This window comes from Dyadobacter sp. CY351 (assembly GCF_021502625.1).
GTDB classification, from domain to species: Bacteria; Bacteroidota; Bacteroidia; order Cytophagales; family Spirosomataceae; genus Dyadobacter; species Dyadobacter chenhuakuii.
In genome coordinates, this window is the sequence record NZ_JAKFFU010000012.1 from 230,685 (window position 1) to 288,355 (window position 57,671).

Below are 57,671 nucleotides of genomic sequence, written 5' to 3' on the forward strand. Positions count from 1 at the left end.
ATCAATGCATCCGTAGGCTACGAACGCACGATCACAAACAAATTTTCTCTTGTAGCAGAGCCCTACATCCGAATCCCGGTAAAAGGGGTAGGTTACGGAAAAGTAAATCTCACGACAGTGGGAATGTGGATATCACTGCGCTATACACCCGCTTTCAAATAACCCGCATACCCAAATTGTATCTACTAATTTAATTCTTCACTATGGAAAATGTTAAAGCAGACAAAATGAAAAGAGGTGAATTCCTGAGAAGTCTCGGACTAAGCACTTCTACACTCATGGCATTTTATTGCATAGGAACAACCATGACGGCCTGCGGATCCAGCGATGATGAGCCGGAACCAAATCCAGGCGGCGGCGGCTCGGTAAATGGCGTAACCGGAACCACAACCGGCAATGCGATCAACTTTACAGTGGATCTTACCCATAGTAATGCAAAAGACCTGAAAACGGCAGGAACAGGAAAGGTTTTTGGTGATGTCTTGGTTGCCTTTACCACTGCGAATCAGTATGTAGCCTTGTCCAGGATCTGCACGCATGAGGGAAGCACAGTAGGCTACCGAAAAGAGCAGAACGACATCAGATGTCCTACGCACCTATCAGAATTCTCGCTTACAGGTGCAGTGGAACAAGGCCCGGCCACAACTCCGTTGCAAGCTTACAAAACTTCTCTTTCCTCTGACGGAAACACATTAACAGTTACAGCCTAACTGCCCCAAAACAATGAAATTACTCCGCCTAATGATGATGTTGACTTGTTCAACAACGGTTCTCTATGCCCAGGATGACCTGCTCAGTGAACTATCCAAGCAGGATAGCATGGTTACCGTGCCCGTTTCTGCCACATTCAAATCCACGCGCGTCGTCAATGGACATTCCATTGAAACGATGAAAAAGAAGCATCTGGACTTTCGTATTTCGCACCGTTTCGGGCGGCTCAATTCGGGTGCTTACCAGTTTTTCGGACTGGACCAGGCGACGATGCGGATGGGTTTTGAATACGGCGTGACGGACGATTTCATGATCGGGGTAGGGAGGAGCACTTCGCAGAAAGTGTATGATTTTTTTGGTAAACTAAAAGTGCTGAAACAAAGCGATGGTGCCCGCAATATTCCGGTTTCTGTAACGCTTTTCGGTGGAACCGGAGTTGCTACGGTTAACAAGGAACTTGAATTTCAGGACAAACTATATTATTCAGCCCAGGTGCTTATAGCGCGTAAATTTGGAGACAGGCTTTCCCTGCAGCTTTCGCCCACATTCCTGCACCGTAACAAGCCAGAGGTTTTTGGTGATGAAAAAGTGCTGCTGGCGCTTGGCATCGGAGGAAGGTTCAAGCTGTCCAAACGCGTTTCATTGAACGGCGAGTATTTTTACACAGCACGGGAGAAAAACACTGTTACTGCTCCCTATTATGATTCCATGTCGTTCGGGGTTGACATTGAGACCGGCGGGCACGTTTTTCAATTGCATTTTACCAATTCGCTGGGTATGATCGAGAAGCAGTTTATCGGAGAAACGACCGGCACCTGGGGCAAGGGCGACATTCATTACGGGTTCAACATTTCCCGCACATTCAGTTTTGACAAGAAGAACAAGAAGGTAGCCAACTGACCGAAAACAACCTATGAAAATGCATCTATCAGCCATGGTTTTCGTAACCGTGCTCGCCTCTGCTTTGCCTTCCCGGGCGCTTCTGGCGCAAGGGAAGTTTGGAACCTCGACCGGAAATACAAAATTCTCTTCGGTAACCCCGCTCGAAAATGTGAATGCAGAGAACAAGAAAAGCCAGGTTATCTTCAACACGGCCAACAATGAAATTGCGATACGCATGAACATGCGGGAATTTGTTTTTCCCAATAAACTCATGCAGGAACATTTCAACGAGAATTACATCGAATCGGAAAAATATCCGACGGCAACATTCAGCGGAAAGGTGGATAATGCGCCTGATTACACCAAAGACGGCCAGTACGATGTTTCGGCGACAGGCAAATTCACCGTACATGGCGTCACCAAAGAGCGCACCATTAAAGGGAGGATGAAGATCGAAAGCGGGAAGATTACGATCAGTTCTGATTTTGAAGTGCCGCTAACTGAACACAACATTGAAGTCCCACAGGTCGTTTTTGTGAAAATAGCCCAGGTAATCAGTGTAAAGGCGCAATATGTGCTGACTGCGAAATGAGGATTTACCTACGGCGCCTTCGCGAAGATTTACGCTTATAAGCAGGCTTTTTCCTGACCGGAGCTTTTCGTACAACGGGCTTGGCAACAGGCTCAGTGGCTTCCTCCTCTGCAACTTCTTCTTCCACATCGGAATCACTTACCGTGTTAGTGGCGAGATTTGAACCGGATTCCTGACCTGTATAAGGTAATGTGTAAGAAGCGATCTGCTCAATGTTGGACGTGTTGTCAATGGGCTTTAACCGAAAAGCATAACTGTAACTTTTCACAGGAAGTAGATAGGGTGAATGCATTTGTGAAGCGCTGTCCCCTCCGCCAAGGCCCATTTGTGCAAGGTCAATGTTTACGACTGTTTCCAAACCGCGTGTAAGTGTTGCGCTTCGCTTTTTCGATGCCAGTAACTGCTGATCCGTATAGTCATGTACGTTAAAATTAAAAACAGAATCACTTACCGCCAGTAAGCCGATTCCCTCCGCATTGGTAACCGCGGCCCAGCGAACATTGGTTTTGTTTCCATTCTCCTGAGGCCTTAAATGCGCGAAATGCTGATCAGCAACGCTCCCGCCATAAATCCCGATCCTGCCGCTCGTTTTCTGGTCTGCATATGTTGCGTGCGGGCCATTGCCATACCATTGCGTTTTGTTAAATGTGGCTGGCATCCGCAACTGCGTTCCTACTTTCGCCAGGGACGGCCACTGGCCGGTTGGGCTGAATGTATTTTTGACATAAATATCACCCGTTGCATAAACGATAAACTCGTTGGTCACATCCACGTCGCCCGTTTTGCTTTTGAATGTTCTTGTAATGGTTACCCTGTAAACTGTTGAAGTCAGGCGCTGTGTTTTGATTTCAGAGTCGGAAACTTCCAGCGTATCGAGCCCGGCTTCGCGCCATTGTGCAGCGTAACTTTTTGCGCCACCCGCTTCGTCCTGATGCGTGGGGACACGCCAGAAACTGGCATTTGGGCCAGCTTGCAGCATTTCTTCCCGCTTATTTTTGAAAGAAATAATTCCTTCTTTTTTATCAAAAGTCACAGCAAAATCTTGTCCCGTAATCGCAACGCGCGCCGAGCTGATCTGTGCTATGCGCAAAGGACTTTCATTGTAAAGACTTAGAACAGGTGCAGCCTCCTGGGATTTGATGAGCGCGATCTGATGCCACGCAACTTCGTGTCCTTTTGGTGCCCAGGAAGTGCCATCTTTGAGGCGTATGCTAATGTTAAGAAAATACTCGGCGCCGGGTTTTTGCACTGCCGGCAACTCGTAAGGGATTGAAACCTGCTGGCGCTGTTTTGAAGCTGCATTAAGATTGCTGATCACGCCGGGCTTTCCGATGATCTTACCATTTTCCTGAACAGACCAGGCCAGTTCCAAGACATTTAATGGCAGAAAATCGTAGTTATTAAGAAGACTGACCGTTTTTTCGCCCGCGCGCATGCTGTCGGGCGACTCAAATTTTACGTATTGATAAACCTTTTTGATCTCATTCAACTTAGGTTGCGGCACACGGTCCGGGTTGATGAGGCCGTCGCCTGCTTGGGTGCTGTCGCTCCCAATGGCAAATTCCCAGTAGGACGTTCCGTCAGGTTTTTTGAGCGCTAAGGCTTTGCTGACCCAATTGGAAGCGAAGTGGATTTGCTTCACAGGATGCTTGTCGATGGGCCGCGTAGGGTCGGCGAGATGAATGTAGTCGGCCATATCCTTGAAATTCTTGCCCTTTTCAGATTCATTTCCCAGCGACCATACGATTACCGAAGGATGGTTTTTATCCCGCTCGATCATTGCTTTCCCCCGCGCCAGAAATGCCGAACGCCATTGCGGCATATCGGCCAGGATCATGTTTGCACCCGAAATGCCTTGGCCATCCAGGTTGGCTTCGTCAATGACATAAAGCCCGTATTGGTCGCAGAGTTCGTACCACTGGGAAGCATTGGGATAATGTGAAGTCCTTACTGCATTGATGTTGTGTTGTTTCATTAAGGTAATGTCCTTGATCATCGTTTCGCGCGTGATTGCCTGGCCGCTTTCTGCATCAAATTCCTGCCTGTTGACGCCCTTCACCGTAATCACTTTCCCATTTACAACCAACTGCCCATTCTTAATTTTCACTTCCCTGAAACCCACAGGCTGGCTTGTGGCTTCAATCACTTTTCCGTCAGAATTCATCAGCTGAACCGACAATGTGTACAAATAAGGCGTTTCGGCGGTCCATTTTACAGGATTTGGAATAGGAATATCAACCCGCACCGCGCCTTCTTTTGCGGGATCGAGCGTGCCCACCATTTGGCTGACCGGCGTTACGACTACTGATTTGTTTGCATCGTATAAAGTAAATAAAACCTGGTGTGCGTGAACGGCCTGTTCCGTGTAATTTTTTACAAAAGCGCTGAGTTTCAATGTTGCATGTTCCTGATTCGCGTCCAACAGCGTTCTGACTGAAAAATCGCTCAGGATCACTTTCGGGCGCACAAGCAAATTCACATCCCTGAAAATGCCCGCTAACCGCCATTGGTCCTGTTTTTCGAGATAACTCCCGTCCGACCAATTGATTACCTGGACCGCCAAATGATTGAGTCCTGATTTGACATCTTCGGTAATATCGAATTCAAAAGGTGTCATGCCGTCCTCGTGGTAACCAACGGCAACACCATTCAGCCATACGTAGCATGCCGACTGCACGCCGGCGAATTGTAAAAATATTTCCTTGCTTTTAATGTCGTCCGAAACCGTAAATGTGGTCCTGTACATGCCCACAGCGTTCGTATCTGCATTGATCCGCGGCGGCGTGGCTTTAAAAGCTAGTTTGTTATTCGAGACCGGGGCATCGTATTTGCGGCCTTCACGCGCTCCAGTCACCTGCCAATTGGAGGGGACGGGAATGTTGTCCCAGCCCGCATCCTGCATATTGGGATCAAAAAAATTGGGAATGGCTTTGGAAGGATGCGATGCCCATTTGAATTTCCAGGTGCCGTTCAGCGAGCGTGCCGATGACGCTTTTTTATCCATTAGCAGCGCACTCTTTTCGTCAGGGTAAGGAATGAAATCAGCACGTGGTTTTTCTGTATTGACGCCGAAAACCTGCGGGTCCTGCCATTCCGGGACGGCTTGTGCGTGGGATTGGAATGTATCGAAAATCAGAAAAGCAGTCAGTAAGCCAAGCCAGTAACGATAGAAGCGGTGCATATAACTTTGGTAGGGTGTGGTATATATTTTTTGCTAAAATTATAGATTAATGCCTTTAATTTGTCTGCAATTGTAAATTCTTTGCTATGCTTCTAGCCGTTGACGTTGGTAACACCGACACTGTTTTTGGGCTTTACCAATCGGATGACTGGGAATATATCTGGCGAATGCGTTCGCTGGTGAATGAAAATGAATCCCATTATGAATCCAGGTTAAGGCTGCATTTCCTCGAAGCGGGGCTATGGTTCGGTGATGTGGATACGGTGGTGCTTAGCAGCGTTGTGCCTGCTATGACGCCCATTATCCAGAAAGTGCTGCGCTCCATGTTCGGTGATGACGTCATTGTCGTTGGCCCGGACATTTATCCCGACCTGTCCATTGCCATCAACCATCCGCACGAAATTGGCGCTGACCTCATCGCCAATTCAGTGGCCGTAATGACGCGTTACCAGGAAAATTGCGTGGTTGTCGATTTTGGGACAGCATTAACATTCACCACGGTGTCGAAAGACCGGAAAATACTGGGTGTAGCAATCCTGCCAGGGCTTATGACAGCGGTGAAAGCGCTTTTTGCCAACACCGCACAATTACCGGAAGTACCACTGGTTTTACCCAAAACGGCCATTGGAAAAAATACAACAGAAGCCATTCAGGCGGGCATATTACTGGGTTATGAAGGACTTGTAAAGTCGCTTCTGCAAAGGATCAGGCAGGAAATGGGTGGTGAATGCATTGCCGTCGCCACCGGAGGACTTTCGTCCATCATTGAGACTTTGCAAGAAGAGTTCGTAGAAATTGACAGTAACTTAACATTGGACGGGCTCCGTATCATTGGCGAGCGCCTCAAACCTAATGCTTGAAGCGGCCTTCTTCAATTAAAGGCAGTCCAGCCACGGATTGGTTGTAAAGATATACCCAGCAATCAATGCTTGCTTCATTTTCTGTGGTGATTGAAATAGTTTTTCGCAGATACAGGCTGTTTTTTTCATCTTCAAAAACATCCTCATAATCGTCCAGTTCCACAAACAGTACTTCCGGCGCAGTTAGCCTGTATATTTCTCCGTGCACTTTTGAGGAAGCATTTTTATCAAAAACAGCTCCCGGATACCAGGAAGAGAGATAGAGTAATCCTGAAAAATATCCCCTGCCTTCATACACCGCATTTTCGCGAAGCCGTCCGGCAAACGGATTGTCAAAACCCTGCATCAGGGTGCCATATGTGAACAAATAAGTTGCGTGCGGATCCATAGCGATGCATTAACATTAGCCAGCGGCAAGTACAATAAATTATAGAACTTTTCCTTTTTAGTAAGTCAAGTCAGTTAGCCATAATCGACTGTTAACTGTATTTTTCTTATATTTACACATATTGCTTTTCAACTTACTAATATACGTTTATGTACGAAAAGAACCTTGGTACAAAACAAAAAGCGTTAAGGATCAACCTGGATCGCAGGATTTATGGGTCTTTTGCAGAAATAGGGGCAGGTCAGGAAACAGCTGCTTACTTTTTTAAGGCAGGCGGGGCATCGGGAACAGTGGCAAAGACCATGTCTGCTTACGATATGACTTTCAGTGATGCAATATATGGAACAGAGGAAGGCGGCCGGTATGTGGTGGAATCCCGCCTGATGAAGATGCTGAATCGTGAATACAATCTTGTTGAGAAACGTCTTTCAGAAAAACGCGGTGAGGAAAGCCAGTTTTTTGCATTCGCCAACACCGTTGTTGCCCTTAATTTTCAGAAAACCAATGAGTCGCACGGCTGGATCGGGTTGCAGTTTCAACTCTCGCCTATGGGCCCGACAAATTATGTGGTGATCCACGTGCGGATGCGCGATGACGAGAACGTCCTGCAACAGCAGGCTTTGGGAATTATCGGTGTTAACCTCATGTATGGCTGTTTTTTCTATTACAAATCTCCGGAAACGCTGTTACTATCCTTAATGGACGATCTGACAACGGATCGCATTGAGATCGATATGGTGCGTTTCAGCGGGCCGGATTTTTCGAAAGTGGACAACCGGTTAATGAGTCTCAGGCTTGTTAAAAACGGTTTTACAGATGCAGCATTGTTTGGCAGCGACGGCGGTGTTTTGCAGCCTTCGGAAGCATTGTATAAAAAGCATATTCTGATGATGCGCGGCCGGTTAAGGCCCATTACCAATGTGCACGTCGACCTGATCAGCAATGGTCAGAAGCAGTTTCTGGATGAGGAGGATGTGGATGAATCGAAAGTTGTCCTCATTTCTGAGCTTACATTGCATAACCTCAAAAGCGGCGACCGCGACATTGACGAAAAGGATTTTCTGGATCGTGTGGACATTCTTTGTTCGCTGGGGCACATGGTAATGATCTCCAATCACCACGAATATTATCGGTTGGTCGCCTATCTTTCCCGCCTTACCAAGCTCAAAGCCGGCCTTTTGCTGGGAAGCCCGAGTTTGCAGGATATTTTTGAAGAAAAACATTATCAATCGCTTCCTGGCGGCATTCTCGAATCCTTCGCGACGCTGTTCAGCAGGAAGGTGAAGCTTTTCATTTATCCCACATTACAGCCCGACGGCTCGGTTTACAGCTGTGCCAATTTCGTTGTTCCGGATCATTTGAGGCCATTATTTCAATATCTGGTCATTAATGACAAGATCGAGGACATTGTGAACTACAACAAGGAGCATATGCACATTACGACCGATAGTGTGCTTGAAAAGATCAAAAGAGGCGAGCCAGGCTGGGAAAAGCTTGTGCCTGAGAATGTTGCCAAGATCATTAAGGAGAAATCCTTATTCGGATTGCCTAATGAGGATAATTATGAGGACACTGTCAAACAGATCCACCAGGCCGTCGGTAATCTTTGATTTGTCGTATTAATCATTCAATAAACAAAATAAAAGTAGTCCTGCTCATCGTGTTGCTTTTCAGAAGAAAGCTTCAAGATGAGCAGGATTCTTTCTCCTCCTTCCACATTTACGGGAAGACTCAAATATCTGGGCCCCGGTTTCATCCTTTCCGCTGCAATTGTAGGCTCGGGCGAGCTCATTGCCACCACTGCGCTGGGCGCTAAGGCAGGTTTTATCACTTTCTGGGTCATTATTGTAAGCTGTTTGGTGAAAGTTGCGTTGCAGCTGGAATTTGGTAAAAATGCCATTTATACAGGCACGTTCATGATGCATAATTTCAATCAGCTGCCTGGCCGGAAGTGGGGGAGAGCACATTGGAGCATTTGGTTATGGCTTTCTTTGCAGGGATTGAAATTATTGCAGGTCGGCGGGATCGTGGGCGGGGTTGCTATTGTCTTGAACATGGCGTGGCCGGCTATTCCTGTCAATGTTTGGGCTATATTTTCTGTATTAATCACTTCTTTTCTCGTTTATCGCGGCCAGTACGGACTTGTTGAAAAGGGCTCATTGGTGATGATCATTCTTTTTACAGCCGTCATTCTGATGTCGCTGATCTTGTTGCAGGGCACTAAATATGCCATTCACTGGGAACAGGTCAAATCCGGACTTCAATTTTCCTTACCAACCAGTTTGGTAGCGATCGCATTCGGCGCATTCGGCATCACGGGCGTAGGTGGCGATGAGATCATGTATTACAATTATTGGTGTATTGAAAAAGGTTACGCCGCTTACACCGGCCCTAATGACGGAACCCCGGCGTGGACCGAGCGTGCAAAAGGCTGGTTTAATGTCATGTATCTGGATGCGGTGCTGTCGATGGTCGTTTACACAGTGGTGACGGCAGCATTCTACTTGTTGGGCGCAGCGGTTTTGCACAGCGGTGGGGCTGTTCCGGAAGGTTATGAAATGATTGAAGTGCTATCACGCATTTTTACTGAAACGCTCGGCCCATGGGCTAAAAACCTCTTTTTGGTCGGTGCATTTTTTGTGCTCTACTCTACGCTTTTCACCGCAACCGCAAGTTGGGCCAGGGTTTGGGGCGATGCGTTCGGCGCATTAGGCTGGATGAAATTTGATTCTGCTGAGAACCAGCGAAAAAGCATTGCAATCTTGTCCTGGATTTTACCTGCGGCGTGGTGCATACTTTTTCTATTTATTCAATCGCCGGTTCTCATGGTCATCCTGGGCGGAATCGCCACTTCGATCCTGTTGCTTTTAATCGTTTATGTTTCGCTCATTTTTCGCTTCAAAGAGCTGCCTGCCTCCCTGAAACCCACATTAACCTATGACATTTTCTTCTGGATAAGCGTCATTTCCATATTAACGGTGAGCGCATATGGCGTTATCAAGATTTTATGAATAGTACAAAATGACAAAATTATGGTATTATTTATCAAAGGTTGCTAAGGGAGCGTTTGCGAATAATCGTCTCATTTATATAATCTTACCATTCAGTTTCGTCCCATTACTATCCTGATCTTCCTAATATGAGTAAAGAAAATGAAGTTTCCCGCAGGGATTTTATCAAAAATTCCACCGGAGCCGCCGTTGCGCTTTCGATTCCGTCCATCATTCCGGCCAGTGCTTTCGGCGCCAACGACCGCGTTCGGGTGGCAGTCCTGGGCGTGAACGGGCGTGGGCAAAGCCATATCAGCGGTTTTAATAACCTCAGCAATGTAGAAGTAGCCACATTATGTGACCCGGATAACAACATTCTTCAAAAAAGAGCAAAGGAATTTGAGGAAAAGACAGGGAAGAAGGTGAAGATGGAAAATGATCTCCGTAAAGTTTTTGAGGACAAAACCATTGACGCCGTCAGCATAGCAACACCCAATCACTGGCATGCACTGGCAGCGATATGGGCTTGTCAGGCAGGCAAGGATGTGTATGTGGAAAAGCCCGGTTCTCATAATCTTGCCGAAGGACGGAAGCTGGTTGAAGCTGCGCATAAATACAAACGGGTTGTGCAACACGGCGTTCAGTTACGTAGTTCCGAAGCATTGCAGGAAGCTGTGAAACATTTGCGTGATGGATTAATAGGCAATGTTTACATGGCAAGAGGTTTGGTATACAAATGGCGCCCGGATATCGGTGACAAAGGAACCGAACCCGTTCCCGCAGGACTCAATTACGACCTGTGGACCGGGCCAGCAGAAATGAAGCCATTCTCCAAAAATTACGTGCATTACGATTGGCACTGGCATTGGAACTATGGCAACGGAGACATAGGAAATCAAGGCATTCACGAAACAGATATGTGCATGTGGGGCCTGGGCGTGGACAGTTTTCCTGAGAAAATCACCTCATCCGGCGGCAAATTCCTGTGGAACGATGCCAAGGAAACGCCCGAAGTGCTGACGTCATCATTTGTATATCCCAAAGAGAAAAAGATCATTGAATTTGAAGTCCGTCCCTGGATGACGAACGACGAAGGCGGCACAGGGATTGGCAACATTTTCTATGGTTCCGAAGGTTATATGGTCGTAAAAGGTTACGATTTCTATGAAACATTCCTGGGCAAAGAAAAGAAACCCGGCCCAACGCGGAAAGCCGGCGGCGACCATTACAAAAACTTCATCGACGCCGTGGTAGCCAAAGACCCAAAGCTCCTGAACGGCCCAGTAGAAACCGCCCACCTCTCCTCCGGCCTGGCCCACCTGGGCAACATCGCCTACCGAACCGGAAGAGCATTAACCTTCGACCCCAAGACGGAAAAGTTTATAAATGACGATGATGCGAATAAGTATTTGACCAGGAAGTATCGGGCACCGTATTCGTTGCCTGCGGGGGTTTAGACTAAGCCTGACGAATGGCCAGGACTTTGTCCGGGCTATTTTATTACCTTTGAGTTATTTAACATTACACACATGAATGCATATCCAGAAATTGACAGGTATCTAAACAATGCAAAAGAGATCCTTAGCACGAAGGCACAAAAGGATGGGAGTGAGTATAAAGACATTAAATATGTTCAAATGGCATCTGGGACGGCTTATAACGCTGCACTGATGATTGCGGATGAGTATTTGAAGAAACGAGAGGGTGCAAAATTTGTGAAACCCAAAAGCATTGAAGATTACCGCAACAGGCTTAGAAAGTATAACAAGACATTGCTTTCCTATTTGAATGAGGCTTACGACACGCTTCATCTCGCAGGTTACTATCACGGAACGCCTTCGGTAAGGACGATTAAGGAAGGGCTGGACGCTACCAGGAAGATGCTTGCTATTTTACATTAAACAATCCTGCATTAAGATTATTCTGAAAACAAAAATGGCTGCCAGTGCGAACTAGCAGCCATCTTCTGTTTTATATGTTCTCTCTACAAAGTCGAAAAATCAAACGTTTCCAAATATTTCGTTGTGAAGTTTCCGGATTTGAAGCCGGGATCGTCCATTAACTTAATATGGAAAGGGATTGTTGTCTTAATTCCTTCGATGACGAATTCCTGTAATGCACGCTTCATACGTGTGATTACTTCCTCGCGGGACTGGCCGCTGACGATCAGCTTGGCGATCATGGAATCGTAATTTGGGGGAATGGTGTAGCCGCTGTAAACGTGGCTGTCGATCCGAACACCGTGACCGCCCGGGAAATGCAGATTGGTGATCTTGCCTGGTGCAGGGCGGAAATTGTTCGCGGGATCTTCTGCATTAATGCGGCATTCCATAGCGAAAAGCTTTGGCGTGTAGTTGACGCCTGAAATTGGCTCGCCTGCTGCTACTTTGATTTGCTCCTTAATCAGGTCGAAATCAGTAACTTCCTCAGTAATAGGGTGCTCAACCTGGATTCGGGTGTTCATTTCCATGAAGAAGAACTCGCCGTGCTTGTCTACCAGGAATTCAATGGTTCCTGCTCCTTCGTAACCAATGGCCTGCGCACCTTTGATGGCGGCTGCACCCATTCTTTCCCGAAGTTCATCCGTAATGATCGGAGAAGGCGTTTCTTCAACCAGTTTCTGGTGACGACGCTGGATAGAGCAATCGCGTTCCGACAAGTGGCAAACCTTCCCAAACTGATCTCCAATGATCTGGATTTCGATGTGGCGGGGCTCTTCTACGAATTTTTCGAGATATAAACCGTCGTTACCAAATGCTGCCGCTGACTCTGTGCGGGCATCATTCCATGCCTTTTCAAATTCATCGGGCTTGTTAATGATCCGCATGCCGCGGCCACCGCCACCGGCAGTTGCCTTTACGATTACCGGATAACCAATGCCTTCTGCCAGCATTTTACCCTGTTCCACCGATTCCAAAAGTCCTTCCGAGCCCGGAACAACCGGAACACCGGCAGCGATCATAGTTGCTTTCGCAGTGGCTTTATCACCCATCCCGTTGATCTGGGCGGCAGTTGCACCAATGAATTTAATGCCGTAATCGGCACATATTTGAGAGAATTCAGCATTTTCAGACAAAAATCCATAACCAGGATGGATGGCGTCTGCGCCCGTAACTTCGGCGGCTGAAATGATATTTTGAATGCTCAGATAGGACTGACGGCTTGGCGGCGGACCGATACAAACGGCTTCATCTGCAAAGCGAACGTGAAGACTATCACGATCGGCTGTGGAATACACAGCAACCGTTTTGATGCCCATTTCACGACAGGTCCTGATAACACGCAAGGCGATCTCGCCCCGGTTGGCAATGAGTATCTTTTTAAACATGAAAATCAATTAAGTTTTATAGATCGTCCATTGCCTTATATAGGCTCAACTAGGAATAAAGGCTGGTCAAATTCAACCGGAGTGGCGTTTTCAACCAATACTTTTACAATTTTTCCTGAGATCTCAGATTCTATTTCGTTGAAAAGCTTCATTGCTTCGATCACACAAACCACTTTACCCGGCTTAATTTCGTCGCCAATGTTAGCGAACGCAGGTGTTTCAGGGCTTGAAGCACGATAGAATGTGCCAATCATTGGCGATTTTATAGTAATCAGATTGGAAGATGCTGATTCTGAGGAAACCGCTGGCTCAGCAGGTGCGGAATGCGTAACGGCCGTAGTAGGCGTAACCGGTGCATATGAGGGCGCTGGTGCCGCTTGTGACGAAGATAATGATGCCGTTGGTGCAGAACCGTAGCGCTTCACCTTTATTTTCAAATCGGTCGTTTCAATGTTCACTTCATCAAGTCCCGACTGGGCAATGAAGTCAATCAATTTTTGGATTTCTTTGGTTTCCATTTAGTCAAAATTAAAACTGTGGGTGATGATCGTTGAGCTATGCTTTTACTCTTTCTACGTAATCGTACGTGCGCGTGTCAACTTTAATTTTCTGGCCTTCTTCAATGAATAAAGGAACCATGATCCTTGCACCGGTTTCCACCTCAATCGCTTTCTTGGGAGAGTTCGCCGTATCACCTTTTAAGCCTGGCTCAGAATAAGTTACCAAAAGCTCGACAAACGGAGGCAATTCGCAAAGCAGCGCAGCGTCAGTTTCTGTGTTGATCAGGATCTCAACTTCCTGACCTTCTTTCATTAAATCAGCATTGGTGATCAGTTTTTCATCGATCGAAACCTGATCGAATGTTTCTGCATTCATGAAATTGAACCCCATTTCATCCTTGTACAGAAACTGAAATTTATGTCTCTCCACACGAACCGGAATTATGCCTGCGCCGGAGGAGAATGTGTTGTCCAAAACTTTGCCCGAAGTAAGGCTTTTCAGCTTGGTACGAACAAATGCATTGCCCTTTCCAGGTTTTACATGCTGAAATTCAATTACTTGAAAAAGATCGTGATTGAAGTTGATCACTAATCCGTTACGCAAATCTGCGGTAGTTGCCATTTTAATTCAAAAATTAGTATTAATATTTTATTCGCCGTAGGCCCACTTCAGATAAATGGAACCCCACGTAAATCCGCCTCCAAAGGCAGCCAGGACGAGATTATCACCCTTTTTCAATTGCGATTCATAATCCCAAAGACATAGTGGAATGGTTGCGGAGGTGGTATTTCCATATTTCTGGATGTTCACCATTACTTTATCCATTCCCACACCCATGCGGTGCGCCGTTGCTTCAATAATGCGCCTGTTTGCCTGATGCGGAACCAGCCAGGCTACATCATCCCCGCTAAGGCCATTTTTCTCCATGATCTCGGCCGAAATATCAGCCATATTGGTCACAGCAAACTTAAATACCTGAGCACCATCCTGATATACGTGATGCAAACGCGCATCTACGGTTTCGTGCGTGGGCGGATAGCGGCTTCCTCCTGCTTTTTGGTTCAGGTAAGGATAACCTGCGCCGTCGGATTTGATAATAGAATCAATGATGCCGTTTCCTTCTGTATCCGGTTCAAGCAAAACAGCGCCTGCGCCATCGCCAAAAAGAATACATGTTTTCCGGTCGGTGTAATCTACGATCGCAGACATTTTATCTGCGCCTACGATAATGATCTTTTTATATTTTCCTGTCTCAATAAACTGTGAGCCAAGGGTAAGTGCATAAACAAAGCCTGAACAAGCCGCCTGAATGTCAAAGCTTCCGACGTTTTTAATCCCTACCATATCACAAATAAGATTGGCTGTGCAGGGAAAAATGAAGTCGGGGGTTGTTGTGGCGCAGATCAGGAGGTCAATTTCGCTGGGAAGGGTGTTGGTTTTGGCAAGCAATCCTTTTACAGCTTCGGCACCCATATGAGAACTTCCTAAACCTTCGCCTTTGAGGATATGCCTTTCTTTGATGCCGGTGCGGCTGACGATCCACTCGTCATTTGTCGCCACCATGGTTTCAAGTTCGGCATTTGTCAAAATATAATCAGGCACATACCCTTGTATTCCTGTTATAGAGGCTTTTATATGGGTCATGATAAATTTAACTATTCAAAATCCGAATAGGTTTTTGTAAAAAAGAACAGAATCAATTTATTCATTTCGTGGTTGTCAGCAATGGAAATTAATTCAATGCCTGCGCAATATGCAAATATGCTTTTGACTTGACCTGTTTATATGCCCAGCCGAGCATATTTTTTATTGCTATCGGCGATGATATGCCATGAGCGATCATGACATTGCCATTCACACCAATGATCGAGCTTCCGCCAATGGATTCGTAATTTGTTTGATCTACGAATTCATCGCTGAAACCCCGTTGCTTGGAAATTTCGTAGAATGATTCGCCCAATTTAAATAAGACATTGCCTGTAAAGCCATCCGTTACGATTACATCGGCTTTATTGGTAAAGAGATCTTTACCCTCAATATTTCCTATAAAATTGATTCGCTTGTTTTGTTTGAGCAGGGGATAAGTGGCCTGAGTTGTAAGAGAACCTTTTTGTTCTTCCTCCCCAATGTTCATCAGGGCTACTCTTGGCTTGTCTATCTGAAAAGTATATTGGGCAAAAATAGAGCCAATCTCTCCAAATTGCGCAAGCACTTCTGGCTTGCAGTCGGCATTAGCGCCAATATCCAGCATAATCGAATAGCTGCCGTCAACCTGTGGCACAAATCCTGCAATAGCTGGTCTTATAATTCCTTCGATCGCCTTAATGCTAAAAAGCGCTCCTACGTGCATAGCCCCCGTGTTACCGGCACTACAGAATATGTCGACTTCTTTTTCTTTCAGAAGTTTGAAACCGATCCCGATGCTGGAATTCGGTTTTTGAGAAAGGGCTTTTGTTGGATGTTCCCCCATCTCAATAACATCTTCTGCGTGAACGACGTCAACATTATCAGGAGTGAAATTGTGCTGGTTGAATATGTCCCAAATTACACTTTCACGGCCAATTAAAACGATTCGCGCCTCGGATGGTAGTTCAGAAGCGGCCTGAATAACCCCTTCAACAATTGCCTGTGGAGCTAAATCTCCCCCCATGGCATCTACCGCAATTTTCATTTACACGCTGTTATTTTAGACTAATAAGTTAGAAATCGAAGGTGTAAATTTAGCAGATGTGCCGTAGTAAAAAAGAATTTCGCAACAACTTTTATACGGCTGCTGCGAAATTCATATACTCATCGACTGAAACTAGACTGTTTTAGAATAGTTCTCAACTACAACTTTACCTCTATAAACCAAGTTGCCTTCGTGAACGTGTGCACGGTGGAATTGGTGAATTTCTCCTGTCGAAGAATCAGTGCCTAATTGTTTTCCTGTAAGGAAATCATGTGCTCTGCGCGAATCGCGACGGCTTGTGGAATGTCTCCGCTTAGGATGTGCCATGATGCTTTATTTTCTGTATGTTTTGTTTTTGTTTTTATCCGTCGGTTGAAACCGTCGGTCATTTTAATTTTCCGTTGGCTTAAGCCAACGGGTATTGGGTATTCGGATATCGTTATTCGCCCTTCAGCTTTTTTAATGCTTCCCAGCGGGGGTCTATTTTTTCTTCTTCTTCTGTTTCTTCACTTTCTGCATCTCCCGATGAATAGACCAGAATACCTTCGGCTTCATCTAACGGATCAATTTCCTCTTCCTCGCCGCGCAGGTCCGGATGGATCTTTTTGACAGGGAGCGCTAATGCGATGAAGTCAAAAATGTAGCGTGCTACATTGATCCTGGTCGTATTGCGGTTGATGATCTCGATCTCATCCGTCAGTTCCTCGTTATGATCGCCAAACTTTAAAATAATGCGGTCATCCTGGTCAATGGGCTCTTCAAATGGGTCCAAGCTTCTGTCACAAGTCAGCGTTACGCTTCCTACTGTGTGAAAATTAAGCTGGATCATAGTGGCCGATTTGTTGAGCACAACATGCGTTTTGAAATGGCCAAACTCGATCAGATCCTGTTCAAGTTCCTGGAAAAATGCATCTCCCGACTCCATTTCATAGGCATACTGTTTGTCTTCCAAACCGTAAATGTCTATGTTGTATTTACTTAGCTCTTTCACTTTTTCTGTCAAAAGGACTGCAAAGGTAATGTATTCGATTTAATAAAAAAACTATGGCCGCATTTTATTGGCCTCAGATCTTGCGTGCCGGATTGCCGAAATAAGTGGCTTTTGCCGGCACATTTTCAACCACAACCGAGCCTGCACCGATCCGCGCATTCTTGCCTATCTCTATCCCAGCCACGATAATTGCTCCCGAACCGATAAAAACGCCATCCCCGATTTTCACGCGGTCATTAATGATAGCGCCTGCACCGATCGTTACGTAATCACCAACCTGAACCCAGGTGTCCACCACCGCAGCCGTCTGCACCAGGCAATGTTGCCCGATTTTTGACTTTGCACCCACGGTAACGCGGGCACCGATGAGGTTACCATGGCCGATTGTGGCCATCTCGGAGATCAATGCGCTGTCGTGGATTGCATTGATCGGCATTGTTTTGTATTCTTCTGTTAGCGTTTCCACGAGCCGTTCGCGCACGGAGCGCTCACCAATGGCTACAAATGCTTCGCATTTACTGCCGAGAATGCTCAGAAACCCGGTGTCGTCCGTATTCCCCAGCACACTCACATCGCCAAATTCCTTGCCGTGCAGCTCCTTATGATCGTCCAGCAATCCGTAAACGAGCACATTATTTCTTTTAAATATATCCAATGCCTGAACGCCCAAGTCGCCGGCACCAAAAATCAAAACGGGATTTTCCATAGTATAGGTTATTAAAATGCAGCGTGCCTGATAGCAAACTGTCATATTAGTGGTAAAAAATCAAACCACTGCGGTGACACAGTGGTTCATTATTATATAGTATTAAAATGATCCTTACAGGAAAGTTACTCTGAAAACGAACGGGCTTCCGTAAGGTGAAAGGTTTTGGCCGCTATATTTATCTATCTGATTATTGTAGTTTAAATTAAATAGGGCTGTGAAATGTACCGCTTTAATGAATCTGCCGCCAGTTGGTTGTGAGTAAGCTGCCCCAACAAGCGGTGAGGTCAGCCATTGCCGCTTTTGATAAGATCCTTCAACATTCAGCACTTCTGCTTCTGCAATGATATTGACAACAGGAACGACAGAATACATTAAGAAAGCTCTTCCGCCATAATAAAGTGTGTTTATATCATAATATTTGTATCTGAAATACATCCCCGTAACCCCGACGCCGCCAACCAGCTTTTCTGTAAGTTCATAACCGGCCATGGGAGAGAGGTTAATGTTGGTTACCGTTCCCAGGCTCAGGCCGAAACTTCCGCCTAATCTTAGCCTGTCTACAAACGGACGGTCTTTGAAATCAGCCAACGGCTTTTTCTCAACCAGTTCCCTTCGTTCAACGGGAGGTTTTTCTGCTTCTTCAACATTGTCTTTCCGCAGCGAGTCTGGTCGGTAATATTCATCATCTTGAGCCATTAATGCCGGACTGATTAAAATACCAATCAGGACCGCGCATAGGAGGAGGATTTTACTTTTCATCTTAAAATCGTTTATTTTATAACATTGTAACTGGTAACGTAGAAATCCTGGATTTTGGTTTACGCCTAAACTAGTGCTACCCACTCCTCAAATTACCTTTCTGTATCTATGCATTATAATATTTACGTATCTGACCCGCAGTCTCATTTAATCAACATTATTTACACAATTCCTGAAATAGATGCCGATATCATCGAAATTCAGTTGCCTGCGTGGAGACCCGGACGGTACGAAATACAGAATTTCGCCAAAAATATTCAATTTATTGAAGCGATCTCAGCCACCGATCAGAAACTCCCTATCCATAAAGTAACGAAAGACCGCTGGCAGGTTGCAACGGCTGGTGAAAAAGAGGTCAGGATTCGCTACACATTCTATGCAGCCATTCAAAATGCGGGCAGCAGTTATGTGGACGAGGAATTGTGGTATCTCAACTTCATTAATTTCTGCATGTATACCGAAGGCCGCATTGGTGAAGCTTACACAGTTCATCTGGATTTGCCGGAAGGTTACCAGATCGCGTGCGGATTACCGGCCGAGGGAAATGTTTTAAAGGCAAAGGATTTTTATCAATTGGTTGACAGCCCGTTGCTGGCTTCCGAAAGTTTGCAAAAACGGCACTATCAGGCCCGTGGGGTTGAATTCAATATATGGATGCATGGGAACTTGCAGCCAAACTGGCGGAGAATTGTCCGCGACTTTCGTCGCTTTTCCCGCGAGCAAATTATTACAATGGGTGAGTTTCCCGAAAACGACTATCATTTCCTGAACCTGATCCTGCCTACGGCATTTTACCACGGCGTGGAGCATCATAACTCAACCATGATCGTGCTCGGGCCGGATGATGAGGGTGAAGGGCTTTATTCGGATCTGTTGGGCGTGAGTTCGCATGAGTTGTTTCACGCCTGGAACATTATACGCATCCGCCCGGCGGAATTGCTGCCTTATGATTTTACCAAAGAAAACTATTTCAGGACTTGTTTTGTAGCAGAAGGCTGCACCACTTACTATGGCGATCTTTTTCTGAAACGCGCTGACGTGTTTACGGAAGAAACTTACATTAAGGAGTTGCAGGTTTACATGAAAAGGCATTTCGAAAGCAGCGCGCACGCCACGCAGTCACTGGCAGACTCGTCTTTTGACCTTTGGCTGGACGGCTATGAAAAAGGAATCCCGAACCGGAAAGTATCCGTTTACCACAAAGGAGCCCTGGCGGCGCTTATCCTGGATCTTTTTTTAAGGAAAAAAACCAATCACGAACAATCGCTGGATACTGTTATGCAGCTGCTATGGAAGCGTTTTGGTAAACCTTTTATCGGATATACCCTGCAAGATTATATTGATATAGTGGAAGAGGTAGCGGGCGAATTGCTTGAATGGTATTGGAATGACTGCATTTTCACCAGCACGCCGCTCGAAACGAGGTTAAACGAAGCGCTTGCTTTTGTAGGTTTACAAATGTCCACATTCAGTAATGGCAACATTCAGTTAAATGTTATGGACAACTTCAAAGCCAAATTGCAGCGCGACAAATGGCTTGAAACCGTAGAGCCGTTAACGCAGGATGAGCTCGAAGAGGAGGAAGAGTAATCTCGTCTGCAGAATGTCATTTTAAAATCTCCCTGAGCGCCTTACCGAGGTCATCGTATTGATATTGGAAGTCTGTTTCCTTTGCAATTCTTTCATTGACAAGGTAACTGCTTCCCAGCACAACGCTCGCCATTTCGCCGAAAGCGAGCTTTAAGCCAAATGCGGGCACATTGGGCAGCCACTGAGGCTTGCCTAAGGCAATGCAGATCTGTTTGGTGAGCTCTTCATTGGTAACAGGATGGCTGGCAATCGCATTATAAGCGCCTTCCCAGGATTCTTTTTCCATGGCGTCGATATACATTTGGCAAATGTCATCGATGTGGATCCACGAAACCCATTGTTTTCCGGAGCCTAATGGCGCACCGAAGCCTAATTTGGCCGGAGCGGCCATTCGTGGGATCGCGCCACCTTCGTTGCTTAGCACAATTCCGGTCCGGAGTTTTACAGTCCTGATACCTAACGCCGCAATGTCGTCGGCTGCTTTTTCCCAAACAATGGTCACATGCGAGAGGAAATCATTGTTAGGAGGCGTGTTTTCGGTGTTTCGGACGTCGCCCGTATCTTCGCCATAATAGCTGCTTCCCGACGCCGAAATGAATGCAGTAGGACGAATGTTCTTTTCTTTTAATTTCTTGTGAATCAATCCAATCGTTTCGGTGCGGCTGGTGATGATCACTTTTTTTCGCTCTTCTGTCCAGCGCTCGTCCGCTACGCCTGCACCTGCGAGATGGATGAGGTAACCCGTATTTTCAAGCGCATTTTCTTCTATATAACCTTTGTCGACATCCCATTCATAAACCTGCACCGAAGGAATATTAGTTTTCTTCCGGCTCAAATACGCTACTTCGTAACCCTTAGCGAGCAGAAGCTGGGTCAGCCTTTTGCCAATCAGGCCCGTTCCTCCGGTAATCAGTACTTTTTTGCCTTTCATTAAGCTAATATGAATGTGGAAACTTTACTTACGTGGTGAATTCGTTTTCGGATGTCAGACTGCGGGAATTGCTGCCGGTCCCTCCTTTGGCGCTTCCTGCTCGATGGCTTTCGTGACACGCTCAATCATGCTTTCAAGCGATTCGTCGGGCAAAAAGTGCATCGGTGCTTTGAAATGTACGGTCAGCTTGGTGTTTCTTTTCTTAAACCGTAAACCTTTTTTATCAAAAGCCCTTCTGAAACCATTGATAACCACAGGGATTACAATGGGTTGATGGTCTTTGATCAAATGTGCCGTTCCTTTGCGCACGGGTGCATAAGGCTTCGTGGTTCCCTGCGGAAAACTCACGACCCAGCCGTGCTTCAGCCCCATTCCAATCTTATCCTGGGCATCATTATCCAGCTGCCGTTTTACATTCTCACCATTGGCACGCCAGGAACGTTCAATGGTGATTGCGCCGCCTATGCTGAATAATTTGGGTAAAATCCCTTCTTTCATGGTCTCCGAAGCGGCTACGTAATAGCATCTTGCACGGGGAGAAAACAAGTAGAACGGAGGTGAAATGGTGTCTTTGTAGCCCCACTTGGTTGCACAAAAAATATGGTAAAAAGCAATTACGTCTGCAAAGTAAGTTTGGTGGTTGGATAGGAAAAGCACCCCGTTATCCGGAAGTTCGATAAGCTGGTCGCTGCCGGTTATTTCTATTTTATTGACAGCCGTATATCTGTAATAGGTGAACCATCCGATGATGAAGATAATGATGCGTTTGAAAATCAGATAGTTGCCAAAAGGATCCTGCTCGAAAATACCCATAAAGTCAAATCGCACTAACCACGCAGGCAACAGGCTGAAAGTACTTTTTTTCGGATGCATAGTGTAAATGTAATTTCAGTTGTCCTTGCTGAACCGGCGTCTGCCTCAATGAAAATTTTGTACCAATTTGGCGTAATTTAGATAATTAGCACAGTTAATATAAAATATATTTAGTTTGCACTGCATCCGGTTTTTTTGCCGTAAAACATTGGCATGATTCTTTCGAATATTCCACAGACGTTAATTTTTGAATAACTCTCTCGTAAAGCTTCTTTTTTAATTTGTATGAAAATGAAATTTCAATTTCACATTCTTGTGTGCCTCATAGGTGCAGGTTTCCTGTCGGGCTGTTCCAAAAATCCGGTTACCGGCAAAAAGGAAATCATCTTTATGTCGAAGGAAAAGGAAATAGCGCTTGGCGCCGAATCCCACCCGTCGATCGTGGCTACAATGGGCATTTATGACGATAAGAACCTGCAATCCTTTATCAATGAGAAGGGAAAAGCAATGGCTAATATCTCTCACCGCCCCGATTTGCCGTACCAATTCTTTATCGTGGACTCGCCGGTTGTGAATGCATTTGCTGTGCCTGGCGGTTACGTATACTTTACTAGGGGTATTATGGCACATTTCAATAATGAGGCCGAGTTTGCAGGTGTTTTGGGTCACGAAATCGGGCACATTACCGCACGACATTCCGCTCGCCAGCAAACGTCGCAGATCTTTGGTCAGGTAGGATTAATGGCCGGAATGGTGCTTTCAGAAACCGTTCGCGGGCTTGCAGATCAGACGCAGCAGGCTTTGGGTTTATTGCTGCTGAGTTACAGCCGGGAGCACGAGTCGGAATCGGACAAAATTGGCGTTGAATATTCCAGCAAGATTGGTTACGATGCACACCAGATGGCCGATTTCTTTGGCACATTGAAAAAAATCAGCGAGAAGAGCGGACAAACGATCCCAACCTTCCAATCGACCCACCCGGATCCGGGCGGCAGACAATCGAAAGTGGAAAAGCTGGCGACAGAATACCAGAAAGAACATCCGGCGAAGTATAATGTGAACCGCGATGCGTATCTGCGCAAAATCGAGGGCATCATTTACGGAACGGACCCAAAGCAGGGATTTGTAGAAAACAATATGTTTTACCATCCTGAATTGAAGTTCCAGTTACCGGTTCCAAGTGGCTGGCAATACGAAAATTCACCTGCACAGTTCCAGATGGCTGCCAAAGATGGCAAATCAATGATGCTGTTTATGCTCGCTCCCGGAAAATCGCTGGAAGAAGCCAGTGCAGCGGTGATCAAAAATTACGGATTGCAGGTTACTGAAAATGAAAAAACGACCATTAATGGTAATCCTGCGCTTGTCATGATTGCAACACAAGCAGCTCAAACGCAAAGTGGCCAGCAGGCAGCACCAACGGCAAATTCCATCCAGGTGGCAACGTGGCTGATCCAGTATGGCGGTAACATTTATGCTATTCACGGCGTATCGCAAGCTGCGAACTTTGCAGGAAGCATGGGACAGTTCAAGTCGGTTGCGGGTGGCTTTAAATCTGTTACGGACGGAAGTATTCTGAACCGTCAGCCAGACCGCATCAGGATCAAAACAGTGCAACGTGATGGTTCTTTAAAGGATGCACTAAGAGATTTCAATCAGCAAGACAAGCAAATGGACGACCTCGCGATCATCAACGGCATGTCGCTTTCAGATAAAGTAACAAAGGGGACGCTGATCAAAACGCTGAGTAAGTAATCATTTATTCGTTGTCAAATCGATTTGAATGTTGGTGGAATAATGCGTTATGTTTTTATCTCTTTTTTCAAGGAGACTGATCGTGTAGGGCTTTTTTAAACCTCCAACATTCAAAAAGAAAGAATATAGCTGCGCTGTATTGCCGACGTCAAACAATTTCCCTTTCAGCCAAAAGGATCGCAGGCCTTTATTCGCATTTCTCAGTAAAGGAAATAACAACTGAAAGCGGGAATTTTTTAAAACGACAAAATCAAAGTCGCCGGGATGCAGGGAGTTAGCGCAGCTCATACAATGTACATAATCGAGATCCGAAATCTTTATAGCTCTACCGGCCCGTTGATCAACAGTTGCTTTTTTTAGGGCTTGACTTATCTTCATAAGTGACAGTTTGGTTTCAGTATCAGGCTGAAAAATCGTCCTATGCGGTGCGCGCGCAGTTTGGGAGAGTTGTTGTGTATTAAAATAGTAGGCCAGCGTCTGGTCACTGAAAAGATACATGCTGGACAGATTTTTCTGAAATATCAGCAGCCAGGCAAGGATGCTTGCAGCCAACATGATTGTGGAAAAGCGCTGAAATACTTTGGGGAACAGGAGTTGAAGTAAGCAGACATTAGCCAAAATCAACATTGTTGGATACAGTTGGTAACGACTGGAAATCATCGCGGAATAGTCGCCAGCATCCATTCGGTTACAGGCTAGCGCTAAGCCTGAGAGCATAATAAAAATGTTCACCTCAACCAACACAATCATTAGAGTATCTTTTGCAGTTAATAACTCGTTATAGCAAAAAACTGGCAGCAAATGGCGGAGGGCGAGTAGTGATAATAAGGCGGATGCCACAATAGCGGCGAAGCCAAACACCATTACGATGCTTACATCTGAAAGTGACTGGTGAATAACAAGTCCTTGTCCAATGAAAGTCGTCAGGCCGAGTAATATTTCAAGTAATCTATCCGTGCTGGCATTCATGGCATGAGATTCAGCGACAGCCTGATACTGATAGAAATATGTCAAAATGGTGACGAAAAATAGCAGAATCCAGATTGAAAGGTCCTGCCATCTCCTTTGCAGAAACAACGAAATTCCTCCAATCCCAAGGGCGATAAATCCATTTCCCGAAGTATAGCATATCAGCCCGCCTACCGCAAGGGCAACCCACCAAATCTTCCTGGACTTGCTGACAAGCATCGAAAATAGCAGCAGGTACAAAAAGTGGATGGTTATATTCTGAAGTGCCGCCATTGCCCATAGCGAATTTTCATGATACTGAAATTGAAACAGCATCCAGCTTGCAAAGACGCTGGTCCATATAGACATAGAAGCCTGGCGCTGCCAAGCCGCGACAATGAACCAAATCCCGATCAGAGGCAAATTTCCCAGAAAAATCAAAAGGGTGTAAGACAGCTTATTTTGAATCAGATAGTTGAGCAGGAAGATAATCCTGGTATAAAACAGCCTGTGTTCATTAAGCTGGCTAAAAAGAATGTCGAGAAATGCTGGTAAAGAAGTTCTATCCAGCAATTGCTCGATTTCAAACTGGATAATGTAGTCGTCATGAACCGGCAGGTTCCAATGTAGAAAGCTTATTACGATGGTATAGCATGTGACAGGAAGTAGTATCAGGAATAACCAGACCATTCGTGTTACCCTTCCGTGATTGGTTTTTAATAAAATCATGATACGATCCCCGTTTAATTATGCCGCAATCGGGGAAAGGAATTTCATTCAAAAGGCTAGCAATAGAGAATCTAGTGAGCATCTGGCGCGTATCAATTATTTGCAGGTAAGTCGGGCTTACTTTAATGCATAAACTATTCGCACATCAGAAAACTTTTCTGTTATTCATTTGGTTGATATGTCAACGTAATATACATTTGCACGATGAACACAACACAGCCTAAATTCTTTGCGAACATAAAAGAGGACATGAAAAACTCCCTGCAATTCAAGCTGGGGGTCGTGACGAAAATTGTTTTTAAGAAAATGAATGCACAACTGGTGCAGGAAGGCATCCCGGTCCTGGCCGAACAGTTGCCTATATTAATGGTTGTATATTTCCAGGAGCACGCTATGACGCAGCAGGAAATTGCGAATCTGCTGCAAAAGGATAAAGCAGGAATTCAGCGTTCTGTGCAAACATTGCATAAGGATGGCTTTTTAAAGATAGAAAGCGATATTGAGGACAAAAGAAAGAATCTGATCACACTGACGCCCAGCGGAAAGTTTGTTTGCGAGCGCATTCAGGCCATGGTTATTGCTTTTGATAATCGCGTGATGGAGCATTTCACGGACGAGGAACGCAAAACATTCATAGGTTACCTGGATAGGGTAGCGGCCGTGGCAGGAGAATAAAATTTTTTAAATAAATAGTTGATATATCACCAGTAGACATATCAACGAGATACAGGATTAGCCTCAAATAATTAATAACCAGAAAAGATGAAAAGTAAATGGATCATAGCAATGCTGGCATTCGTTGCCATGGCCGGGCCCAGCTGGGCGCAAACCCGCCTAAGCCTGAAAGACTGCATTGCTTACGGGATCAAGAACAACGGCAATGTGAAAATTGCGCAGTATAAAGAAAGCATTGCCGTGCAACAAGGGCGCGAGGCATTGGCAGGTTACCTGCCGCAAGTGGCGGGAAATGGCGCGCTGGACGACAACATTAAGCTGCAATCGACGGTTTTACCGGGAGCGCTTTTTGGCGGAGAAGACCGTCGCGTTGCGCTGGGAACGAAATACTCGACCAACGTTTCCGCACAGGCAGATCAGGTAATTTTTGACCAGGCATTGCTGGTGGGAATCAAGGCGAACAAGCCTAACCTCGAAAATGCTGCCCTGAATGCGCAGAAGACCAAAGAGACGATCATTTTTAATGTTACCGATGCTTATTATCAGGTTTTTGTAACGCAGGCGCAGATCGACCTTTTGAAAGATAACCTTGAAAAAACGCAGCAGATACTGGGCACATTGCAGTTGCAACTGGATAATGGCGTCATCAAAAAAGTGGATTTCGATCGCACGCAGGTGAGTTTGAATAACATTAAATCGCAGCTGACATTAGCAGAAAGCAATTTGATCCTTTCCCAAAACCAGCTGAAATTTCAAATGGGCATGCCGCTGGCCGAGCAACTGGAATTGACCGACAACCCATTAAGCCAGCCTTTCAAATTGGTAGAGCCCGAGAAATTTGACGTGGCGAGTCTGACGGATTTCAAAATCCAGAATGTGAACATGCAGCTGCAATCATTGGAAAAAGAACGGATTAAGGCAGGTTATCTTCCCAAATTGTCTGTTTACGGCCGTTATGGAATGCAGTCGCTGGGCCAGAATCTGGGCGAATCCTGGGGCAACTGGTTCAGTTTCGGTGCCATAGGCGTAAAATTGTCTATCCCGATTTTTGATAGTTTCAGAAGAGATGCACAATACAAGCAGGCCGATTTGAATCTTTTGACACAAAATGAACAGCTGAAATTGAATGTTCAGAACTACGAACTTCAAAATCATAATGCTACCACACAACTTCAAAAAGCCAAATTAAACCTCGGTAATGACGAAAGTAATGTGACGCTGGCCAAAGAAGTTTACGACGTTACCACATTGCAATACAGAGAAGGAACGGTGCCGTTGTCGGATCTGCTGAACGCGGAAACATCTTACAAAGAGGCCCAAAGCAATTATATCAATTCCATGCTGAGCTATTATCAGGCCAAATTAGGCATTGAACAGTCGCAAGGCACGCTTTTCAACTTTTATTCAACACTGCCATAAGCTTACCATGAAAAGAAAACTCATCATCATCGGCTCCATTGCAATCATCGGGATCCTGATCGGCTTCCGCCTGGTAGCCAATAAATCCAAGATGGACGCCAAGAAAGTAATGCCGGATAACAAAAATGTGACCATTCCGGTGACCGCTGTTTCCGTAAAAGAAGGCAGCACAGATCAGCAGTTGGTCCGCACGGGAAGTCTTATCCCGTTCAAACAGGCAGAAATTATGGCCACTTCGGCGGGTAAGGTCCTGGCGGTGAAATACGATCTTGGAACATTCGTGTCACAAGGCGCAACGCTCGTGAAGGTCGATAGCAAATTAAAAGAGCTCTCATTGCAAGCCACCGAGCTCAATATCAACAAATTGAAAAAGGATACGGATCGCTATAACAAGCTTCTGGCAGGAAATGCAGCAACGGAAGTGCAGGTGAATGACACCAAATACAACTACGAAAACGCCTTGAACCAGGCCGAGCAAATCAAGCAGCAGATCAATGATGCATCCATCGCAGCGCCGATCAGCGGCCGCGTGATCAAGAAGAACATTGAGCCGGGTGAATTTGTGAATGTAGGAACTTCATTGGGAACGATCCTGGATGTTTCACGCCTGAAAGTGCAGGTAATGATCTCCGAAAATGATGTTTATAAATTGAAAGAAGGTCAGCACGTGAAAGTTGGATCGAGCATTTTTCCAGATAAAAAAATCGATGGGGTGATCTCTTACATTGCGCCTCAGGGCGATGAATCGCACAATTATCCGGTGGAGATTGTGATTAAAAATTCAAGTCAGTTGCGTGCAGGAACATTTGTAAGTGTTGAATTTAGTCAAAAAAGCAGCCAGCAGGCATTGCTTATCCCGAGAAGTGCATTGGTAGAAAGCGTTCGCAATCCGTATGTGTACACGGTTGAAAATGGGGTTGCCAAACAACGCAAAATCCAGGTAGGACGCGAATTGGGCGATAATATTGAAGTTTTGTCGGGTCTTAAATCGGGCGAAACGGTGATCACAACCGGCCAGATCAACCTCAGCGAAGGTGCGGCGGTAAATGTTACCAAATAGTTTTCATCAGTAAACGATAAAGAAATGTCAATCACCGAAGTAGCAGTAAAAAGACCGCTCTTCATCATAGTAGTATTCACGGTGTTGATACTATTTGGTGTGATCAGCTATAAACAATTGTCTTACAACTTGTTGCCCAAATTCGAGGCCAATGTTGTAAGCGTTATGACGACTTACCGCGGAGCCGCTGCGGACGAAGTCGAAACCAATGTTACCAAGCACATTGAAGATGCCGTTTCGGCGATCGAAGGTTTGGATCAGATCAATTCCACTTCTCAGGAAGGCGTTTCTTCTGTAATTATCCAGTTGAAACAAGGTATCAGCGTCGATCTGGCGCAACAGGAAGCGCAGCGTAAAGTAGAGCAGGTTATTTCCTTGCTTCCCGACGATGCCGACCGCCCTGTGATCAACAAATTTTCAACCGACGAAATCCCGGTTTTGAGAATGGGTGTAACGGCCAATATGTCGCCATCAGCACTTTACGATTTGATTGACGACAAACTGAAACCGCAGCTTTCCAACGTAACCGGTGTAGGCCAGGTGACCATTATTGGGGGAACGGAGCGTCAGATTCAGGTTAATATCAGTCAGGATAAATTAAAAGCATATCGCTTGTCGATCGCACAGGTTTCTGCTGCGATTAATAATGCAAACACTTCATACCCAGCTGGTCAGGTAAAAACGCAGGAAGATCAGCTTTCGATCCGTTTTGATGCGAAACTGACCACTGTTGAAAACCTCAGAAATGTGATCGTTGGCCGGAACAGCACTGGCGGGCAGGTCTTTTTGAAAGACATTGCGGAAGTGTATGACGGCACAGCTGATGCAACGGCAGTGAACCACATCAATGGTGCGCCCTCAGTTGCCTTGCAAATCCAGAAACAATCTGATGCCAATGCAGTGGACGTGAGTAAGTTGACCCGTGAGCGTTTGACGACTTTGGAAAAACAGTATGCTTCGTCCGGTTTGAAATTCAACATTGCATCCGACCAATCCATTTACACATTGGCCTCCGCGGATGCAGTGGTTTTTGACCTTGGCCTGGCCGTTTTGATCGTGTCGATCGTGATGTTAATGTTCCTGCATAGCTTCCGGAGCTCGATGTTTATCCTGGTAGCATTGCCTTCGTCGATGATCCCGACCTTCATTTTGATGAGCCTTTTAGGCTTTTCACTCAATTTGATGACCTTAATGGCGCTTTCGCTGGTGGTTGGTATTCTCGTCGATGACTCGATTGTGGTTTTGGAAAACATCAACCGCCACATGGAAATGGGCAAAAGCAGGTGGCAGGCCGCATTGGACGGACGTGCAGAAATCGGCTTCACAGCCCTCGCGATCACATTAGTGGACGTCGTGGTATTCGTGCCGCTCGCATTAACTTCCGGTTTGATCGGTAACATTCTGAGAGAATTCTCGCTTGTGGTCGTATTCTCGACGTTAATGAGCTTGTTCGTGTCCTTTACCTTGACGCCGCTTTTGGCTTCGCGTTTTGGTAAAATAGAAATTTTAGATAAAAACACACTTTGGGGCCGCCTTAACCTTGGTTTTGAAAGGTTTTTGGATCGGATCAAGGACGAATACGGCCGCATGCTGACCTGGGCTCTGGGTCACAAAAGATATGTTTTCATTCTTGCCATGGTGTTGATTGTTGGTTCCATTGCTTTGGTTCCGGGCGGTTTCATCGGAGCAGCTTTCATGCAGCAAAGTGATCGCGGCGAGTTGAATGTGTCCATTGAGCTTGCGCCAACAGCATCGGTTTACCAGACCAATCAGGTCGCTCAGAAAGTTGAAAAGTTATTGTTAGGCAGAAAGGAAGTGACCAAAGTCTTTACCAATGTCGGTTACAGCAGCACTGGTTTGGGGACGACTTCCAATAGCAACATTGCCGACTTAACTGTTCAATTGGTTGATAAAAAGGACCGTACATTATCCTCAGAAGATTTTGGTACACAAATTCAAAAAGAGATCCTGCAAATCCCGGGTGTAAAAGTTACGGTTGCACCTACTTCCATCACGGGTAACGCCAACCAGGCGCCGATCCAGGTAGCGGTAAAAGGAACCGATATGCCTACGATCCGTAAAGTTGCCGCGCAGGTGAAAGAAGTGGTCGCATCGATACCGGGGACCGCGAACGTGGATTACTCCGTCGATGATCCGAAACCCGAAGTAGGCGTGTCATTGGATCGTGAGAAAATGTCGCAACTAGGCATCAACGCAGCCGAAGTAGGCGCAGCATTGCAAACTGCATTCCGCGGCGACGACCGTTCGAAATTCAAGGAAAATGGCAAGGAATACGACATTATGGTCACACTAGACCAGTTCAACCGTTCCAGCGCCGACGACATCCGTCATTTGAGTTTCGTAAACAGCGCAGGACAAGCATTCGAACTTTCCCAATTCGCCACCATCAAAGAAGGAATGGGCGAAAGCGTCCTGCAACGCATTGACCGTCTGGGTTCTATCAGTATTAACTCCCAGGTAATCGGCCGTCCATCCGGTTCCATCGGAGCCGACATTCAAGCCAAAATGGCTACTGTAAAACTCCCCGAAGGCGTATTCATCGAATATCGCGGTGACCTGAAAAACCAGGCCGACGCATTCGGCAGCCTAGGCTTGGCACTCGTACTCGGCATCGTGCTCATTTACCTGATCATGGTAGCCCTTTACGAAAGCACGATTTACCCATTCGTGGTTCTGTTCTCGATCCCCGTCGCACTGGTAGGCGCATTGACAGCATTAGCATTAACCATGGAAAGCCTAACCATCTTCTCCATCGTCGGTATGATCATGCTCCTGGGTCTGGTAGCGAAAAACGCCATCCTGATCGTCGATTTCACCAACCAATTAAAAGAAGAAGGCCACGCATTAAAAGACGCATTAATCGAAGCCGGCAAAGAACGTCTCCGCCCGATCCTGATGACCACCATAGCCATGATCGCCGGTATGCTCCCCATCGCCCTAGCCTCAGGCGACGGAGCCGAAGTAAAAAACGGCATGGCCTGGGTAATTATCGGTGGTTTGACGAGCTCATTGCTGCTAACGATTTTCTTGGTTCCTAGTGTGTATTATGTTGTGGATAAGGTAAAGGAGCGGTTCGCGAACCGGAAGGCTAAGAAGCAGAGGAGGGAGGAGTTGGTTTTGGAGGGGTAGGGTAGTTAGTACAGCCTACCAGCAAGCTTACCTCCCTGTCACCCTGAGCGGAGCCGAAGGGCGCTACTACTTGGCAGTAGCGCCCTTCGACTCCGCTCAGGGTGACAGACTAGTAACATCCTTTCTCCAGAGCTTTACTTCAGATCAGTGTCCTTGTTTCTCGAATGCGTATTATTATAGCACTCCGCCAAGGGCCTCAACCCATCCCAATCACCATTTATAATAGCCTCTTTCTTCTTCCTACTCCAACCCTTCACCTGCTTCTCAAAAGCAATTGCATCATTTACATACCCAAACTCCCGAAAAAATACCAGCTCAACCGGCCGCCTCGAGAACGTATAGCAAGTAACATTACGCCCATTAACATGCTCCGCAAAACGTCGTTCCAGGCAATTCGTAACCCCGGTGTAATAACTCCCATCCGAGCATTTCAAAATATATACATAGTAAATTCTCATATTCCCAGCGTGTTTAGATTTACATCTTAGACGCTGATATTAATTGAAGGTCACGCATTAGCAACAAAATGGCCAGAGGAATCCCCCTGACCCTTAAAAACATTAACCCATATAATATCCTAAGCCGCCGTCATCGCCTCGATCCTCTGACAGAAAAGCAGTAAGTCATGAAAAGTCTAAAAGATGCTGCTATATCTAAACCAATCCTAGTAATAGTTACCAACCAAAAATCACAAATTTCCCGACCGAAATCACTCTATACCGGGGAATAGACCAAACTGTCCGCACATTCATTCAAATCGATTAAATCGAAATCCAAAGCCTTGTTTTGTAGCCGATAATAAAAACAAATGTTTAACTACAACCAAAGTAAAAATGAATCTTGTACAAAAATTACCAATTGGCTTGGGCTTGGCCTTTTTAATGATGATGAGCAGTTGCTCGAAAGAAGATACACTACGACCTGGAACGGTTGTTACAAATGAGAGCTCAAATCTAAGAGAGGGAGGACCGGTTTTCTCTGCATATTATCTTCCATCTACAGACGGCCCAACTTGTATTGGTTGCGCGCCTAAAAAATGGAAATTAGGAGATCCCGCGCGAGACGCTACATCTAGCTTGACAGCGTACGGGGGTAATCCTTTTAAAAAGTGGGTTCAACCATTGTCAGAGCCCTCAACAGGTCCCGGGTCAATCTTAACAGTAGTAACTGATGCACAAGGTAGTGGGCAAGCTAGCGCCAACATGGAAAATTTGATAAAGGGCAAGAAATACAAACTTACCTTTAGTCTATCTACAACCAGCATTCAAGAAGCCGGTCGCGCAAGCCATTTTGCTTCACATGCTTATTTATCGGTAAAAGACAATGCTACTACTCCATATGTTAATAAATATGTGATAATTAATTTGGATAAGACTAATCAATGGATCACTAAAACAATTGAATTTGAAGCAAAGGACAATAAGCAATCTGTAAATTTGCTTACCTACAACTTACTGACAGAAGCAAATTTAACGTATACAAATTTTCACGTTGGTCCAGATGCGGTTCAACAAATAAACTAGGCAGCTTGTATTAGGCTTGCTTATAAATCCGAATGATCTAATGTGGATTTATAAGTTCTGGTCACTTCCACCTCTCCCCCAAAACCTTCATCCAATATCCACCCACAACCGACCTTGCTCTAAATCCAACCGACTTGCCATCCACCGTCTCATGCCAGTCTGAAAGTGGAATACGGTCGGGGGTTTCCATTGCATATTTGTAAACCGGCTTTACCAGTGCTTCGAAATCTTGCTGGTTGGTGGCTAATGTGGCGGTCCAGATGATCCAGTCGGATTTGGTGTAGGTTTTGCGGCTGTCAAGAGGAAGGCCGAAGGGCTTTTGTTTGGTGAGGTAATATTTGATTTCTTTTTCGGCGACTGTTTTTGGGAATACATTGAGGTTCAGGAGGTCATCCCAGACGAGGTTGTATTTTTGGCTCCATGAGTTTTTGTTGTCGAAGGTTAATGCATAATGATCGCCGCTGTCAGCTAATTGCATCCATTTTTGGGCAAATTCTTTTACCAGGGCATTCACTTCGGTGGCTTCTTTCGTGTCGCCCAGTTGCTCGGCCATTTTTGCGTAGGAGGCTAAGCCCATAATGGCCTTGATCGATAAGTTGGCATTGCGGGCGAGGTGGCCGGCGAAGTCATCGGTGCAGAGCTGGTTTGCAGGGTCGAAGCCTTCTTTTTTGAGATAATTGGCCCAGGTTGTGAGGACTTTCCAATGCTTTTTGGCGAAATCAATGTTGTTTTCGGCTTTGCAAATGGCGTAAGTGAGCGTGAGCATGTTGCCGGATTCTTCTACGGGCATGTCTTCGCCGTAAGTCTGGCCGTTTGCAAGTGGGTAAGTGCCAACGTCGTGCGCCGCGAACGGTTTGGCCCATTTTCCGCTTTCGGAATAATAGAAAATGGGTTCCATCATGCCTTTCAGCAAGGTTGGGTTGTAAAGCAGAAACAATGGCGCGGATGGATACGTGATGTCAACCGTTCCAATGGAGCCATTGCTAAAATTTTCTTTGGATAAAAACAACGGCGCGCCCGAAGGATCGGCGACCAGCTTATGTGCGGAAATAGCTTGGCGGTAAGCCAGCACACAAAGATCGGCATATTGCTTTCCGCCTGCTTTCAATGCATCCTGATAAATCATTTCGTCCGTTGCCTCACATTCTTTCATGATTTTGGCAAAATCTGTTTCTGCGTTTTGCAGCTCATTTTCGATGGTTTTATTCCCTTCTTTGTTCCACCATGGCCGGAGATTTTGTCCAAAATACTGGACAGAATATTCATCGTCGTAACCGATAATAGCGTGTACGGATTGACTTTGCGAGCCAATTTTACTATCAAAAGCAAGCACGTAAGCCATCGATCTCGTATCTGCATTCGCCGCCTCTCGCTGGTTTCCCGTGACAAAACCGCTTTTTGCAAACATTTTAATCACTTCTTCCGACGGACCAAAACCGGAGCTTTTAACAAACCGGTGCGGCGCGGATAAAAAGGCGCGGCCCCAGTCAATGCGGACGTCGTCACCTTTGCGGCCGAGCAATTTCGGTTCGGTATTCGCAAGAGACAACATTAATAAGCCATCCGGGGCTCCCCGCTTTCCTGCGACCTGCTGGCTTGCATCATTTACCGCCCATAGTCCCGAAACCGCATTTAAAATTTCCACTTCATGCGTCTTTCCATCCGTAGACGCAACATCATAAACCACATAATTTAAAGGCCGGGAAATGAGGTTCAGGTCTTCCAGGATCAATGGAGCCACAAAACGGGCTTTTAATTGAATCGGCCCAGCCACGAAATCATAAATCGTCTGGGTTGCCGTCATATTAAAACCGGTTTGTTTTGCAAGCTGGATCACATCTGCGCCTTTTGGCGCGATTTCGTCTGCCAGGCCAATGTCGATATAGCCAGGGCCGGCGCCGTTTTTGCAGTAGGCGGCCAGAATATTTTTACCTTTTTTGAGGGACTTTCTTGCTGAGGCACTCATTGGTTTGAATTCATAATCGCCTGTGTAGCAAGGGGCGCAGTCAAAAGCAGGAACGCCGTTGATGAAAACCTGGACATCGTCGTCGTGGAAAATGTTCAGGGTTGGTTTTTCGAAATCAGCGGCTGTTAATGTGAATTCGCGGCGATACCAGATATCCTGAGGAAACTCGGTGCCTCCCCGCAGCATGGCATCGTTACGATCTTTCGTCCCGAATGGCGCAGGGCCTTGTTTCCAGGTGCTGACGTTATAACCCTCTTTATACCACCAGTTTGGATCCGGTTTTATGGTTGTGAATTTGGCTGTATAGGGTGCTTGTTTGGCTGTTGGCAATATCGTTTTCATCTCCGGCGTGGGTGCGCCCATAAAGCGGTAAGTCTTTCCATCCACCCGGATCAGCCCGTCCATCGGATGCGGCTTACCCGTCCAATGCTTCGTTACAGAGCCATTCAGCTCATTCCCAAACGACCAAACGCTGGTATAAGGATCAATTGTAATTAGCGGAACGGCAGGCGGCCGGAAGGTTTGGGCAAAACTAGAACACGCAGCAAACAGAATTAAAATCAGCAGCCAGGGTTTAGACATTGGGATATTAGGCTTGTTAGGAAATAAAAAAAGGGATCAAATTGATCCCCTAAAATAAGCTTGCAAAATTTATAAAAACCATTCTTATGTTATAATGTTGCATTCATTCTCTCTACAACCATTTTCAAAGGCGGAATTTTGTTAGCAATAATATCCCAAACCAATTCAAGGTCAATACCAAAGTATTCATGAACTATGAAGTTTCGGAACGCAATCACTTTACGCCATTCTATTTCAGGATTTGTTAGTTTACGTTCGTCAGACAAATGATTGGCCGCTTCGCCGATTATCTCCAATTGCCGTTCTATCGCAAAGCGCAGCATTGGATCATTGTAAAGGTCATCTTTTACTTTGCCCTCAATAAAAGTTTCAATGAAATGAATGGCCTCGATGATGTGAAGGAGCCGTGCTTTGTCAAACTCTTTCATAGATCAATTTCTTTTCCTGATCAATGTGAGGCTTGATGTGTGGCGAAAGACCATTGGAACTGACAAGGTCGACCGTTGTGCCCAGCAAAGTCGTGAGCTGCTCCTGCATGTCGAGAAAAGTAAAGAAATCGGCGCCTTTTTCGTAGTCAAGATCCACGAGAATGTCTACGTCACTTTCTTTGTTTTGTTCATTTTTTGCCGCAGAACCAAACAGATATGCTTTTTTAACGGGCTTATCTTTGAAGTAATTGGCGGCAATCTCTGCTATCTCTTTCATAACCTCAACATTTGGTGAAAGATAACAAATTTGAGAAATGCGAACAGATTTTCCGTTGATTTTAATCACCGCAAACAGGGTCCTATTTCCCAAATGCCGCCTTCCCGCTATCCAGAAACGCTGCAAAATTTGCAGGATTTAAATCGTAATTCTTTGGCTTAACCAGCAGATTTCCTTCGTGATCCACCAAACAGTAATGTGGCTGGGCGTTGTTGTTGTATTTTACGATTTGGAGGTCGGCGTTTTGGGCGCCGATGGTTTTTTTGACTTTGTTATCGTATTTGGAAGTGTACCAGGCGGACTCAGGCAATTCTGTCTTATCATCCACGTAAAGTGCTACGATGACGTAATCGTCTCTAAGTCGTTGTTGTACAGCTGGATCTACCCAGACTCTCGCTTCCATTTCGCGGCAGTTTACGCAGCCGTGGCCAGTGAAATCTATAAAAACGGGCTTATTGACTTTCTTGGCGTAGGCTAAGGCGTCTTTATAATCGAAAAAGCCTTCGAGTTCGTGCGGTAAGTGGAAAAGATCGGCGTATTTGCGGGTTTCACCGGGGGCAATCGTTGAGGCGACGCCTGCTGTTCTTTTGTTTAAATCAAAATCCAATGTCGATTGCGGCGGCAGGTAACCGGCCAATGCTTTCAGTGGCGCGCCCCACATGCCGGGGATCATGTATACGACGAATGTGAAGGTGATAATGGATAAAAGCAATCTGGGTACACTCACTTTTTCAAGCGGGGAATCGTGGGGCGTTCTGATTTTGCCTAATAAATAGAAACCGAGCAAACCAAAAATCACGATCCAGAATGCAAGGTAGATTTCGCGATCCAGCAAGCGCCAGTGGTAAACCTGATCGGCAATGCTTAAAAACTTCAATGCTAGCGCCAGTTCCAGGAAGCCCAAAACGACTTTTACAGTGTTCAGCCAGCCGCCGGACTTGGGCAGCGATTTGAGCCATTGGGGGAAAAGGGCGAATAATGTAAACGGAATCGCGAATGCAGCGGAAAAAGATGCCATACCAATGATTGGTTTCACGACTTCGCCGCCCGCAGAAGCCACCAGCAAGCTCCCGACAATAGGACCCGTGCAGGAAAACGAAACGAGCACCAATGTGAACGCCATAAAGAAAACGCCCGCATAGCCGCCCTGATCAGCTTTCTGATCCATTTTATTTACAAAACCACTTGGCAAAACGATCTCGAAAAGCCCTAAAAACGACAATCCGAAAACGAAGAAAATGGCAAAAAACAACAGGTTAGGAATCCAATGCGTGCTCAGGAAATTGGCAAATGCCGGACCATTCAATCGCGAAACGACGGTTCCTATTAATGTATATATCAAAACGATGGAAATGCCATACAAGAGTGCCTTGAACTTCCCTTTTTCCTGATTGGTGAAATAACTCACCGTCATCGGGATGATCGGGAATACGCAGGGGGTAAGCAACGCGACCAATCCGGACAAAAATGCGGCCAAGGCGAAGCCCCAGAGCGAAGTGTCTTTTTCAGGATCTTCTGCGGTTAATGCTTGCTCCACAGCGGTGTTGGCTTCCGGCGCTTCGGCAGTTGTTACAGTGGGATTCGAAGCTGTTTGTGAGGCCGAATCAACATTTGCAGTGGCTGCGGTGGCCGCGCTTGTGGAAGCAGCTGTTCCCGTTTCCGGTGCTGCGGCCCCGACGGTCGGCTGTGGGTCGCTCGTTGCGGCGCCTGCTACAACTTTCAGGCCTTTAAATTCAAAATCATCATTGCCCGGAATGCAAAGCCCTGTTACGTGGCTGCAAGTCTGATATTCAGATGCCCCTTTGATGACCGGGTTATCCGCGAGTACTTTTATAGTTTGTTTAAAAACCCCTTTTCCTTCAAAATAGCGAACTTTTCCGCCCCAGACTTCCTCAAATTTTTCCTTGGGATTCTGCGGTTTCAGCTTGCCAACAACCTCAAATGTATTGTTCTTTTCAAAATTAAAAGTCGTCAGCATCGGCCCCAGATCCGGATCAAAATCACTGGAATAAATGTACCAGTCCTTGTCCACAACAGCCGTGAAAATCAGATCGACAGTCTCGCCCTTTTTAACCTCTGGCTTTGAAAATGAATAAGTCCAATGTGCTTTTGCCTTTTGAAGCTGGGAAAAAACGGATTGCGAAAAAAATAGGCAAAGAACAAGGGAGATGAGAAGGCGGCGTTTCATAATGTTTTAATTCTGCTTTGCTTAGTCAACGTAATTTTGGCAAAAAAATTCATCAATTGGAATTACACTTCCAACGCTGTACGTTTCTGCTAACTTTGCGGCTCGAACACAGCATAAAAACCCACTACAATGTCCCAGACCCTTTATGTCGTCAAAATCGGCGGTAACGTAATCGACAACCCCGAAGCCTGCGCACGTTTCCTGAAAGACTTCGCCAAACTCGATGCTCCTAAAATCCTCGTCCACGGCGGCGGGAAAGTTGCCACGCAAATGGCGGCCAAATTGCAGATAGAAACGCAGATGGTGGAAGGTCGCAGGATTACAGATAAAGCCATGCTGGACGTTGTAACGATGGTTTACGGGGGATTGGTCAATAAAAATCTTGTTGCACAACTGCAAGCATTGAGCTGCAATGCCATCGGCCTCACCGGCGCTGACGGCGGCATCATACGTTCGGTCAAAAGACCGGTTAAAAGTATTGACTACGGCTTCGTTGGAGACATTGAAGCGGTTAATGGAAAGCAAGTGAATGCATTGCTGGCCAGCGGCCTTATCCCGGTCATCGCCCCACTCACTTACAGCTCGGAAGGGCTGCTGCTCAACACCAACGCCGACACCATGGCTTCCGCAACAGCCATCGCCATGGCCGGAATTTTCGAAGTAAACCTCATTTTCTGCTTCGAGAAAAAAGGCGTTTTGTCCGACCCTGACGATGATAATGCAGTCATTTCTTCCCTCAACCCAGCCTCCTATGCCGATTATAAATCAACAGGCGTCATCAACAAAGGCATGATCCCCAAGCTGGACAGCGCATTTGAAGCATTAAACGACGGCGTGAAGCAAGTCACAATCTGCCACGCGGATGATTTGCTGGCAGCAACGAAGTCGGCAGCGGGAACGGCGATCAAGTTGGATGTCATTTCTTAAATTATTTTAAAATCAATTTTCTATTATTAAATTGCATGAGATAAACCCACTCATTACCATGCCGTTCCGAACAGGCCTTTTGTTTGTGCTTTTGTTGTTGTGTGATTTGTGTGCAGGCCAGGTTCCGGAGTTTTATAAGGATGTCCAGCCCATCATTCATGCCAATTGTGTGCCTTGTCACCGGACGGGCGAAGCAGCGCCGTTTGCCCTCATCACTTTTGAAGATGTTACCAAGCGTTCCAAGTTTATCAAACAGGTCGTAAGCTCGCGCTATATGCCGCCCTGGAAAGCGGATAATCATTATAATTCCTTTGCCAACGACCGCTCACTGAGCGATGAGGATATCAAGACAATTGTAGGCTGGATTGATGGCGGCACGCCGAAGGGAAAGCAAAACCTGAAAGCCGAGCAGGAGTTGCAGGCGCGGGTGAGTGCCGGGACGGCTTATAAGCGTAAGCCAGACCTCGCTTTAAAGATGAAGGAGCCATTTATGGTGAAAGGCGACGCAGCAGAGCGTTTTGTGATGTTTAAAATCCCTTTTGAGCTTGGACAAGAGGCTAATGTGGAGGCCATTGAATTTACTTCCAATAATAAAAAACTCATTCACCACGCCAATTTTGCGATCCACCCGGTTGCAGATCCTGCCATTGATCTGAACAACACAGTCGATTTTGTGGACCTCAGCGGGCCTTCTGGCGATAAATATTATGAGTGGGTCAAATACAAAAAGGAAATGACTTACTATGGCGGCTGGATTCCCGGAACAACCGTTGAAACCTATCCCGAAGATATGGGTTGGATCATGCCAAAACGCGGCGTCGTGCTGGTAACTGTACATTTCGGGCCGTCTTCTGTGGATGCCGAAAGCATCGACGGTGTAAATATTTTCTTCAAGAAAACGCCCATTAAGCGGAAGGTGAAAGTGATCAGCCTGGGTTCAGGCGGGATCGGGGAGAAGGACATTAGTCCGCCGTTCATGATTTTTGCAGATGAGGTCAAAAGTTTCCGTTTGCGGATTGCCAATAACCAGCCGGATGTTTCGTTGCTCTACGCCTGGCCGCATATGCATTATCTGGGTAAGGAGTTCAAAGCCTATGCGACCACTGCTGCGGGCGACACGGTGAAGCTGGTGCATGTGCCAGCGTGGGACTTTCGCTGGCAGGAAATTTACAAATATAAAAAGCCACTATTGTTACCAAAAGGAGCCATTGTGCACGTAGAAGGCACTTATGACAACACTGCGGCCAATCCTGCCAATCCGCACAGCCCTCCCGAACTGGTAATGTCCACGGGAAATATGCGGAGCGACCAGGAAATGATGACCTTGATTTTAATGTATGTGGAGCGCGAGGCCGGAGATGAAAATCTGGTTTTTAAATGGAATTAGGAGTGTTCATGAGTTAGCATATATCTGGTAACAGCATTACGAATGGGTAAACTTTACTTTCGTCTCATTTCCTTGTTTACCATTCTCGGCATCTCCTGGCCGGGCCACACACAAAGCCTCTTCACACTTTTGTCACCCAAAGACACAAAGGTCACTTTTATCAACAAGATCGAGGAGAATGATTCGCTGCACATTTTCCGCTATGAATATCTCTATAACGGCAATGGGATCGGCATAGGCGATTTCAATGATGATGGCGCGCCGGACCTTTTTGTTTCGGGAAATACAGTTGCTAACAAGTTGTATCTCAATAAATCCGCCGCCGGGAAAATCACATTTGAAGACATATCCAAAAAGGCGAAAATAGAAGGCAACGGAACCTGGTCTACGGGCGTGAGCGTCGCGGATGTAAATGGCGATGGGCTGCTGGATATTTACGTTTGCCATTCCGGCTTCTTCCGCAAACTTTCCGACCGTAGTAATGAGCTTTTTATCAATCAGGGCATCAAAAACGGCGTTCCTGTTTTCAAGGAAATGGCGGTTGAGGCTGGTTTGAATGCCGTTGGTTCGCAATCGACGCAAGCTGCTTTTTTTGATTATGACAAAGATGGTGACCTGGATATGTTCCTTTTGAACCACTCCAATCACACGGTTAATCCCTTCCTGAACACGCGCGCCATGCGTGCAAAGCCGAATCCTTATTACGGAAACAGGCTTTTTGAGAACATTAGTGAGCCAGGAAAGCTGAAATTCAAAGACGTTACAAAAAACGCAGGCATTATCAACAATGCATTGAATTTCGGTCTGAGCGTGATTGTGGCCGACATGAATCAGGACGGCTGGCCGGACCTTTACACGACGAGCGATTACACCGAGGTGGATTGTTATTATGTCAACAACAAAAACGGAACATTCACGGAATCCCTGAAAAAGTCATTTACCCACGTCTCCAAATTTTCCATGGGCGCGGATGTGAGCGATTTTAACAACGATGGAAAACCCGATGTGCTCACATTAGACATGCTTCCGGAAGACAATCATCGCCAGAAGCTGCTCAAAGGTCCGGACATTTACGACCAATATCATTTACTGCTCGACAGCGGTTATTACCACCAGAGTATGCGTAATATGCTGCATTTAAACCAGGGCACCGATGCAGAAGGCAATGTCAGATTCAGCGAAATAGGGCAAATGGCGGGCGTCTCCAACACAGATTGGAGCTGGGCAGGGTTAATGGCCGACCTCGATAATGATGGCTGGAAGGATCTGCTCATTACCAATGGCTATCTCCGCGATTTCACGAATATGGATTTTCTGAAATACACCGTTGCCGACGAGCAAATGAAGGAAGTAGGGAAGGGGAATTTGAATTTCAAGACATACAGTTTGGTCCAGAAGATGCCCTCCAACAAGCTGAAAAATTATCTTTTCCGCAACACAGCGGACGTTTCCAATCGATTCGCCTTTGAAGATGTTTCCAGAAAATGGGGCTTCAATGAGGATGTGGTTTCCAATGCAGCGGCCTATGTGGATTTTGATGGTGACGGCGACCTGGACATTGTGATCTCCAATGTGAACGAGCCCGTTTCGATCTATCAGAATAATAGTGATCAAAAAGGGCTGACGATTAAGCTTTCCAGCGCAGGACAGAATACACGGGCTCTGGGAAGCAAGGTTTGGGTTTATAGCAGCGGGATTACGCAATATGCAGAGCTTTATCCGGTGCGGGGTTATCAGGCCACCGTGACTTCGGATTTGCATTTTGGTTTGGGTAAAGTTTCAAAGATCGATTCCCTGAAAGTGGTTTGGCCTTCCGGAAAAATAACTATGCTGAGGGATCTGCCCGCCAACGTCCTGACCCTGAAAGAATCAGATGCAAATGCAGCAGTGACAGATCAGGAAAGGCCTGTTTTGAAGACAAAATTGCAAAAAGCTAGTGCTCTAAGCATTGGTATTGACTTTATTCACAATGAAAATGAATTCGTGGATTTCAAAGTGGAGGTGCTACTGCCTTATCAATTGTCAAAATTTGGTCCTGCGCTTGCGAAAGCGGATGTGAACGGCGACGGTCTGGAAGATCTGTTCTTTGGCGGTGCTTCCAATCAGTTTGGCGTGTTATATCTGCAAAACCCGGACGGTAAGTTTGAAGGAGCAGCGGCCCAGCCATGGCGGCAGAATGCGGCCTGTGAGGAAGTGAATGCATTGTTTTTTGATGTGGATAAAGATGGGGATCCGGATTTATATGTTGTAAGCGGTGGCAATGAGTTCGAAGACCAGTCGCCGGAATACCGGGACCATTTGTATATCAATGATGGAAAGGGCAATTTCCATGAAGAAGTCCTGGCATTGCCGTCGATGAAAAATCCCAAGCAGTGTGCTGTTCATTCAGACATTGACGGTGACGGTGATATGGACCTTTTTGTGGGCGGACGCGCCATTCCGGGCTCGTTTCCAATGGCTGCAAGAAGTTATGTTTTAAGAAATGACAGTCAGGTAAGCAATGTAAAGTTTACAGATGTCACTGCCGATTGGTCCAAAGACCTGCTAAATCCGGGTATGGTAACCGCGGCCGTTTTCAGTGATTTTGATAATGATAAAAAACCGGATCTGATGCTGGCAGGCGATTGGATGCCGATTAAAGTATATAAAAACACAGGAAATACATTTACCGAAAAATCCCCCTCGGAGCTGCAAAACAGCGATGGCATGTGGGCCGCTATAATGCCCGTTGACCTTGATAATGACGGCGATATGGATTTCGTTTTAGGCAACGGCGGACTCAATAATCAATACAAAGCATCTGCGGAGCAGCCTGTAACAATTTATTATGATGATTTTGACAAAAATGGCGTCGTGGATCCCGTGTGCACTTACTTTATCGGTGACAAAAGTTACCCCATGTTTTCCCGCGACGAAATGCTGGATCAAATGCCGGCTTTGAAACGAAAATACACCAGCTATGCGCTTTACGCGGATGCAACATTAACGGATATATTCGGCGCAGAGGCCATTAGTAAAAGCAGCAAAGTCCACTGCAAACAATTGTCTAGCATTATCCTGGAAAACAAAGGCAACTTTCAATTCCAAAAACACGAACTGCCGCAGGAAGCACAGATCTCACGGGTAAGCGCAATCATTCCGATGGATATAAACAGCGATAAAAAGACTGATTTGCTGTTGGCAGGCAACTTTTCGCCCTATCGTGTTCAGCTGGGCCCTTGCGATGCGTCAGTAGGAGTGGCATTGCGACAAGTTGCGCCGTTTCAGTACAAAACCATAAACCCTGCGCAATCCGGTTTCTGGGCGGGCGGTGAAATCCGGAACGGAACCGTAATAGGAAACACGCGTATAGTGCTATCCGTTAATAATGGTGAGCCTTTGATCTTTGAACAAACCATAGAGAAATGAGGGGAAGATTCACTTTGCATTTGCTGCTGATATTGCTATTTGCGAATTATTGGGATAGCATTGCTGCCGTTGCAGGGCCCTCACCCAGGCTTTTGCACCGGGCTGAAAAAAACTTAACGCGTGTGATCGTGTATGATATTTTTTCCCCTCCGGCCGCCAGCAGGATTTATTTGTATGCCAATGTTGCTGCTTATGAAACGCTTGCTATGCAGGATAAAAGCTATCGGACCATGCAGGGACAAATCCCCGGTTTTCCTGACATGAAGGGTCTAAAAAGTGAGAAGAAGGTCAACTATGAGCTTGCCGCTGTCTATGCGTTTTTCAAAACCGGGGGCAAACTGGTGTTTTCGGAGCATTTATTAACCGACAGTATCCGCGTAATCCTGAATGACTTCCGGGAGAAAGATACATTGGTCTACAATAACTCCCTGCGACTCGGGCAGGCCGTGGCGGATAGCATATTAACCTGGTCTGCGAAAGACAATTATGCAAAAACGAGGACAAAGCGGCGGTACACTTACAGTAAGCAAAAAGGCAAATGGACGCCAACACCGCCCGGGTTCATTGACGCTGTGGAACCTTACTGGTCTCAGATCAGGCCGGTTAGCCTGGATTCTGCCGGGCAATTCAAACCCGTTCCGCCACCGGGATACAGTACAGATACGGGCAGCGTTTTTATGAAAGAGGTGCGGGAGGTTTACCATGTTACCCAAAAGTTAAGCAAAGAAGAGGTGTTGATTGCCAGCTTTTGGGACTGTAATCCACTTTATCTCAACACACAGGGCCATCTTAATTTTGCAACCAAAAAGCTCTCACCCGGCGGTCATTGGATATCCATTGCAGGACAGGCTACGGAAAGTAAAGGCAAAAACTGGCAGGAAACAGCTGCCATTTATGTTCTGACTTCCATGGCGTTATTCGACGGATTTATCAGTTGCTGGGATGAAAAATACAGGAGCCAGTTTATCCGGCCCGAAACTGTCATTAATGCTTATATAGACGAAAAATGGCGTCCTATGCTCCAAACACCGCCTTTCCCGGAATATACCAGCGGGCATAGCGTCATTTCTGCCGCGGCAGCAGTCGTGTTAACCGACCTTCTGGGAGAAGATTTTTCATTCAATGACCATACAGAAACTGACTATGGGCTGCCGGTCCGCACTTTCAGGTCATTCAACGCAGCAGCGGCCGAGGCCGGGATCAGCCGGTTGTATGGCGGGATTCATTACCGGTCTTCCATCACCAATGGCCAGCACCAGGGAGAGCTGGTAGGCCGCCATTTGCTGTCGAAAATAAAGGTCAAATAGTCAATCGGCCAAACACTCTACTTACTTTGTATGCTTATTATTAATATTTTTTAATAAATGTTATGTTTTTGTTAATATTTATATTTATTTTGATCCATCAATACTTATGCTGTTAACGAATAGGCTATTCAACTTTGAAAATCTTTTTAGGGCAGGGCATACGTATGGGAATCAAGCCACCTTTATTTAACCACTAAAGTTTACTATGAGACAAAAGTTTACGACTTTAACCCGTCTGGTAACCTTGCTTCTCCTGCTTATAGGGAGCACATGGAGCATGGCCCAGGACAGAAAAACCGTTAATGGAACGGTGCTGGACAAGGATCAAAATCCGTTGCCTGGTGTATCCTACCTTGTAAAAGGAACCAACGCAGGTGGTGCTACGGATGCCAATGGAACATTCAGTGTTAGTGTGCCTTCCAGCACATCCGTGATTGTGTTTTCTTCAATTGGTTACATCAGTAAAGAAGTAACGGTTGGCAATGCCAGCCAGCTGTCCGTAAATCTGGAAGAAGACAACAAAACACTGAACGAAGTGGTGGTAACCGGTTTTGGTATGACTACCGAAGCCAGAAAGCTAGCTTACTCTGTACAGTCCGTACAAGGAAATGACATTACCAGAACTGCTAATGCCAACATGGTAAACGCGCTTCAGGGTAAAGTGGCAGGGGTTATGATCAACCAGGGAACGGGTGGTCCAATGTCCTCTTCACGTATCCGTATCCGTGGTAATGCTTCTTTAAGCCCTAATACACAGCCACTTTTCGTTGTGGATGGTGTGCTTATCCGCCCTGGAACATCAGGAGCTGACTCTTGGGGAGCTGCGCAGGATTTTGGTAACATTATGAAAAACATCAACCCGGACAACATTGAGTCTATGACTGTGTTGAAAGGTTCAGCTGCAAGTTCGCTTTATGGTTCTGAGGCTTTGAATGGTGTTGTTGTTGTCCAAACCAAAAAAGGACGTCAGGACAAAGGTTTGGGTGTTACTTACAACCATACTTCTACATTTGAAAATGCATATCGTTTCCTTGACCTGCAAAATGAATACGGTGCAGGTTTAAGCCCGACATTTGCAACCGGCGCTGACGGAGTTCCCGAAGTGGACCGTGCCAACTTCCCATTCTCTTACGGTCCGAAATTCGAAGGACAGCAAGTGCGTGACCTGGATGGCCGCATGGTGGAATGGAAAGCCAATGATCCTTTGAGCTTCTTCCAGACTGGAAAATATATCAACCATAACCTGGCTATCGAAGGTGGTAACGAACGCAGTTCTTTCCGTGCATCGTTCTCGACTTTGAAAAACACGTCTATCATGGCTGCGGGAACGGAATTGAAGAGAAACAACTTCAACATCCGCGGAACACAGAAAATCGGAAAAGTGCTTAATCTGGACGTAAGTGCGGATTATACGGATAACGACATGGTCAACCCGATCCGTCAGGGCGGTAACTACAACCCGGTTTTCCGTTTTGTATACAACCGTCCGCGTAACATGGACATTGATTACTGGTCGAAAAATTATCTGGATCCTATCGCCGGCGGCCGCCGCAGAGGTTCTTCTGCTGACCCTTACAACATTACTGAATTCATGTTCCAGACATTTGAATACAGACAATTCCGTAATGAAAAAGTGTTCAGAGGAAATGTCGATCTGACTGGTAACATTACTGACTGGTTAAGCTTCCTGGTTCGTGGTAACGTTCAGAACGAATTGTACACAGGTAACAACCAGAACAGGGGAGATAATGTAAACTTCTCGGGTGGTGAATACCGTGAGTATTCTGAAAACAAAACGCAGACCCGTTTTCAGGGATTGGTTACGGCAACACGCCAGATTGGTGACAACTTCAATTTCAGCCTTTCGGTGGGTGGAGAAACAAACCGTCTGATCGGTGGACGTAAGTTTGACATGAGAACAGATGGCGGTCTTCGCGTTCCTGATGTTTATTCTTTGTCAAACAGTATTAATCTTCTTAAAACAGAAAGCATTGCGCTTACGCCTTCAAAGAGAATCGACGCTCTTTATGCGTATGGTGACCTGACATTCAAAGACGCGTTAACATTGAGCGCCAGCTATCGTACAGACTGGTCTTCAACATTGACCTATGCGAACGGAAGCGGTGACTACATTTATTCTTATCCTTCTGTGGGACTTTCATGGATCGCAACAGAATCGCTGAAAGATCTTCCTACATGGCTGTCATTTGGTAAAGTAAGAGCCAGCTTGGGTTACACAGGTGGTGACACAGAAGCGTGGTCTACGAACCAGACAGGTGTTTATGAGCCAAAACCTGCTTATTTACAAGCAGATGGAAGCCAGATCAACCTGGCAGGTTTCAGAGACCCCAACACACTTCCTAACTATGGTTTGAAAAACCGTCTGGCAAGAGAAGTTGAATTTGGTGCTGACATTCGTTTCTTCAACAACCGTTTGGGGATTGACGCGACTTACTACAACAAAATTACGAAGAACGAAATCCTAAGCTTGAACACCACAACTGAGTCTGGTGTAAGCAGCCGTATCGTGAATGCAGGTAGAATTCAGAACAAAGGTGTTGAGATTTTGCTTACTGCTACGCCAATTAAAAAGGCTGATTTCGAATGGAATACAAGCATTAACTTCTCCCGTAACCGTAACAAGGTTTTGGAATTGGTTCAGGGAACAGACACTTACGAGTTGAACCTTGGTTTTGGTGCTGACATTAAGTCGGTCGCAAGAGTTGGAAAAGACTACGGAACGATCATAACTCCTTACGGTTTCGCGATATACGAATCGAATGATGCGAACAATCCTGCTAATGGTCAGAAAGTGATCGGAGCCATTTCCGGTGAAGGTGGAATCGGTTATGTGCGCAACGGTTCATACGGATCAAAAGCAGACAAGGAACTGGGAAGCGTAATGGAGAAATTCCTTGCGAGCAATGTAAACTCGATCCGTTACAAAAACTTTACAGCAACAGTTCAGGCTGACGCGAAGATCGGTGGCTTGATGTCATCTGCAACGCACCAGTATGGTTCTTCTTTGGGATCATTTGCGTTCACCCTTCCAGGTCGTAATACTGAGCTGGGCGGCGTAACGTTTACAGATGCGGAAGGAAATGTGAGAAATGATGGTATCATTCCGGAAGGCGTTCTAGCCAACGGATTCCAGGTTGTGGTAGACGGCGCTCCGAAAGATTTGGGAGGAATGGCATATGCTGATGCAGTTGCGGCTGGATATGTGAAGCCAATTCCTGCTTACGCTTACTACATGAACCTTACGCAATGGTCATCGGGTATCCGTGAATATTCTACGTTCGAAAACTCATGGGTTTCGCTTCGTGAAGTTTCGGTTGGATACAACGTTCCTGCTTCATTGTTAGGAAAGGCGAAGATTCAGTCATTGCGTGTAAGTCTGGTTGGACGTAACCTGGGCTATCTGTATCGCACAGCGAAAGACGGTATCAACCCAGAAGGTTTATACAGCAACAAAGCGGGTGAATTTATGGAATATGGTGGTCTTCCTTTCTCACGTAACCTAGGCGTTTCGGTGAGTGTAGGATTGTGATCCTGAGTTATTACAGCCCATTCAAAATAAAATTTGTTATGAAATTTAGAAGTAGTAAAATATTCTTGTTAGCCGCCGTTGGATTTCTTTCCTCCTGCGAAAAGGAAGCATTCGTGGACATTAACAAAAACCCGGATGCACTTACTGAGATCCCGCCTCAGAACCAGTTTCTGAATGCAACCACTGGTATTCACGGACAGGATTTTGAAGCATTCTATGACCTATACCGTCGTATTATGCCCTGGATGCAGTACAACACGCTGCTGAACGGAAACCAGGGATCGTTCACATTGAACTTCGACAACTTCGCCAACCGTTACGGAAGGCTTTACAATGGTGTTGGGGATAGATTGTACGATCTGGAACAGCTTGTAGGCAAGCTGGAACCTGAGGAGCAGCCACGCTACGATCAGATGATCCAGATAGCACGCATCCTGAGAGCATACTATGCATTTTATGTATCTGACATCTATGGAAGCATTCCGTATTCGGAAGCTTTCCAGGGACGTTACGGCGGAACACTTCAACCGAAATATGACACGCAACCGGAATTGTTCGCACGTCTGGACGGTGAGATCAAAGCTGCGGTTGCTGCATTGAAAGTTTCCCCTGCGGTTCCTCAATATTCTTTGGGAGCTTACGATCAGTATTACAAAGGCGACCCGCAGAAATGGATCAAAGCGGCGAATGCACTACGTTTAAGAATGGCTATGCGTGTTCAAAAAGCGGATGCAGCAGCTGGAAACGCGATCATTACAGAAGTGTTGGCACAGCCTGCCGCAGATATGATGGCTGGCAATGAAGATGCATGGATATTCATCGGAAATGCAACATTCACAGGTGACGCCGGCGGCGGAAACTGGAATACAGACGAGCTCAGAGCGCCTAAGCCGATGGTGGATTTTATGTGGGAAAAGCGCGATCCGCGTATTGACGCATTCTTCACGCCAAACGAATATTCTCAGGCCAACATTAACTTGTTGATTGCTGAGAAAAAACTTCCTGCCGGTACAAAAGAAGGAAGACGTTACGTAGGAAGTTTTACAAGCCCGGATGAAGCAAGGCTAACTGCGGTCGTTCAGCGTTATTACACGCCGAAGGTGATCAATTCGAACAAGGAAAATGTAGATACGTTGTCACTGATCCAGCCTCGCTTGTTCAGCACCGGTAAAGCGGACGCAGCCGGAAATGCAGGAACAGGACAATCTTATCTTCCTGTGATCACTTACGCAGAGTATTGCTTTATGCGTGCTGAAATTGCATTGAAAACAACAGGCGCAGCAGCGGCAAAAACATGGTACGAAGCAGGTGTGAAAAGCTCTTTGGAATGGTATAATCAGGTTGGTGTTAATGCAAAATTGACTGACTACACGCCAACAACGCCAGCAGAAATCACTGCATATCTTGCACAGCCAGGCGTTGCCTTCGAAACAGCAAGAGCAATGGACCAGATCGCAAGCCAGAGTTATCTCAACTTCATGAAGCAGCCACAGGAAGGATGGGCCCTTTACAAACGCACAGGTTTCCCTAACGAGAAATCCGTTGTGCCTTTGCCAAAACTAACCTATCTGAATGTTCCTTTGGTAGTGCCACGCCGTGCACCAATTACATTGCCTTCACAGTCTGACCCTAACTACGCAAACAAAAAAGCAGCTTACGATGCAATGGCAGCCATGCCAGGCTTCGGTGACCTGACCAGCGCAGCAGGACGTGTTTGGTGGGATAAGCCTTGATTTTATATTTTTAGATTTAGTTATAATTGAAAAAGGAAGGCCGCCTGGCCTTCCTTTTTTTGTAAATGGTTCATTCAATTATTACTTAACAAAGTCGCAGCGCGACGCAACATTGGTAGCAAATAAAAAGGGTTGTGAAACGCAAATCCCGGAGGGATGAAACGACGTCCCACCCGTTATCAATCCAGCTTCATATTAATCAGGCAACCAATGGCCTGTGTCTTACTTTGCATGATCGGATTGTCATTCAATGTCGCTTCCAGTGCATTTCTCAGGTAAAGCTCAGTCGCTTTCGGACGACTTTTTCCCAACGCGTAAAACCAGTTATCAATCGCGCCCTGGTAGACAACAAGGTCATTTGCATTGAGCAAAACAACTTCCGGCATAACGGTCGCTTTGTAACGTGTTGCCTTCCGCATGCCAGGATCCGGAAAGCCAGGGAATGTAGCATTGTATTTTTTCAAAAAAGCCTTAATATCCTTTTCCGTAATTGTTTCCATCGGAAAGTAGGCTTCAAAACTCACGCCTTTTGCACTATAATCGGCATAAATTTGCTTTATTTCCCTCATATACGCATTGGTAACCGGACATTCCGGATCCAGAAAAAGGATCACTTTTAGTTGTCTCGCGGGCAATTTTTCACGAATGGGCCTTCCTTCGGTTTTATCAAAAGAAACCAGCAGGCAAATAAGGATCAACACATTTATCTTTCGCCACATTCCTTCATTTTGTTAACCGTTCTGCAATAGTTTTTTCAGTGCTGCAGTTACCTTATCGTAACCAAAAGCCGCGATCTCCTGCTTCATGCGCTGCTGGATTTCAGCAGTTTGCAGGTTTCCAATGCTTCCTTCGTGCGTATGCTTCAACTCGCGCGGGGCCGTGTAGCTTCCATCACCTATCTCCGCCCCAACCTGTCGGTAAGCATCCCGGAAAGGCACGCCATTGATCACGAGCTCATTCACACGTTCCACGCTGAAAAGCAAATCATATTTGGCATCATCTAATAGGTTTTGCTTCACTTTCATATTTTCCAGCATGAATGCGGCAATGTCCAGGCAATCCAGAATTTCATCAAAAGCAGGCATTAAAATCTCTTTCAACAACTGCATATCCCGATGGTAACCCGACGGCAGATTGCTCAAAACCATCGTCACCTCCATCGGCAATGCTTTCATCCGGTTTGTTTTTGCGCGAAGCAATTCCGCCACATCCGGATTTTTTTTATGCGGCATTATGCTGCTTCCGGTTGTGAGGTCGTCGGGCAACACGATGAAGCTGAAATTCTGGCTGTTATAAAGGCAAACATCCATCGCTAACCTGGAAACGGTTGCAGCCAATGATGCAATAGCCGTTAATGCAGCCTGTTCCGTGCGCCCGCGGCTCATTTGTGCATACACAACATTATGGTGCATGCCCTCGAAACCTAAAAGTTCAGTAGTCAATGTTCTTTTCAAAGGAAAAGAAGATCCATATCCCGCCCCCGATCCCAGCGGGTTGCGGTTAGCCAGGCGATAGGCAGCATTTAATTGAATAACATCATCTATCAACCCTTCCGCATAAGCGCCAAACCATAAGCCAAACGACGACGGCATGGCGATCTGCAAATGCGTATAACCAGGCAAAAGGTCATTTTTATGCTCCTCCGAGCGGCTTACCAGCACATCAAATAGCTTTTCAGTAGCCTGCACCACTTCAAACAAACGCGCACGCGTATACAGCTTCATGTCTACCAGCACCTGATCATTGCGGGAGCGCCCGCTATGAATTTTTTTGCCTGTATCGCCCAATTTGCGTGTTAGCTGCAATTCCACTTGTGAATGCACATCTTCCACGCCTTCTTCAATTAAGAACTCGCCTTGCTGAATCTGAGAGTGGATTAATTTGAGTTCCTGCTCCAATGCTACAAGATCCTCAGAAGTCAAAAGCCCGATGGTTTCAAGCATTTTAGCATGCGCCAGATTGCCCAGCACATCATATTCCGCCAGGTGCAGGTCCATTTCCCGGTCCCGCCCAACGGTGAATCTTTCTATTTTTTCAGAAGTAACCGTATTTTCTTTTTGCCAGAGTTTCAATGCAGTGATGTATTTGTAGTAAAAAAGATCGGATTGAAAGGCAAATTTACGATCAATTGGGTATAAACCGTCAATTCAGAACGACTCGAAGAAATTATGATGTGACTGAAATATTGATGTTACGTCTAATGAGTATTTATAACAATCGATATTCATTATGAGTTGGACGAGAGTTTGGGTTCACATGGTTTTCGCGACGAAATACCGGCATCCGTTTTTAAATGATTCAATCAGATGGAAAGTTTTTGAGCATATCTACGAAAATGCCAGAGATAAGGGCATTTTCCTTGATTCCGTGAATGGATGGACGGATCATGCTCATTGCTTGGTTGCGCTTGAAAGGGAGCAAACCATTAGCAAAGTGGCGCAATTGATTAAAGGTGAATCTTCGTTTTGGATTAATAAAAACAAGTTAACGACCCGAAAATTTACCTGGCAGGACGATTATTGGGCTGTCAGCGTAAGCGAAAGGCATGTTGAAATTGTAAGAAATTATATCAGAAAACAAGAATCGCATCATCGAACGAAAACATTCAAGCAAGAAAATGACCGATTCATGAAGAAATACGGATGGGAACCAACCAATCCCAAATCCCCCCAATCCCCCAAAAAATCCCCCCAATCCCCCAAAAAATCCCCCCATTAGTTAGCCGTTCACTTAAGTGAACGGAAATCGTTTGAATTTTGGAAATCGTTTGAATTCGAAATCGTTTGAAATATTCTAAATCGTTTCGAAATAGAACGGAAATTGATTGGGGAGGGGCTTTTTCCTATTTTTGTGCGATATTAATTAATTACGCTCAAATGAAAACTACCGACCGTTATCTGCAACGCGGTGTCTCGGCTTCAAAAGAAGATGTACATAAGGCCATTGAAAAGATAGATAAGGGGCTTTTTCCAAAAGCTTTTTGCAAAATCGTTCCGGATACATTGGCTGGTGATCCCGAATATTGCACCATTATGCATGCCGATGGCGCTGGTACGAAAACCTCTCTTGCCTATTTGTATTGGAAAGAAACGGGCGATATTTCGGTTTGGAAAGGCATTGCGCAGGATGCGATTGTGATGAATACGGACGATCTTTTGTGCGTAGGTGCAACGGGCCCAATGCTCTATTCTTCGACCATTGACCGGAATAAAAACCGCATTCCCGGTGAAGTGATTGCTGAGGTGATCAATGGTGCTGAGGAGGTTCTGGAAATGCTGCGCAGCTATGGCGTTGAGATTTACAGCACCGGCGGCGAAACCGCTGATGTAGGGGATCTGGTAAGAACTGTTACGGTCAACAGCACGGTCATTGCGCGAATGAAGCGTTCGGAGGTGGTTGACAATGCCAACATTGTCGCTGGTGATGTAATCGTAGGGTTGGCATCCTGCGGACAAGCAACGTATGAGGAAGTTTACAATGGTGGAATGGGCAGTAACGGACTAACTTCTGCACGCCATGACGTTTTAGGTAAATATCTCGCAGAAAAATATCCGGAAAGCTTTGACCCGGAAGTAAATGCAGACCTGATCTATAGCGGAACCAAAAAATTGACCGATTCCGTTGCAGGAACACCATTGAATGTAGGCCAGCTTGTGCTCTCACCCACAAGGACTTACGCGCCGGTTGCCAAAGCATTGCTGGACGAGATGCGTTCGGAGATCCATGGCATGGTGCATTGCAGCGGCGGCGCTCAGACAAAAATTCTACATTTTGTTGATAACCTTCACATTATCAAGGATAACCTTCTGCCGGTGCCTCCATTGTTCCAAATGATCCAGGAAGAAAGCGGAACAGACTGGCAGGAAATGTATAAAGTGTTCAATATGGGCCACAGACTGGAAATTTACCTTTCTCAGCAGCATGCGGAGCGGGTAATTGAGATATCCAAATCGTTCGGGATCGATGCGCAGATTGTCGGTAGGGTAGAAGCTTCGGATACTAAGAAACTGACTATTAAAAGCGAATTTGGGGAATTCTATTACAGCTAGCATTTTACAAAACATTCAAATAGAAAGGCCGTCTGATTTAAACATCAGGCGGCCTTTTGACATTAATTCTCGTTAGGAAAAACTAAGGCATAGATGTTGTAGTAAAAACATGACACATATTATAGAAATACTATCAATAATCTGCTAATTATATGAAACACTTCAACTTCTTTCTTAAAATCTTTCTTAGCGCCTCGGGCATGCTTTTGTGCACAGGGCTAGCTTTTGCTCAAACTCCTGAGGTCAACATTGATACGGAGAACCCTGTGATCACCGGACTAAGTTCTGCCATGCAACTGGTGCATGCAGATGATAATTCCAACCGCATTTTCATTGCTGAACGCGGCGGAACAATCAAAGTGCTTGCACCGAGCCCGTCCGCGACGCCCACGAGCTTTCTGAATATGAATCAGAACAGTCAGGTTGTGCTTACAGGAAATGAAGACGGTTTGCTGAGTATCGCTTTTCATCCGAACTTCGAAACCAATGGATATTTTTATACTTATTATACCAATATGCAGGGGAATCTTGTGGTGGCAAGATACACGGCTGCCAATCCGGCAAGTAATAATGCAGTCAATCCGAATACCAGATTAGAAGTCCTGGAAATTCCGCATCCTGGTAACGCAAACCACAATGGAGGAGAAATGCATTTCGGTAAGGATGGTTTTCTCTATTTGTCGGTCGGCGATGGTGGAGGTGCAAATGACGTGAATCAGAATGCTAAAAATCCAAATGTTTTGCTTGGTAAAATTTTACGGATGGATGTAAATGTGCCCGATAGCAATCCCATCAAATACGCCGTCCCAGCCGGTAACCCTTATGGCAATGCGGTTTATGCATTAGGATTACGAAACCCATATCGATGGAGTTTTGATAGGCTTACCGGCGATGCGTGGATAGGCGACGTAGGGCAGGGAGCCAGGGAAGAAATCAACCACAGAACGCCGGCTCAGCTTGCCAATGCCAATTTCGGGTGGCGCTGTTTTGAGGGCGACATTGCAACGCCAGGGGTGAACAGGACCGGCTGCGACACAGGCGGGCCTTATGTGGCTCCTGCTTACGCTTATGTCAATGGTGAAAGAGGGCAATCAGTCATCGGAGGTGTGGTTTACAGAGGATCACTTTACCCTCAAATGTACGGCTGGTACATTGGGACCGATTATTATTCCGGCGACATCCATAAAATTTCCGCTAATGAAGCCACTAAAACATACCAGACTTCCACTGTAATTTATATCACGGATATTGGAGAGGATCAGCGCGGTGAAATTTACGCAGTAACCGGCAGTGCGGTTTACCGGATTTCTGCCGGTACTGCATTACCCATAACATTGGTTGATTTTTTAGGCACACCAGGGAATGAAGGTGTAAACTTATCCTGGTCAACATCCAGTGAAACAGATTTCAAGCAATTCGACATAGAACAAGGCTTCAACACAGCTCAATTCGTAAAAGTAGGAACAGTAAGCGGACAAAATGCCGTTTCCGGCTCTCAATACGCATTTTCACACAACATCAATTTTGGTGGCAATCTTTATTACAGGTTAAAAATGGTTGATAAAGACGATAGTTTCGCCTATTCCAAAATCATCGTTGTGAATACCGAAAACAATTCCCCTGCCAACTTCGTAAGACCCTCACTTATCAGCAATGCCACCATCGATATGGTGCTCAGCGATCCTTTTGATAAAATGGAGTTGGTCAGCACGAACGGAACCGTCTTCATGTCCCAGGAAATCACCGGCAAGAGCGGCCCATTAAGCATCCCACTTCAAAGCACAAGCACTGGAATTTACATAGTAAGGCTTACCGGAAGGGATAAGGTGTTGCAGCAAAAAGTGTTGGTTTTGCGGTAATCATGCAATCCCCGGTTCCTTCATTTCCCGGAACCGGGGATTGCATTTAAATTTTTACCGCAATCACGATGCCGGTTGCCCAGACTTGTTTTGTGAGAACCAGGTCTGTTCTTTTTTCAAGATCTTCGATCAGTTTAATGGCTTTTAGATCGTGGCCTTCGGGCCAGTTGGGTTGGGGGAGCATATCGTCGATGATGTAATAACCGCCTTTGTTTAGCATGGCCAGCACTTCTTCCAGCATCAGGTATTTGCCGTGCCAGGTGTCGGCGAAAATGTAGTCGTATTTTTGGTTGAGGTTATTTTTGACCCAGTCTTCGCCGTCGGTCAATGCTAATGTTAGCCTGGGGTCCTGGCCCAAATGGTCCTCTGCAATGGCCAGGAATTGAGCCTCATTGTCAATCGAAACCAATGTCGAATCGTCGTCCATGCCGTCGAGGATCCAGGCTGTGGATAGTCCGGTGCCTGTTCCGAGTTCCAGGAATTTGCCTGCTGGTTTTGAGGCGGCTAATGTTTTAAGCAAAGAACAGGTCTGAATGTCGGATGCCATGGTAAAGCCGGATGCTTTTGTGGCATTGTCGATCGCAACATAAGCCTTGGGTAATGGATGGTTAATTTCCTGGTTCATTTTCGGCATATTTGTTTTTACATCCTAAACTTATGCAATAATTATCACCGACGTATATTGGCATGGTTTTTATTGATTTCCATGCATCTCAAACATCAGAAAATATGCGTTGGCAAGATTTACGAAGAAGCGGCAATGTGGAAGACCGCCGGGGAATGTCCGGAGGCGGTAAAGTAGCGATCGGCGGGATCGGAATGATCATTGTGCTGGCAATTGGACTCTTAACCGG

48 protein-coding genes (2 of these 48 cut by a window edge) are annotated in these 57,671 nt (G+C 46.0%); 26 read left to right on the forward strand and 22 right to left on the reverse strand.

Translation table 11 applies throughout. From position 1 onward, the window contains the following. The 4 genes in view from L0660_RS21600 to L0660_RS21615 are tightly spaced (at most 41 nt apart) and all read left to right on the forward strand, a layout consistent with a single transcriptional unit that may run on beyond the window. Positions 1-162 carry the end of a PorT family protein gene (locus L0660_RS21600; RefSeq protein ID WP_235161278.1) on the forward strand. Its footprint begins 1,242 nt before the window's first position, so only the last 162 of its 1,404 coding nucleotides appear in the window; its start codon lies beyond the left edge, outside the window; the stop codon is at positions 160-162. A gap of 41 nt (positions 163-203) precedes the next feature. Then, positions 204-710 carry a ubiquinol-cytochrome c reductase iron-sulfur subunit gene (locus L0660_RS21605; RefSeq protein WP_235161279.1) on the forward strand — a complete coding sequence of 169 codons (507 nt, stop codon included), beginning with the start codon at positions 204-206 and terminating at the stop codon, positions 708-710. Between the two features lie 13 nt (positions 711-723). After that, positions 724-1,611 carry a DUF5777 family beta-barrel protein gene (locus L0660_RS21610; protein ID WP_235161280.1) on the forward strand — a complete coding sequence of 296 codons (888 nt, stop codon included), beginning with the start codon at positions 724-726 and terminating at the stop codon, positions 1,609-1,611. Positions 1,612-1,624: 13 nt separating this feature from the next. After that, positions 1,625-2,185, forward strand: coding sequence for a YceI family protein (locus L0660_RS21615; protein ID WP_235161281.1), 561 nt, complete (start codon positions 1,625-1,627; stop codon positions 2,183-2,185). A gap of 4 nt (positions 2,186-2,189) precedes the next feature. On the opposite strand, the gene L0660_RS21620 is transcribed toward L0660_RS21615, so the two are convergent. After that, positions 2,190-5,366 (reverse strand): glycoside hydrolase family 2 TIM barrel-domain containing protein, encoded by a 3,177-nt coding sequence (locus L0660_RS21620; RefSeq protein ID WP_235161282.1) that lies wholly within the window; start codon positions 5,364-5,366, stop codon positions 2,190-2,192. An 86-nt stretch (positions 5,367-5,452) separates the two neighbouring features. Between L0660_RS21620 and L0660_RS21625 the strand changes: the two genes are divergently transcribed. Next, a complete protein-coding gene (locus L0660_RS21625; protein ID WP_235161283.1) occupies positions 5,453-6,226 on the forward strand; it encodes a type III pantothenate kinase in 774 nt (257 codons plus the stop codon). Here the strand turns inward: L0660_RS21625 and L0660_RS21630 are convergent. Beyond that, positions 6,216-6,614 (reverse strand): gamma-glutamylcyclotransferase, encoded by a 399-nt coding sequence (locus tag L0660_RS21630; protein WP_235161284.1) that lies wholly within the window; start codon positions 6,612-6,614, stop codon positions 6,216-6,218. The two genes, L0660_RS21625 and L0660_RS21630, sit on opposite strands and share 11 nt — an antisense overlap. A 149-nt stretch (positions 6,615-6,763) precedes the next feature. On the opposite strand from L0660_RS21630, the gene L0660_RS21635 reads away from it, so the two are divergent. The 4 genes from L0660_RS21635 to L0660_RS21650 all read left to right on the forward strand — a co-directional run bounded on the left by L0660_RS21635 (position 6,764) and on the right by L0660_RS21650 (position 11,505). Next, positions 6,764-8,224 carry a nicotinate-nucleotide adenylyltransferase gene (locus L0660_RS21635; RefSeq protein WP_026629320.1) on the forward strand — a complete coding sequence of 487 codons (1,461 nt, stop codon included), beginning with the start codon at positions 6,764-6,766 and terminating at the stop codon, positions 8,222-8,224. Positions 8,225-8,302: 78 nt separating this feature from the next. Next, entirely contained in the window at positions 8,303-9,625 is a 1,323-nt protein-coding gene (locus L0660_RS21640; protein WP_235161285.1) for an Nramp family divalent metal transporter, read from the forward strand. A 128-nt stretch (positions 9,626-9,753) separates the two neighbouring features. Next, positions 9,754-11,061 (forward strand): Gfo/Idh/MocA family oxidoreductase, encoded by a 1,308-nt coding sequence (locus L0660_RS21645; RefSeq protein WP_235161286.1) that lies wholly within the window; start codon positions 9,754-9,756, stop codon positions 11,059-11,061. A gap of 72 nt (positions 11,062-11,133) precedes the next feature. Next, positions 11,134-11,505, forward strand: a complete 372-nt coding sequence (locus tag L0660_RS21650) for a DUF5618 family protein (RefSeq protein ID WP_235161287.1) — start codon at positions 11,134-11,136, stop codon at positions 11,503-11,505. A gap of 83 nt (positions 11,506-11,588) precedes the next feature. Here the strand turns inward: L0660_RS21650 and accC are convergent, their stop codons facing one another. The 9 genes from accC to L0660_RS21695 all read right to left on the reverse strand — a co-directional run bounded on the left by accC (position 11,589) and on the right by L0660_RS21695 (position 18,563). After that, positions 11,589-12,932: an acetyl-CoA carboxylase biotin carboxylase subunit gene (accC, locus tag L0660_RS21655; RefSeq protein ID WP_026629315.1), complete on the reverse strand. Its 1,344-nt coding sequence runs from the start codon at positions 12,930-12,932 to the stop codon at positions 11,589-11,591. 35 nt (positions 12,933-12,967) lie between these two features. Further along, on the reverse strand, positions 12,968-13,450 hold the full coding sequence (gene accB, locus L0660_RS21660) for an acetyl-CoA carboxylase biotin carboxyl carrier protein (protein ID WP_235161288.1): 483 nt from the start codon (positions 13,448-13,450) through the stop codon (positions 12,968-12,970). Positions 13,451-13,487: 37 nt separating this feature from the next. Then, positions 13,488-14,054, reverse strand: a complete 567-nt coding sequence (efp, locus tag L0660_RS21665; RefSeq protein ID WP_026629313.1) for an elongation factor P — start codon at positions 14,052-14,054, stop codon at positions 13,488-13,490. A gap of 27 nt (positions 14,055-14,081) precedes the next feature. Further along, positions 14,082-15,077, reverse strand: coding sequence for a beta-ketoacyl-ACP synthase III (locus L0660_RS21670; protein WP_233794911.1), 996 nt, complete (start codon positions 15,075-15,077; stop codon positions 14,082-14,084). Between the two features lie 88 nt (positions 15,078-15,165). Then, positions 15,166-16,104 (reverse strand): phosphate acyltransferase PlsX, encoded by a 939-nt coding sequence (gene plsX, locus L0660_RS21675; protein ID WP_235161289.1) that lies wholly within the window; start codon positions 16,102-16,104, stop codon positions 15,166-15,168. Positions 16,105-16,236: 132 nt separating this feature from the next. Next, positions 16,237-16,431 (reverse strand): 50S ribosomal protein L32, encoded by a 195-nt coding sequence (gene rpmF, locus L0660_RS21680; protein ID WP_084439466.1) that lies wholly within the window; start codon positions 16,429-16,431, stop codon positions 16,237-16,239. 112 nt (positions 16,432-16,543) lie between these two features. Further along, entirely contained in the window at positions 16,544-17,095 is a 552-nt protein-coding gene (locus tag L0660_RS21685; protein WP_235161290.1) for a DUF177 domain-containing protein, read from the reverse strand. A 73-nt stretch (positions 17,096-17,168) separates the two neighbouring features. Continuing rightward, positions 17,169-17,801: an acetyltransferase gene (locus tag L0660_RS21690; RefSeq protein WP_235161291.1), complete on the reverse strand. Its 633-nt coding sequence runs from the start codon at positions 17,799-17,801 to the stop codon at positions 17,169-17,171. A 114-nt stretch (positions 17,802-17,915) separates the two neighbouring features. Then, on the reverse strand, positions 17,916-18,563 hold the full coding sequence (locus L0660_RS21695) for a hypothetical protein (protein ID WP_235161292.1): 648 nt from the start codon (positions 18,561-18,563) through the stop codon (positions 17,916-17,918). A 108-nt stretch (positions 18,564-18,671) separates the two neighbouring features. Between L0660_RS21695 and L0660_RS21700 the strand changes: the two genes are divergently transcribed. Continuing rightward, positions 18,672-20,153 carry a M61 family metallopeptidase gene (locus L0660_RS21700; protein WP_235161293.1) on the forward strand — a complete coding sequence of 494 codons (1,482 nt, stop codon included), beginning with the start codon at positions 18,672-18,674 and terminating at the stop codon, positions 20,151-20,153. 16 nt (positions 20,154-20,169) lie between these two features. Here the strand turns inward: L0660_RS21700 and L0660_RS21705 are convergent, their stop codons facing one another. Further along, a complete protein-coding gene (locus tag L0660_RS21705; protein ID WP_235161294.1) occupies positions 20,170-21,084 on the reverse strand; it encodes a TIGR01777 family oxidoreductase in 915 nt (304 codons plus the stop codon). A gap of 54 nt (positions 21,085-21,138) precedes the next feature. Next, the gene (locus L0660_RS21710; protein ID WP_235161295.1) at positions 21,139-21,957 is read right to left on the reverse strand and encodes a 1-acyl-sn-glycerol-3-phosphate acyltransferase; all 819 of its coding nucleotides are present in this window, start codon (positions 21,955-21,957) and stop codon (positions 21,139-21,141) included. Between the two features lie 225 nt (positions 21,958-22,182). On the opposite strand from L0660_RS21710, the gene L0660_RS21715 reads away from it, so the two are divergent. Continuing rightward, a complete protein-coding gene (locus L0660_RS21715; protein ID WP_235161296.1) occupies positions 22,183-23,652 on the forward strand; it encodes a M48 family metalloprotease in 1,470 nt (489 codons plus the stop codon). On the opposite strand, the gene L0660_RS21720 is transcribed toward L0660_RS21715, so the two are convergent. Beyond that, positions 23,653-25,329: a hypothetical protein gene (locus L0660_RS21720; protein WP_235161297.1), complete on the reverse strand. Its 1,677-nt coding sequence runs from the start codon at positions 25,327-25,329 to the stop codon at positions 23,653-23,655. It abuts the gene before it with no gap. 249 nt (positions 25,330-25,578) lie between these two features. Here L0660_RS21720 and L0660_RS21725 point away from each other — a divergent pair, with 249 nt between their 5' ends. The 4 genes from L0660_RS21725 (at position 25,579) to L0660_RS21740 (ending at position 31,633) form a co-directional block, all read left to right on the forward strand. Further along, positions 25,579-26,004 (forward strand): MarR family winged helix-turn-helix transcriptional regulator, encoded by a 426-nt coding sequence (locus L0660_RS21725; RefSeq protein ID WP_235161298.1) that lies wholly within the window; start codon positions 25,579-25,581, stop codon positions 26,002-26,004. An 87-nt stretch (positions 26,005-26,091) separates the two neighbouring features. Beyond that, positions 26,092-27,423, forward strand: coding sequence for a TolC family protein (locus L0660_RS21730; protein ID WP_235161299.1), 1,332 nt, complete (start codon positions 26,092-26,094; stop codon positions 27,421-27,423). Positions 27,424-27,430: 7 nt separating this feature from the next. Next, positions 27,431-28,483: an efflux RND transporter periplasmic adaptor subunit gene (locus L0660_RS21735; RefSeq protein ID WP_235161300.1), complete on the forward strand. Its 1,053-nt coding sequence runs from the start codon at positions 27,431-27,433 to the stop codon at positions 28,481-28,483. Between the two features lie 24 nt (positions 28,484-28,507). Next, positions 28,508-31,633 carry an efflux RND transporter permease subunit gene (locus tag L0660_RS21740; protein ID WP_235161301.1) on the forward strand — a complete coding sequence of 1,042 codons (3,126 nt, stop codon included), beginning with the start codon at positions 28,508-28,510 and terminating at the stop codon, positions 31,631-31,633. A 134-nt stretch (positions 31,634-31,767) separates the two neighbouring features. Here the strand turns inward: L0660_RS21740 and L0660_RS21745 are convergent, their stop codons facing one another. Beyond that, entirely contained in the window at positions 31,768-32,091 is a 324-nt protein-coding gene (locus tag L0660_RS21745; protein ID WP_235161302.1) for a GIY-YIG nuclease family protein, read from the reverse strand. Positions 32,092-32,466: 375 nt separating this feature from the next. On the opposite strand from L0660_RS21745, the gene L0660_RS21750 reads away from it, so the two are divergent. Further along, positions 32,467-33,156 (forward strand): hypothetical protein, encoded by a 690-nt coding sequence (locus tag L0660_RS21750; protein ID WP_235161303.1) that lies wholly within the window; start codon positions 32,467-32,469, stop codon positions 33,154-33,156. A 61-nt stretch (positions 33,157-33,217) separates the two neighbouring features. Here L0660_RS21750 and L0660_RS21755 read toward each other — a convergent pair whose 3' ends face one another. The 4 genes from L0660_RS21755 to L0660_RS21770 all read right to left on the reverse strand — a co-directional run bounded on the left by L0660_RS21755 (position 33,218) and on the right by L0660_RS21770 (position 38,597). Then, a complete protein-coding gene (locus tag L0660_RS21755; RefSeq protein ID WP_235161304.1) occupies positions 33,218-35,704 on the reverse strand; it encodes a glutaminase family protein in 2,487 nt (828 codons plus the stop codon). An 89-nt stretch (positions 35,705-35,793) separates the two neighbouring features. Then, complete coding sequence (locus L0660_RS21760) at positions 35,794-36,132, reverse strand: DUF86 domain-containing protein (protein ID WP_235161305.1); 339 nt, start codon at positions 36,130-36,132, stop codon at positions 35,794-35,796. Beyond that, complete coding sequence (locus L0660_RS21765; RefSeq protein WP_233794929.1) at positions 36,119-36,409, reverse strand: nucleotidyltransferase family protein; 291 nt, start codon at positions 36,407-36,409, stop codon at positions 36,119-36,121. The genes L0660_RS21760 and L0660_RS21765 overlap by 14 nt, the downstream gene beginning before the upstream one ends. Before the next feature lie 82 nt (positions 36,410-36,491). Beyond that, complete coding sequence (locus tag L0660_RS21770; RefSeq protein ID WP_235161306.1) at positions 36,492-38,597, reverse strand: cytochrome c biogenesis protein CcdA; 2,106 nt, start codon at positions 38,595-38,597, stop codon at positions 36,492-36,494. Between the two features lie 129 nt (positions 38,598-38,726). On the opposite strand from L0660_RS21770, the gene argB reads away from it, so the two are divergent. The 6 genes from argB to L0660_RS21800 all read left to right on the forward strand — a co-directional run bounded on the left by argB (position 38,727) and on the right by L0660_RS21800 (position 50,909). After that, on the forward strand, positions 38,727-39,524 hold the full coding sequence (gene argB, locus L0660_RS21775) for an acetylglutamate kinase (RefSeq protein WP_235161307.1): 798 nt from the start codon (positions 38,727-38,729) through the stop codon (positions 39,522-39,524). A 58-nt stretch (positions 39,525-39,582) separates the two neighbouring features. Then, a complete protein-coding gene (locus L0660_RS21780; protein WP_235161308.1) occupies positions 39,583-40,911 on the forward strand; it encodes a cytochrome c in 1,329 nt (442 codons plus the stop codon). A 42-nt stretch (positions 40,912-40,953) separates the two neighbouring features. Beyond that, positions 40,954-44,319: a VCBS repeat-containing protein gene (locus tag L0660_RS21785; protein WP_235161309.1), complete on the forward strand. Its 3,366-nt coding sequence runs from the start codon at positions 40,954-40,956 to the stop codon at positions 44,317-44,319. After that, positions 44,316-45,626 (forward strand): vanadium-dependent haloperoxidase, encoded by a 1,311-nt coding sequence (locus L0660_RS21790; RefSeq protein WP_235161310.1) that lies wholly within the window; start codon positions 44,316-44,318, stop codon positions 45,624-45,626. The genes L0660_RS21785 and L0660_RS21790 overlap by 4 nt, the downstream gene beginning before the upstream one ends. 205 nt (positions 45,627-45,831) lie before the next feature. Further along, complete coding sequence (locus tag L0660_RS21795) at positions 45,832-49,176, forward strand: SusC/RagA family TonB-linked outer membrane protein (protein WP_235161311.1); 3,345 nt, start codon at positions 45,832-45,834, stop codon at positions 49,174-49,176. Positions 49,177-49,214: 38 nt separating this feature from the next. Further along, positions 49,215-50,909 (forward strand): SusD/RagB family nutrient-binding outer membrane lipoprotein, encoded by a 1,695-nt coding sequence (locus L0660_RS21800; protein WP_235161312.1) that lies wholly within the window; start codon positions 49,215-49,217, stop codon positions 50,907-50,909. Positions 50,910-51,088: 179 nt separating this feature from the next. Here L0660_RS21800 and L0660_RS21805 read toward each other — a convergent pair whose 3' ends face one another. Both L0660_RS21805 and argH read right to left on the reverse strand, forming a co-directional pair. Continuing rightward, a complete protein-coding gene (locus L0660_RS21805) occupies positions 51,089-51,628 on the reverse strand; it encodes a redoxin domain-containing protein (RefSeq protein WP_235161313.1) in 540 nt (179 codons plus the stop codon). Between the two features lie 12 nt (positions 51,629-51,640). Further along, positions 51,641-52,981 (reverse strand): argininosuccinate lyase, encoded by a 1,341-nt coding sequence (argH, locus tag L0660_RS21810; RefSeq protein WP_235161314.1) that lies wholly within the window; start codon positions 52,979-52,981, stop codon positions 51,641-51,643. Between the two features lie 157 nt (positions 52,982-53,138). Here argH and tnpA point away from each other — a divergent pair, with 157 nt between their 5' ends. From tnpA to L0660_RS21825, 3 genes are all read left to right on the forward strand, one after another. Further along, a complete protein-coding gene (gene tnpA / locus L0660_RS21815; RefSeq protein WP_255712403.1) occupies positions 53,139-53,627 on the forward strand; it encodes an IS200/IS605 family transposase in 489 nt (162 codons plus the stop codon). 158 nt (positions 53,628-53,785) lie between these two features. Further along, the gene (locus tag L0660_RS21820; RefSeq protein ID WP_235161315.1) at positions 53,786-54,958 is read left to right on the forward strand and encodes an AIR synthase related protein; all 1,173 of its coding nucleotides are present in this window, start codon (positions 53,786-53,788) and stop codon (positions 54,956-54,958) included. 152 nt (positions 54,959-55,110) lie between these two features. Beyond that, a complete protein-coding gene (locus L0660_RS21825) occupies positions 55,111-56,817 on the forward strand; it encodes a PQQ-dependent sugar dehydrogenase (RefSeq protein ID WP_235161316.1) in 1,707 nt (568 codons plus the stop codon). 46 nt (positions 56,818-56,863) lie between these two features. Here L0660_RS21825 and L0660_RS21830 read toward each other — a convergent pair whose 3' ends face one another. Beyond that, complete coding sequence (locus L0660_RS21830; protein ID WP_235161317.1) at positions 56,864-57,442, reverse strand: O-methyltransferase; 579 nt, start codon at positions 57,440-57,442, stop codon at positions 56,864-56,866. Positions 57,443-57,546: 104 nt separating this feature from the next. Here L0660_RS21830 and L0660_RS21835 point away from each other — a divergent pair, with 104 nt between their 5' ends. Then, positions 57,547-57,671: the 5' portion of a neutral zinc metallopeptidase gene (locus L0660_RS21835; protein ID WP_233794943.1), read on the forward strand. Its footprint extends 724 nt past the window's final position; the window shows 125 of its 849 coding nt (coding positions 1-125); the start codon lies at positions 57,547-57,549; the stop codon falls past the right edge of the window.

Excerpts from the sequence above, each read along its gene's own strand:
- L0660_RS21645 (WP_235161286.1), top strand. The coding sequence starts at position 9,754 with ATGAGTAAAGAAAATGAAGTTTCCCGCAGGGATTTTATCAAAAATTCC.
- L0660_RS21805 (WP_235161313.1), bottom strand. The coding sequence starts at position 51,628 with ATGTGGCGAAAGATAAATGTGTTGATCCTTATTTGCCTGCTGGTTTCT.
- L0660_RS21795 (WP_235161311.1), top strand. The coding sequence starts at position 45,832 with ATGAGACAAAAGTTTACGACTTTAACCCGTCTGGTAACCTTGCTTCTC.
- L0660_RS21820 (WP_235161315.1), top strand. The coding sequence starts at position 53,786 with ATGAAAACTACCGACCGTTATCTGCAACGCGGTGTCTCGGCTTCAAAA.
- L0660_RS21785 (WP_235161309.1), top strand. The coding sequence starts at position 40,954 with ATGGGTAAACTTTACTTTCGTCTCATTTCCTTGTTTACCATTCTCGGC.
- L0660_RS21690 (WP_235161291.1), bottom strand. The coding sequence starts at position 17,801 with ATGGAAAATCCCGTTTTGATTTTTGGTGCCGGCGACTTGGGCGTTCAG.
- L0660_RS21630 (WP_235161284.1), bottom strand. The coding sequence starts at position 6,614 with ATGGATCCGCACGCAACTTATTTGTTCACATATGGCACCCTGATGCAG.
- L0660_RS21735 (WP_235161300.1), top strand. The coding sequence starts at position 27,431 with ATGAAAAGAAAACTCATCATCATCGGCTCCATTGCAATCATCGGGATC.
- L0660_RS21715 (WP_235161296.1), top strand. The coding sequence starts at position 22,183 with ATGAAAATGAAATTTCAATTTCACATTCTTGTGTGCCTCATAGGTGCA.
- L0660_RS21720 (WP_235161297.1), bottom strand. The coding sequence starts at position 25,329 with ATGATTTTATTAAAAACCAATCACGGAAGGGTAACACGAATGGTCTGG.
- L0660_RS21800 (WP_235161312.1), top strand. The coding sequence starts at position 49,215 with ATGAAATTTAGAAGTAGTAAAATATTCTTGTTAGCCGCCGTTGGATTT.
- L0660_RS21770 (WP_235161306.1), bottom strand. The coding sequence starts at position 38,597 with ATGAAACGCCGCCTTCTCATCTCCCTTGTTCTTTGCCTATTTTTTTCG.
- L0660_RS21790 (WP_235161310.1), top strand. The coding sequence starts at position 44,316 with ATGAGGGGAAGATTCACTTTGCATTTGCTGCTGATATTGCTATTTGCG.
- L0660_RS21745 (WP_235161302.1), bottom strand. The coding sequence starts at position 32,091 with ATGAGAATTTACTATGTATATATTTTGAAATGCTCGGATGGGAGTTAT.
- L0660_RS21705 (WP_235161294.1), bottom strand. The coding sequence starts at position 21,084 with ATGAAAGGCAAAAAAGTACTGATTACCGGAGGAACGGGCCTGATTGGC.
- L0660_RS21605 (WP_235161279.1), top strand. The coding sequence starts at position 204 with ATGGAAAATGTTAAAGCAGACAAAATGAAAAGAGGTGAATTCCTGAGA.
- L0660_RS21740 (WP_235161301.1), top strand. The coding sequence starts at position 28,508 with ATGTCAATCACCGAAGTAGCAGTAAAAAGACCGCTCTTCATCATAGTA.
- L0660_RS21625 (WP_235161283.1), top strand. The coding sequence starts at position 5,453 with ATGCTTCTAGCCGTTGACGTTGGTAACACCGACACTGTTTTTGGGCTT.
- L0660_RS21830 (WP_235161317.1), bottom strand. The coding sequence starts at position 57,442 with ATGAACCAGGAAATTAACCATCCATTACCCAAGGCTTATGTTGCGATC.
- L0660_RS21750 (WP_235161303.1), top strand. The coding sequence starts at position 32,467 with ATGAATCTTGTACAAAAATTACCAATTGGCTTGGGCTTGGCCTTTTTA.
- L0660_RS21760 (WP_235161305.1), bottom strand. The coding sequence starts at position 36,132 with ATGAAAGAGTTTGACAAAGCACGGCTCCTTCACATCATCGAGGCCATT.
- L0660_RS21700 (WP_235161293.1), top strand. The coding sequence starts at position 18,672 with ATGCATTATAATATTTACGTATCTGACCCGCAGTCTCATTTAATCAAC.
- L0660_RS21780 (WP_235161308.1), top strand. The coding sequence starts at position 39,583 with ATGCCGTTCCGAACAGGCCTTTTGTTTGTGCTTTTGTTGTTGTGTGAT.
- L0660_RS21640 (WP_235161285.1), top strand. The coding sequence starts at position 8,303 with ATGAGCAGGATTCTTTCTCCTCCTTCCACATTTACGGGAAGACTCAAA.
- L0660_RS21825 (WP_235161316.1), top strand. The coding sequence starts at position 55,111 with ATGAAACACTTCAACTTCTTTCTTAAAATCTTTCTTAGCGCCTCGGGC.
- L0660_RS21670 (WP_233794911.1), bottom strand. The coding sequence starts at position 15,077 with ATGACCCATATAAAAGCCTCTATAACAGGAATACAAGGGTATGTGCCT.
- L0660_RS21765 (WP_233794929.1), bottom strand. The coding sequence starts at position 36,409 with ATGAAAGAGATAGCAGAGATTGCCGCCAATTACTTCAAAGATAAGCCC.
- L0660_RS21725 (WP_235161298.1), top strand. The coding sequence starts at position 25,579 with ATGAAAAACTCCCTGCAATTCAAGCTGGGGGTCGTGACGAAAATTGTT.
- L0660_RS21635 (WP_026629320.1), top strand. The coding sequence starts at position 6,764 with ATGTACGAAAAGAACCTTGGTACAAAACAAAAAGCGTTAAGGATCAAC.
- L0660_RS21695 (WP_235161292.1), bottom strand. The coding sequence starts at position 18,563 with ATGAAAAGTAAAATCCTCCTCCTATGCGCGGTCCTGATTGGTATTTTA.
- L0660_RS21730 (WP_235161299.1), top strand. The coding sequence starts at position 26,092 with ATGAAAAGTAAATGGATCATAGCAATGCTGGCATTCGTTGCCATGGCC.
- L0660_RS21755 (WP_235161304.1), bottom strand. The coding sequence starts at position 35,704 with ATGTCTAAACCCTGGCTGCTGATTTTAATTCTGTTTGCTGCGTGTTCT.
- L0660_RS21710 (WP_235161295.1), bottom strand. The coding sequence starts at position 21,957 with ATGCATCCGAAAAAAAGTACTTTCAGCCTGTTGCCTGCGTGGTTAGTG.
- accC (WP_026629315.1), bottom strand. The coding sequence starts at position 12,932 with ATGTTTAAAAAGATACTCATTGCCAACCGGGGCGAGATCGCCTTGCGT.
- tnpA (WP_255712403.1), top strand. The coding sequence starts at position 53,139 with ATGAGTTGGACGAGAGTTTGGGTTCACATGGTTTTCGCGACGAAATAC.
- accB (WP_235161288.1), bottom strand. The coding sequence starts at position 13,450 with ATGGAAACCAAAGAAATCCAAAAATTGATTGACTTCATTGCCCAGTCG.
- plsX (WP_235161289.1), bottom strand. The coding sequence starts at position 16,104 with ATGAAAATTGCGGTAGATGCCATGGGGGGAGATTTAGCTCCACAGGCA.
- L0660_RS21620 (WP_235161282.1), bottom strand. The coding sequence starts at position 5,366 with ATGCACCGCTTCTATCGTTACTGGCTTGGCTTACTGACTGCTTTTCTG.
- argB (WP_235161307.1), top strand. The coding sequence starts at position 38,727 with ATGTCCCAGACCCTTTATGTCGTCAAAATCGGCGGTAACGTAATCGAC.
- L0660_RS21610 (WP_235161280.1), top strand. The coding sequence starts at position 724 with ATGAAATTACTCCGCCTAATGATGATGTTGACTTGTTCAACAACGGTT.
- L0660_RS21615 (WP_235161281.1), top strand. The coding sequence starts at position 1,625 with ATGAAAATGCATCTATCAGCCATGGTTTTCGTAACCGTGCTCGCCTCT.
- efp (WP_026629313.1), bottom strand. The coding sequence starts at position 14,054 with ATGGCAACTACCGCAGATTTGCGTAACGGATTAGTGATCAACTTCAAT.
- L0660_RS21650 (WP_235161287.1), top strand. The coding sequence starts at position 11,134 with ATGAATGCATATCCAGAAATTGACAGGTATCTAAACAATGCAAAAGAG.
- rpmF (WP_084439466.1), bottom strand. The coding sequence starts at position 16,431 with ATGGCACATCCTAAGCGGAGACATTCCACAAGCCGTCGCGATTCGCGC.